At 69.0% G+C, this 56,925-nt stretch carries 48 protein-coding genes, 1 tRNA gene and 4 pseudogenes; 29 read left to right on the top strand and 24 right to left on the bottom strand.

The window, feature by feature from the left end:
* The 4 genes and pseudogenes from E4V01_RS13620 to E4V01_RS13635 all read right to left on the bottom strand — a co-directional run.
* Window positions 1–354, bottom strand: a pseudogene (locus tag E4V01_RS13620) (serine peptidase); the annotation flags it as partial.
* Between the two features lie 334 nt (window positions 355–688).
* Entirely contained in the window at window positions 689–1,138 is a 450-nt protein-coding gene (locus E4V01_RS13625) for a methyl-accepting chemotaxis protein (RefSeq protein WP_371688522.1), read from the bottom strand.
* A 215-nt stretch (window positions 1,139–1,353) separates the two neighbouring features.
* Entirely contained in the window at window positions 1,354–2,061 is a 708-nt protein-coding gene (locus E4V01_RS13630; protein WP_135298711.1) for a YoaK family protein, read from the bottom strand.
* A 147-nt stretch (window positions 2,062–2,208) separates the two neighbouring features.
* A complete protein-coding gene (locus E4V01_RS13635; RefSeq protein ID WP_060771085.1) occupies window positions 2,209–2,427 on the bottom strand; it encodes a hypothetical protein in 219 nt (72 codons plus the stop codon).
* A gap of 99 nt (window positions 2,428–2,526) precedes the next feature.
* Here E4V01_RS13635 and E4V01_RS13640 point away from each other — a divergent pair, with 99 nt between their 5' ends.
* Window positions 2,527–3,396, top strand: a complete 870-nt coding sequence (locus E4V01_RS13640; protein ID WP_135298712.1) for a LysR family transcriptional regulator — start codon at window positions 2,527–2,529, stop codon at window positions 3,394–3,396.
* A gap of 105 nt (window positions 3,397–3,501) precedes the next feature.
* Here E4V01_RS13640 and E4V01_RS13645 read toward each other — a convergent pair whose 3' ends face one another.
* Both E4V01_RS13645 and E4V01_RS13650 read right to left on the bottom strand, forming a co-directional pair.
* On the bottom strand, window positions 3,502–4,173 hold the full coding sequence (locus E4V01_RS13645) for an alpha/beta fold hydrolase (protein ID WP_245517559.1): 672 nt from the start codon (window positions 4,171–4,173) through the stop codon (window positions 3,502–3,504).
* Between the two features lie 312 nt (window positions 4,174–4,485).
* Window positions 4,486–4,809: a hypothetical protein gene (locus E4V01_RS13650; RefSeq protein WP_135298713.1), complete on the bottom strand. Its 324-nt coding sequence runs from the start codon at window positions 4,807–4,809 to the stop codon at window positions 4,486–4,488.
* A gap of 60 nt (window positions 4,810–4,869) precedes the next feature.
* On the opposite strand from E4V01_RS13650, the pseudogene E4V01_RS13655 reads away from it, so the two are divergent.
* Window positions 4,870–5,937, top strand: a pseudogene (locus tag E4V01_RS13655) (linear amide C-N hydrolase).
* Window positions 5,938–5,989: 52 nt separating this feature from the next.
* Here the strand turns inward: E4V01_RS13655 and E4V01_RS26220 are convergent.
* The 4 genes and pseudogenes from E4V01_RS26220 to E4V01_RS13675 all read right to left on the bottom strand — a co-directional run.
* Window positions 5,990–6,153, bottom strand: a pseudogene (locus E4V01_RS26220) (IS5/IS1182 family transposase); the annotation flags it as partial.
* Window positions 6,154–6,158: 5 nt separating this feature from the next.
* Window positions 6,159–7,418, bottom strand: coding sequence for a PHB depolymerase family esterase (locus tag E4V01_RS13665; protein ID WP_135298714.1), 1,260 nt, complete (start codon window positions 7,416–7,418; stop codon window positions 6,159–6,161).
* A gap of 74 nt (window positions 7,419–7,492) precedes the next feature.
* Entirely contained in the window at window positions 7,493–7,912 is a 420-nt protein-coding gene (locus E4V01_RS13670) for a CopG family transcriptional regulator (protein WP_015952063.1), read from the bottom strand.
* A gap of 737 nt (window positions 7,913–8,649) precedes the next feature.
* A tRNA-Ala gene (locus E4V01_RS13675) sits at window positions 8,650–8,725 on the bottom strand.
* 122 nt (window positions 8,726–8,847) lie between these two features.
* Here E4V01_RS13675 and E4V01_RS13680 point away from each other — a divergent pair.
* A complete protein-coding gene (locus E4V01_RS13680) occupies window positions 8,848–9,138 on the top strand; it encodes a YggT family protein (RefSeq protein WP_003604312.1) in 291 nt (96 codons plus the stop codon).
* Window positions 9,139–9,420: 282 nt separating this feature from the next.
* Entirely contained in the window at window positions 9,421–10,467 is a 1,047-nt protein-coding gene (locus tag E4V01_RS13685) for a MaoC family dehydratase (RefSeq protein ID WP_060772356.1), read from the top strand.
* 28 nt (window positions 10,468–10,495) lie between these two features.
* Here E4V01_RS13685 and E4V01_RS13690 read toward each other — a convergent pair whose 3' ends face one another.
* The gene (locus E4V01_RS13690; protein WP_135298715.1) at window positions 10,496–11,287 is read right to left on the bottom strand and encodes a TSUP family transporter; all 792 of its coding nucleotides are present in this window, start codon (window positions 11,285–11,287) and stop codon (window positions 10,496–10,498) included.
* A gap of 152 nt (window positions 11,288–11,439) precedes the next feature.
* The gene (locus E4V01_RS13695) at window positions 11,440–12,225 is read right to left on the bottom strand and encodes a class II glutamine amidotransferase (RefSeq protein WP_060771080.1); all 786 of its coding nucleotides are present in this window, start codon (window positions 12,223–12,225) and stop codon (window positions 11,440–11,442) included.
* A gap of 279 nt (window positions 12,226–12,504) precedes the next feature.
* On the opposite strand from E4V01_RS13695, the gene E4V01_RS13700 reads away from it, so the two are divergent.
* Window positions 12,505–12,894 (top strand): response regulator, encoded by a 390-nt coding sequence (locus tag E4V01_RS13700; protein ID WP_135298716.1) that lies wholly within the window; start codon window positions 12,505–12,507, stop codon window positions 12,892–12,894.
* Between the two features lie 377 nt (window positions 12,895–13,271).
* Here the strand turns inward: E4V01_RS13700 and rpsU are convergent, their stop codons facing one another.
* Both rpsU and E4V01_RS13710 read right to left on the bottom strand, forming a co-directional pair.
* Window positions 13,272–13,589: a 30S ribosomal protein S21 gene (rpsU, locus tag E4V01_RS13705; RefSeq protein ID WP_060771078.1), complete on the bottom strand. Its 318-nt coding sequence runs from the start codon at window positions 13,587–13,589 to the stop codon at window positions 13,272–13,274.
* A gap of 344 nt (window positions 13,590–13,933) precedes the next feature.
* Window positions 13,934–15,148, bottom strand: a complete 1,215-nt coding sequence (locus tag E4V01_RS13710; protein WP_135298717.1) for a polyhydroxyalkanoate depolymerase — start codon at window positions 15,146–15,148, stop codon at window positions 13,934–13,936.
* A 349-nt stretch (window positions 15,149–15,497) separates the two neighbouring features.
* On the opposite strand from E4V01_RS13710, the gene E4V01_RS13715 reads away from it, so the two are divergent.
* Together E4V01_RS13715 and E4V01_RS13720 are read left to right on the top strand one after the other, a co-directional pair.
* A complete protein-coding gene (locus E4V01_RS13715; RefSeq protein ID WP_135298718.1) occupies window positions 15,498–16,154 on the top strand; it encodes a glutathione S-transferase family protein in 657 nt (218 codons plus the stop codon).
* A gap of 307 nt (window positions 16,155–16,461) precedes the next feature.
* Entirely contained in the window at window positions 16,462–17,025 is a 564-nt protein-coding gene (locus tag E4V01_RS13720; RefSeq protein ID WP_135298719.1) for a DUF1993 family protein, read from the top strand.
* A gap of 119 nt (window positions 17,026–17,144) precedes the next feature.
* Here the strand turns inward: E4V01_RS13720 and E4V01_RS13725 are convergent, their stop codons facing one another.
* Both E4V01_RS13725 and E4V01_RS13730 read right to left on the bottom strand, forming a co-directional pair.
* Window positions 17,145–18,665, bottom strand: coding sequence for an ATP-binding protein (locus E4V01_RS13725; protein ID WP_135298720.1), 1,521 nt, complete (start codon window positions 18,663–18,665; stop codon window positions 17,145–17,147).
* Complete coding sequence (locus E4V01_RS13730) at window positions 18,662–19,387, bottom strand: response regulator (protein ID WP_060771073.1); 726 nt, start codon at window positions 19,385–19,387, stop codon at window positions 18,662–18,664. Before E4V01_RS13730 ends, E4V01_RS13725 begins: the two co-directional genes overlap by 4 nt.
* Before the next feature lie 243 nt (window positions 19,388–19,630).
* Between E4V01_RS13730 and E4V01_RS13735 the strand changes: the two genes are divergently transcribed.
* The 4 genes from E4V01_RS13735 to E4V01_RS13750 all read left to right on the top strand — a co-directional run bounded on the left by E4V01_RS13735 (window position 19,631) and on the right by E4V01_RS13750 (window position 22,448).
* Window positions 19,631–19,912 carry an accessory factor UbiK family protein gene (locus E4V01_RS13735; RefSeq protein ID WP_135298721.1) on the top strand — a complete coding sequence of 94 codons (282 nt, stop codon included), beginning with the start codon at window positions 19,631–19,633 and terminating at the stop codon, window positions 19,910–19,912.
* 316 nt (window positions 19,913–20,228) lie between these two features.
* Window positions 20,229–20,735, top strand: a complete 507-nt coding sequence (locus E4V01_RS13740) for a YbjN domain-containing protein (protein ID WP_003607101.1) — start codon at window positions 20,229–20,231, stop codon at window positions 20,733–20,735.
* Window positions 20,736–20,767: 32 nt separating this feature from the next.
* Window positions 20,768–21,592 carry a pyrroline-5-carboxylate reductase gene (gene proC, locus E4V01_RS13745; protein WP_135298722.1) on the top strand — a complete coding sequence of 275 codons (825 nt, stop codon included), beginning with the start codon at window positions 20,768–20,770 and terminating at the stop codon, window positions 21,590–21,592.
* A 70-nt stretch (window positions 21,593–21,662) separates the two neighbouring features.
* Complete coding sequence (locus E4V01_RS13750) at window positions 21,663–22,448, top strand: TetR/AcrR family transcriptional regulator (RefSeq protein ID WP_135298723.1); 786 nt, start codon at window positions 21,663–21,665, stop codon at window positions 22,446–22,448.
* 1,040 nt (window positions 22,449–23,488) lie between these two features.
* Here E4V01_RS13750 and E4V01_RS26225 read toward each other — a convergent pair.
* From E4V01_RS26225 to E4V01_RS13785, 7 genes are all read right to left on the bottom strand, one after another.
* A complete protein-coding gene (locus E4V01_RS26225; RefSeq protein WP_245517560.1) occupies window positions 23,489–23,650 on the bottom strand; it encodes a DUF4142 domain-containing protein in 162 nt (53 codons plus the stop codon).
* Between the two features lie 305 nt (window positions 23,651–23,955).
* The gene (locus E4V01_RS13760) at window positions 23,956–24,456 is read right to left on the bottom strand and encodes a GNAT family N-acetyltransferase (protein ID WP_135298724.1); all 501 of its coding nucleotides are present in this window, start codon (window positions 24,454–24,456) and stop codon (window positions 23,956–23,958) included.
* A 290-nt stretch (window positions 24,457–24,746) separates the two neighbouring features.
* Window positions 24,747–25,025, bottom strand: a complete 279-nt coding sequence (locus E4V01_RS13765) for a DUF2218 domain-containing protein (RefSeq protein ID WP_135298725.1) — start codon at window positions 25,023–25,025, stop codon at window positions 24,747–24,749.
* Between the two features lie 28 nt (window positions 25,026–25,053).
* Window positions 25,054–25,890 (bottom strand): sugar phosphate isomerase/epimerase, encoded by an 837-nt coding sequence (locus E4V01_RS13770; protein WP_060771067.1) that lies wholly within the window; start codon window positions 25,888–25,890, stop codon window positions 25,054–25,056.
* A complete protein-coding gene (locus E4V01_RS13775) occupies window positions 25,887–27,191 on the bottom strand; it encodes a DUF6005 family protein (RefSeq protein WP_060771066.1) in 1,305 nt (434 codons plus the stop codon). Before E4V01_RS13775 ends, E4V01_RS13770 begins: the two co-directional genes overlap by 4 nt.
* Window positions 27,188–30,169, bottom strand: coding sequence for an IucA/IucC family protein (locus E4V01_RS13780; protein WP_135298726.1), 2,982 nt, complete (start codon window positions 30,167–30,169; stop codon window positions 27,188–27,190). The genes E4V01_RS13775 and E4V01_RS13780 overlap by 4 nt, the downstream gene beginning before the upstream one ends.
* Entirely contained in the window at window positions 30,153–31,937 is a 1,785-nt protein-coding gene (locus E4V01_RS13785; protein ID WP_135298727.1) for an IucA/IucC family siderophore biosynthesis protein, read from the bottom strand. Before E4V01_RS13785 ends, E4V01_RS13780 begins: the two co-directional genes overlap by 17 nt.
* A gap of 883 nt (window positions 31,938–32,820) precedes the next feature.
* Here E4V01_RS13785 and E4V01_RS13790 point away from each other — a divergent pair.
* From E4V01_RS13790 to E4V01_RS13875, 18 genes and pseudogenes are all read left to right on the top strand, one after another.
* On the top strand, window positions 32,821–33,342 hold the full coding sequence (locus E4V01_RS13790) for an RNA polymerase sigma factor (RefSeq protein ID WP_135298728.1): 522 nt from the start codon (window positions 32,821–32,823) through the stop codon (window positions 33,340–33,342).
* A 97-nt stretch (window positions 33,343–33,439) separates the two neighbouring features.
* Window positions 33,440–34,414, top strand: a complete 975-nt coding sequence (locus tag E4V01_RS13795; RefSeq protein ID WP_135298729.1) for a FecR family protein — start codon at window positions 33,440–33,442, stop codon at window positions 34,412–34,414.
* 169 nt (window positions 34,415–34,583) lie between these two features.
* Window positions 34,584–37,124, top strand: coding sequence for a TonB-dependent receptor (locus tag E4V01_RS13800; protein WP_135298730.1), 2,541 nt, complete (start codon window positions 34,584–34,586; stop codon window positions 37,122–37,124).
* A gap of 332 nt (window positions 37,125–37,456) precedes the next feature.
* Window positions 37,457–39,027, top strand: a pseudogene (locus E4V01_RS13805) (ABC transporter substrate-binding protein).
* 126 nt (window positions 39,028–39,153) lie between these two features.
* Window positions 39,154–40,134, top strand: a complete 981-nt coding sequence (locus E4V01_RS13810) for an ABC transporter permease (RefSeq protein WP_135298731.1) — start codon at window positions 39,154–39,156, stop codon at window positions 40,132–40,134.
* Complete coding sequence (locus E4V01_RS13815; protein WP_135298732.1) at window positions 40,134–41,057, top strand: ABC transporter permease; 924 nt, start codon at window positions 40,134–40,136, stop codon at window positions 41,055–41,057. The genes E4V01_RS13810 and E4V01_RS13815 overlap by 1 nt, the downstream gene beginning before the upstream one ends.
* Window positions 41,057–42,895 (top strand): ABC transporter ATP-binding protein, encoded by a 1,839-nt coding sequence (locus E4V01_RS13820; RefSeq protein ID WP_135298733.1) that lies wholly within the window; start codon window positions 41,057–41,059, stop codon window positions 42,893–42,895. The genes E4V01_RS13815 and E4V01_RS13820 overlap by 1 nt, the downstream gene beginning before the upstream one ends.
* A 32-nt stretch (window positions 42,896–42,927) precedes the next feature.
* The gene (locus E4V01_RS13825; RefSeq protein ID WP_135298734.1) at window positions 42,928–44,220 is read left to right on the top strand and encodes a Zn-dependent hydrolase; all 1,293 of its coding nucleotides are present in this window, start codon (window positions 42,928–42,930) and stop codon (window positions 44,218–44,220) included.
* Window positions 44,217–45,197, top strand: coding sequence for a phosphotransferase (locus E4V01_RS13830; RefSeq protein ID WP_135298735.1), 981 nt, complete (start codon window positions 44,217–44,219; stop codon window positions 45,195–45,197). The genes E4V01_RS13825 and E4V01_RS13830 overlap by 4 nt, the downstream gene beginning before the upstream one ends.
* Window positions 45,198–45,207: 10 nt before the next feature.
* On the top strand, window positions 45,208–46,143 hold the full coding sequence (locus tag E4V01_RS13835) for a phosphotransferase (RefSeq protein ID WP_135298736.1): 936 nt from the start codon (window positions 45,208–45,210) through the stop codon (window positions 46,141–46,143).
* A 3-nt stretch (window positions 46,144–46,146) separates the two neighbouring features.
* Window positions 46,147–46,953, top strand: coding sequence for an inositol monophosphatase family protein (locus tag E4V01_RS13840; RefSeq protein WP_135298737.1), 807 nt, complete (start codon window positions 46,147–46,149; stop codon window positions 46,951–46,953).
* Window positions 46,954–47,075: 122 nt separating this feature from the next.
* On the top strand, window positions 47,076–48,335 hold the full coding sequence (locus E4V01_RS13845) for an SRPBCC family protein (protein ID WP_135298738.1): 1,260 nt from the start codon (window positions 47,076–47,078) through the stop codon (window positions 48,333–48,335).
* Window positions 48,336–48,338: 3 nt separating this feature from the next.
* On the top strand, window positions 48,339–49,466 hold the full coding sequence (locus E4V01_RS13850; protein WP_135298739.1) for a hybrid-cluster NAD(P)-dependent oxidoreductase: 1,128 nt from the start codon (window positions 48,339–48,341) through the stop codon (window positions 49,464–49,466).
* A gap of 62 nt (window positions 49,467–49,528) precedes the next feature.
* Entirely contained in the window at window positions 49,529–51,571 is a 2,043-nt protein-coding gene (locus E4V01_RS13855; protein WP_135298740.1) for an NADH:flavin oxidoreductase, read from the top strand.
* Between the two features lie 158 nt (window positions 51,572–51,729).
* Window positions 51,730–53,613, top strand: coding sequence for a (Fe-S)-binding protein (locus E4V01_RS13860; RefSeq protein ID WP_135298741.1), 1,884 nt, complete (start codon window positions 51,730–51,732; stop codon window positions 53,611–53,613).
* Window positions 53,610–54,833 carry an electron transfer flavoprotein subunit alpha/FixB family protein gene (locus E4V01_RS13865; protein ID WP_135298742.1) on the top strand — a complete coding sequence of 408 codons (1,224 nt, stop codon included), beginning with the start codon at window positions 53,610–53,612 and terminating at the stop codon, window positions 54,831–54,833. The genes E4V01_RS13860 and E4V01_RS13865 overlap by 4 nt, the downstream gene beginning before the upstream one ends.
* Entirely contained in the window at window positions 54,830–55,624 is a 795-nt protein-coding gene (locus E4V01_RS13870; protein WP_135298743.1) for an electron transfer flavoprotein subunit beta, read from the top strand. Before E4V01_RS13865 ends, E4V01_RS13870 begins: the two co-directional genes overlap by 4 nt.
* Window positions 55,625–55,637: 13 nt before the next feature.
* Window positions 55,638–56,147: a prolyl-tRNA synthetase associated domain-containing protein gene (locus E4V01_RS13875; protein WP_060771048.1), complete on the top strand. Its 510-nt coding sequence runs from the start codon at window positions 55,638–55,640 to the stop codon at window positions 56,145–56,147.
* 203 nt (window positions 56,148–56,350) lie between these two features.
* Here the strand turns inward: E4V01_RS13875 and E4V01_RS13880 are convergent, their stop codons facing one another.
* Entirely contained in the window at window positions 56,351–56,506 is a 156-nt protein-coding gene (locus E4V01_RS13880) for a hypothetical protein (protein WP_245517562.1), read from the bottom strand.
* Window positions 56,507–56,925 lie beyond the last annotated feature (419 nt).

A 56,925-nucleotide genomic window follows, 5' to 3' on the forward strand; every position in this document is an offset into this window, starting at 1 on the left:
GGACCCGACCCCGCCCCGCGGCGGCATGCCGCGCCCGCCGGGACCGCCCTGGCCGAAGCGCTTGAAGAACTCGCGCAGTTGCGGCGGCACCTGCTGCAGGTTGGGGCCGCCGGGGCTGTCGTCGTCATCGTCGGCGCCGTCGTCGAGCTTCACCTTCACGGCGACGACACCCGGCTTCACCTTGTCGACGACGTTGGCGAACGAGCCCGGCGGCTGATCGGGCGCCTCGATCGGGGTCTTGGGCAGGGCCTGGGCGTAAGCCGGGGCCATAGGCTCGGCCAAGCCGCAGCCGCCCGCGACGAGGGCGGCTGCGGCGACGGAGGCGATAGGGCGGCGGCAGACAGTCAGGGGCATGGAAATCTCCGAACATCAATCACGGGAGCCTGCCGCCCGACTGCGCCGGAACGCGGCCGGACGTCGGACTATGAGACAATGAACGAAAGTGTAGGTTGTGCCGTCCGATCATTTGATCAAAGAAGTCGTAGCTCTAACCCGTGCGTCGGAGGCTATCCGCCGTCAGCGGATTTGAGACGAATTGGCGGCCGGAACGATAGGAATGACTTGAATTCTTCCAGCTGGCCCGCTTTCCATGCGAGTGACCCTGGCCCGGCAAACTGGCCCGCGGCCTGTACATCGGGGCGGACCACGCCTAGGCGGATCCCGTCGCGACCGCGAGGCGCCAAGCCTCTCAGCCCGTGAGAGCCTGCAAACTGGTGTTGATCTGACCGACGCCGTGTGCGGCCGTCTGCATGCTGGGCGAAATCTCCCGGGTGATGGCGCTTTGCTCCTCGACAGCCGAGGCGATACCGGTCACCGTCTCCCGTACCGACCCGATCGCCTGTACGATCGAGAGCAGGGCACCCACCGCTTCTTCCGCGATTCCCTGCATCCCATGGATGTCCTGTGCAATCCGCGTCGTCGCCTGCGTCACTTGGTTCGACAAGTTCTTCACCTCGCCGACAACCACAGCAAAACCGCGGCCGGCCTCTCCCGCCCGCGCCGCCTCGATCGTCGCATTGAGGGCCAGAAGATTGATCTGCCGACCGACACCCTGGATCAGTTCGACGACGCCGTTCATCGACGCGGCGGCGTCCTTCAGCTTCGCTGTGGAGCGGTCTTTCGACGAACCAGTGGCCACTGCGTCGGGATGCGCTCCAGGTGCAACCAAGAGCCATCCGGCGATTGTCTCGAAACGCTGCCGGAAATCAAATCTTCGGCACCGGACAGCGCCGCGGCGTATCCTGGCGTACTGGAGCGGGGTGGAAGCGAAGGTTGCCACATCGCTCGGGAGTGGGCGTTCGGGCATACGGTCGTCGTGGCCGTTCTATCGAGTGAGGACATCTCTGGCGTCGCTCACGTCGCGGCGTTCGCTTCGGCGGGCGTCATCGCAACAAGGGCGATCAAGCCGATCAAGACCATGATCGGCAGCGTGATGCAGCCGAAGGCCAGATGGGCGATCCCGAAGGCTCCGCACAGGGCGCCCGCGGCGAAGGTCACAATGGCCGGCAACACCCGCCGCAGCCGCGCGCGCGTCTGTGCGGGGTTCGATGACGTTCTCAGGGCAAGATCCATGGCATCGATGACCGCCTGACTGACGCTCACGGTCATCACCGTGGTCGGAGCGAGGTGGCCGAGTAAGAGGCGACCGATCGCGTTCTGCACGCCCATGGCCGCGACGGCGAGCATGCCAACGATCAGAGCCGGGGCACCGTCCGGCGCATCGAGTGGCGCCCATAGGGCCCCGCACAAGCCGAAACCCGCGAGGAGAACAGCCTCTACGGCGAGCAGCCAAGGCAGCGGATCGGCATCCCGCCGCTGCAGGAGCAACGCAAGGACACGGGTCCCCGCCACGGCCGCCATGAAGACGGGCAGCGCCAGAAGCTTCGCCAGCACACCGGTTGAACTCGCGACCAATTCAGCACCGATCAGGACGAAGTTTCCGGTGACATGGGCCGTGAACAGGCCTGTCAGCGCGATGAAAGCCGCCGCATCCACGAAGCCGGCGACGAAGGCGAGAGCGGTTCCAGCGGACGTGCCGCCATCCGTGATCTGCGGCTTCACGAGGCTTTCCCTGATTTGTAGGAGGGCGGAGGCGATGCCATGCGCTAGAGCCGTATCCGACCTGTTTGCATCAGGTCGGCGGCTCTCGATCTTTGCTTTAAAACGCGTTCTTTTGCCGAATCGGCATCCACTTCGTCGAAAAGCGCTCTAATCGTCGAATGGTGTTTCCGTCATGACAGCCGGAATCCGGGGGTTGGCGTAGTCGTCCGGCCAAGTATTGCAAAGGAGCATGACCGCAATGACCAGCACGACGGTCGCGAGAAGGAAGGCGAGCGCTTCCGTGACCTGATGCGCCCATCGGCCGGCAGCCGGGATTGCGACGAAGCCGCCGATGAAGATCATGGTGATGGCAGCGGGAGCGGTCACTGAGCGGGACTCGGCGATGATGCGGCGAAGCGGGTTCGGCCTGGACCCTAAGCCTGCCGGGCTCCGGAGCGGTAAGGATATCGGCTATCACGAACCATGATGAGCAACCTCAACGTCGAGCAGATCCGCTCCTTCCTGGCCGTCCTTGAAAGCGGCAGCTTTACGGCCGCTGCGCAGGCCCTCGGCCTGCGGCAATCCACGGTCAGCGGGCATATCGCGCGGCTCGAACAGGCACTGGACCGCTCTCTCCTCATGCGGGACACCCATCGGGTCGCCCTGACGCCGGACGGTCAAGCCATGATCGGTTTTGCGCGCGACGTGCTGGCGGCGCACGACCGGCTTCGCGCCTTCTTCTCGCCGGGCGGCCTGCGCGGCCGCATCCGCCTCGGCGTCTCCGAGGACTATACGCTGTCGGCCCTGGCCCAGGTTCTGGCGCGCTTCGCGGATGGCCACCCTTCCGTCGATCTGCAGCTGACGGTCGGTCTCAGCCGGGCCCTCTACCAGGGCTACGATGCGGGCGAACTGGACGTGATCTTCTGCAAGCGCCGAGGCGGCGATCCGCGCGGTGAATTGGCCTGGGCGGAAGAGCTGGTCTGGGTGGGCCGGCCCGGCTTCGTTCCCGATCCGGCATTGCCCTTGCCCTTGGTGCTCTATCCGCCGCCTTCGATCACGCGCACCCTGGCGCTCGATGCCCTCGAAGCGGCGGGGCGTTCTTGGCGGATCGCCTGCACCAGCGGCAGCCTGATGGGGCTGCGCGCGGCCGTCGAAGCCGGTCTGGGCATCGCGCCGCACTCGGCCAGGGTGACGCCGCCGGGACTGGCCCCGATCCCGGAGACGGCCGGATTGCCGCCGATCGGCGAGGTCGAGTTCGTGGTGCTCGGCTCGGGCCGACAGCATCCCGCCGCGACGGCGTTACAGGAGACGATCCTCGCAAGCATGGCGGAGCTTCAATCCGTTCCCGAAGCGTGACGTCGTTCGAGGCCGGGCACCGCGCCGCACGTCCCCGGGGCGGCCGCCGAGCGCATCGGCCGAAATGCCAGAAGCAAAAGCAAACCAATGGGTGGGGCGGAAGCGTTAGCGTGCACCGGGCGCCGGGGTTAGGCTCTGTGCGGCCGGCATCTCTCCTGTCGCAAGGAGAAATGGGAGTAAAACCGCCGCAAACGCCTTCGGATGCGAGTAGTTGATCCCATGGGCTGCGCCCGGGATGACAGCAAGACGGCCGCGAGGCAGGGCCGCTGCGAGGCTCGTCACAAATGCATAGGGGACGATGTAGTCACGCGTTCCCCAAACCACGAGCGTCGGCTGCGTGACTCGGAGCACCTTCTCTCCAATGCGGTTGCCGACCATGCTGCGTAAGGTGAGGATGTAGCGCCTGATCCCACCACGGGCATAATCGGCGAGCGCCACCCAAGCGAGCGACCAGCGCTCGAACGGTGCAATGGCAAAGAAGCCGACCGCTTGCCGGACGAGGCCGCGTGACTCCGGGTCCGGCGTCGGCCCCTGCAGGACAAGGCGGTCGACGCGCTGCGGATGAGCGAGTGCCAATTCGACCAACACCTCGCAGCCGAGCGAATTGCCGATAAAGGCCGCGCGATCGATCCCGATCGCGTCCATCCAGGCCGCCAGCGCATCGGCCAGCTCGCGAACCGTGAGCACGCGGCGAGGCTTTTCGCTCAAGCCGAAGCCGGGCAGGTCAGGCGCGTAGACCCGGCGGTAAGGGGCGAGTTGCCGCGCGAGCGGGATCATGTAGCGACTCGACATTCCGAGCCCGTGGACCAGGATCACGGGCAGGCGGTCATCGGGTGCGGGATCGGCCGAGACACGGGCATGCATCGTCCGACCGTTGACGCGGGTGTGCCTTGCCGCGAGCCGGCCCAGATGGTGGCCGTGATCCGGACTGGCGCACCGTCGAGTCGCGAAGCTCACCAGGGGTAGACGAACCAGGATTGCGCCAGCCGTCACAACGATCCACCGCAGGGACACACGCACCTTCCCGTTTCAGCCAAAGCCGCTCTCGAACGAAGCGCCGAGAGAACCGGCCCTGCGAAACGCAACGGCTCAAGAAAGTGTTGCGAAGGGCCCTGCTTCCAGCCGTTCGTCCAGGCCAAGGAGCGGCGTCGGCAAACGCGACGCATTGCCATCCTTGATGCCTTCGAGCGGTTCAAGCCTGAAGGGTGCCGAAGTCACCGAGAAGCTGCCGGATACGAGGATGACTCGGCTGTCGCGAGAGCCCACCCGACCTGATTGCATCAGGCCGGCGTCTCTCGGTCTTTGTTTCAACACGCATTCTTTCGACGAACCGGTGACCACGTCATCGGAATGCGCCCCGGAATGTTTTGGGCCCGGTCCGAGCGAATTGATCCGGCCTGAAGTCGTGTTCATCGTGATATTTGATTCAAGTCATTGCTGGAAAAGGACCGGCCTATAATTGTCAGCGCCGGCATGCTTCCACCGATCTCGGTGTTCGTGTCGGTCGTGATGTTTTGGGCCGTGCTCCAAGTCGTTATTGAGCCCGCAGGCGCCTGTTCCCGCTTCGTTTACCTTGGACGCGACGGCAAGATTTTCACGGCCCGGTCGATGGACTGGGAAAAGCCCATCGGAACCAACCTCTACATCCTGCCACGAGGCATGGCGCGCAATGGTGAGGTCGGGCCTGATTCGATCCGGTGGACGTCGAAATATGGATCCTTGGTCGCGACAGCGTTCGACAATTCGACGTCGGACGGCGTTAACGAAGAGGGCCTTACGGCCAATGTACTCTGGCTTGAACAATCGCAGTACCCGGCCTTCGACGGCAAGGGCACGCCTGGATTGGCGATCTCAGTCTGGGCGCAATACGCTCTCGACAACTTCGCGACTGTCGATGAAGCCGTTGCCGCCCTCGAGAAATAGCCCTTCACGCTCGTGACGCGCACGATTCCCGGCACTCAGGTCATAGCAAGTATCCATATGTCCCTGTCCGATTCCGGCGGAGACAGTGCCATCATCGAATATATCGACGGCCAGCAGGTCGTTCACCATCGACGTCAATACCAAGTGATGACGAACTCGCCGGCCTACGAACAGCAGCTTGCCCTTGCCTCCTACGGGTCACAGATCGGCGGAACGGTCATGCTGCCCGGTACGAACCGCGCGTCCGATCGCTTCGCCCGCGCCTCCTACGTCAAATCGATCCCGCCGGATGGAGACCCGGATCACCTCTTGGCCAGTGTATGCGGCATCATACGCAATGTTTCCGTGCCGCTTGGGCTTTCGACGCCGGAGAAACCGGAAATATCGTCCACACGCTGGCGCACGGTCTTCGATCACAAGCGCCGCCTCTATTTTTTCGAATCGGCGCTTTCGCCCAACACGTTCTGGACCGACCTGAATCAGATCGATTTTTCCAGGGAATCGGGGAAAGTGCTGAAACTCGATCTCGGCGTCGATCAGGACAACGTCTTCGCCGGGAATGCGACACGGTCCTATCGCGAGTCGAAGCCTTTTCCTTTTGCCGGATTGCCGCGATAAAGCATCGTCCTGGAGATCGGATCCAGGACGATGCTTTATCCTCTGGGGGCTGTTATGAACCAGCTCCGAGTCGAGCGGCCTTTCTGAGCTTGAGGCAGACGAAGGCGACGAGAGGCAGGTCAGCCAGCGTGCTGGCATAGCGCTCGTCGTCTTCGACGAGCCGGAGGAAGGATGGGCCCAGGCGAGGGAGCGCTCCACGACGCAGCGCCTGGGCAGCCGCTTTATTGTTGTCGTGTATCGCTTCCGGCTGTGTGCGCCATGAAGAAGCGCACCATCTCGCGGCTGGCGTCTGGACCGCGCGGATCCGTGTAGGTGCCGTTCGGGCTTCCGCCGGACCAGGCGTGACCCGCTCCATGCAGAACCCACTGCTCCACCACCTCTCGGCCCGAAGGATCGGACTGGACGCGACGGGTGTAAGTCATGCCACCCGGGCTCTCCCCGTGGGTGACGACCGTCCCCAAGGCTCCCTCCGGCTTGGATTGAGCGATAATGCGGTCGCCGTTGGCTGGGTTGACGGTGCGGTCCGCATCACCGTGGAAGACGATGGTCGGGACCGAAGCGCGTGCTCCCAGCGGCTGAGCCGTCCCGCCGCCGTTCATGGCAGCAAAGGCGGAGGGCATATCCTTGGCCGCACCATAGGGAAGGCCGGAATGGACGCCGATTGCCGCGAACAGATCGGGATAGGTCGCCGCCATGATCGCTGCGGCCGCTCCGCCGGCTGACAGTCCCGCGACGTAGACCCGTCTGGGATCGGCCGAGAACTCGCGGATGACGTCCTGGGCAATCCCCGCGATCAGCGAAGGCTCGCCCGAGCCGCGCTGCTGATCGGCAGCGTTGAACCAGTTCCAGCATTTCTGCATGTTGGCCGATTGGGGCTGGCCGGGATAGGCCACCAAGAAGGTCTGCTCCTCGGCAAGCGCGTTCATCCGCGTCCCGGCCGCGAAGTCATCGGGCGACTGGGTACAGCCGTGCAGCATGACGACGAGAGGAAGAGCTTGGCCGGTATAGCCACTCGGGACATAGACCTTGTACGTCCGGCTGCCCGCCGCGTTGGAGAATGTCCGCTCCTCGTATCGAGCCCCATCCGGGACCGGGATCGGAGATCGCTGAGGCGATCCGAGACCATCCCCGAGGCCGGAGATCCCGCCCATCTTGGGAAAGCGCTCGCGCAAGGACCGCAGGGTCTCTGCAAGCCCTTGCCGTTCTGAGGCGCTTGTCCTGTCAGCGGGCGCTTCCCCGGCCGTCCCCTTGCCGAAACCCGGTGCGGTCCACGCTCCGCCCGGGGTCCGAGGCGCGACCATGTCGATGGTCGACCCCTGTCGCGCGGTGCTGGCGTCCTTGCCGGGCACACCCTCCTGCGGGCTCGCTTGCGGCTTGGCAGAGGCCGAGCGCCCCTGAAGGAGAGCCATGGCTTCGGTGAGCTGGCCGGCGCGGGTGAGACGGGTCACCTCACCCATGTCGATGCCGGAGAATGCGTTCATGATCACGATCCTGAATGAGGTCGACGGGCCGGGGCGCGTGTCCGGACGCGCCGCGAAGGCGTTGAGGCGAGAGATCAGGCCGTACGGTCGGCCAAGGCTGCCTTGACTGCCGGTTTGGCGTGGAAGGCGCCGAGCACTTGCACGGAGGCGATGGCGGCACGGGCGAGTTCCGGCGTCACATCGGGAGCGATGCTGGCGAGGCCGAGAACCTGGATGTGGAGCGGAGCGCCCGCGTCTCTTGCCGCTTCGAGGTCCTGCCGGGTGTAGTGCGAGAGGCCGAGGCTGAGCTTCTTACGGGCCAGTGACTGGGTGACGGCATCGCCCTGACGGTCGAGCTGGTTGCGCACGGCCGTTCGGATGAAGTCGGCGCGATTGGCATAGAAGCCGTCTCGAACCAGCAGATCGATACGGCCGAGATCGACAAAGCCGAGGTTGATCGTCAGTTTCTCACTGTCGGGTGCTCTCGGTCGGAGGTCCGGAACGTCATCGGCCATCTTGGTACCATCCCTAAACCATCCCGTTGGATGGTCCTGAGATGGTGCGGTTGCGGTGTCATACAAGGGCAGGCTTTTGCTCCCGACCAAGCTGAGATCGCAATCGATGACGCGACCGCAATCTCCGAAGTGACGTTGAGCGCATCGCTCGGCGCCTGTCTGGGGTGCTCACGGGCAGGCTGTGCCTTTCCGGGTGCGGGAGTCGAACGCACCCTGGCCACCTTCGTGGCGGGAGCACCGAAACGTGCGCGGACGACAGCCCGTGAACGAGGTTTCCGGAAGGTCTACGGGGTGGGGGCGAGCGGCTCGCTTGGCGGCTTTGGCCGAAGGCCTGGAAGGCCCATATCGGAACGCCGAGGGCGCAAGCCTCCCACTCCATTCAAGTCCTGTCGACTTGGGCGTTCAGATATCGAATCGGAAGGTTGGCGCGGCTCTGCAGCGGCTCAAGCACGCCGAGAAGTGGCGCAGCGTGTGACGACGTGGAGACAGCCGTCATGGCTTCGAGACGGGCTGACGTCCGACAGATCAGTGCCTTCCGGCTCGGTCCGTCGATCTTCGGGTTTGCGCGCCGAGTGTGGCCTGTCGCAGAGAAGAAGAAGCGGCCTTCGAGAGTGAGGCTGTGCTGCCCGGACGCTCGGGAAGAAAACCGTTCCCTTGACAAGAATTGTCGGGGAGAGCAGTCCTTTGCCGCTCCCATAACCCATTGCCACCATTCGGCTTTCCTAGCGAGGAAAACCTGGTGGAGCTGAGGGGAATCGAACCCCTGACCTCCGCAGTGCGATTGCGGCGCTCTCCCATCTGAGCTACAGCCCCGTCCGAGGCGAGGGCCTTGTAGGCTTGTCCGCTTCGGCCTGTCAATTCCGGAAATTTCCCGCCGCACCCGCGTCCCTCACGCCGGGTCTCCGTGCGGGGCGATGAGGACCGATACCCCCCGCATGAACGCCCTGCTCTGGCTCTTCAACACCATCATCCAGCTCTACATCTACGTGCTCGTTGCGAGCGCCGTGCTGAGCTGGCTCGTGGCCTTCAACGTGGTCAACGTGCGCAATCCGATCGTCTCGCAGATCGGCGAGTTCCTCTATCGCGTCACCGAGCCGGTGCTGCGGCCGATCCGGAACCTGCTGCCCAATCTCGGCGGCGTCGACATCTCGCCGATCATCCTGATCCTGCTGCTGCTGTTCGCCCAGAAGCTCGCCACCGACCTCTACGTCCAACTGGCCTTCTGAAGGGCTTTAGCCGACCACGGCGGACATCGTCCGAGCCGAGTCTTGCGGCTCTGGAGCGAAGCCCGAATCCGCCATCCCGAAGGTTTGGCGGAATTCGGTATGGCGGCGTGACCCGGCCAAGCGACGCATTGCGTGGGCGCCGGGCTCGTTGCTAAGGCGGTCGCGCACCGGCTCGGCCGAAAAGCCGATGCGATGTCAGAAGTTTAGGGCCGCGTCCTGAATACGATATTCAAGACGAGGCCCGCCCGGCCTGCAAGAGCCGTGAAGGGAGCGACGCGCGCCATGAAGACCAATCCGGGCCGCTTCTTCGAGGATTTCCGCCTCGGGGAGACCATCCGCCACGCCACGCCGCGCACCGTCACCACGGGCGACGTGGCCCTCTACACCGCCCTCTACGGCCCCCGCTTCGCCGTGCAGTCCTCGGACGCCTTCGCCAAGGCGATCGGCTACCCGGCGAGCCCGCTCGACGACCTGCTCACCTTCCACGTCGTGTTCGGCAAGACCGTGCCGGACGTCTCCCTCAACGCGCTGGCCAATCTCGGCTACGCCGAGGGCGGCTTCCACCGCCCGGTCTATCCCGGCGAGACGCTCTCCACCGTCTCCGAGGTGATCGGACTGAAAGAGAGTTCCAACCGCCAGACCGGCGTGGTCTACGTGCGCTCTACCGGCTCCGACGCCTCTGGGCGGACCGTGCTGAGCTATTGCCGCTGGGTTCTCGTGCGCAAGCGCGACCCGGAGGCCAAGATCGCCGAGGAGCACGTGCCGAGCCTCGCCAAGGTGGTGAACCCGGCCGACCTCGCCCGCGCCCTGCCCCCGCTCGATCCGGCCGCCTACGACAATGCGCTGGCCGGCAGCCCGCACCGCTTCGCGGATTACGCGGTCGGCGAGAAGATCGACCACGTCGATGGCATGACCGTCGAGGAGGCCGAGCACCAGATCGCCACCCGCCTGTTCCAGAACACCGCCAAGGTCCATTTCGACGCGGTGGCGACGCGGGAGACCAAGTTCGGCAAGCGCCTGATCTATGGCGGCCACGTCATCTCGCTTGCCCGTGCGCTCAGCTTCAACGGTCTGGCCAACGCCTTCGCCATCGGCGGCATCAATGCCGGCCGCCACGTCGCGCCGCTGTTTGCCGGCGACACGGTCTATGCGTGGTCCGAGGTGCTGGAGACGGCGGAACTGCCCGGCCGCAGCGATATCGGCGCGCTTCGCCTGCGCACGGTGGCGACCAAGAACCAGCCCTGCGGCGCCCATCCGGACAGGCAGGGCGAGGGCTACGACCCGTCGGTGATCCTCGATCTCGACTACTGGGCCTTCATCCCGCGCTGAAACGTCGGCCTATAAGTGGCTGACGCCTCTACGAAAAGAACCCGGCCACGGCCTGACGCAACGGGTTGGCCGGGTTCGACAGCAGGCGGAGCGCCATCGCGCAGGCGATGACGACGAGGAGCGGGCGGATCAGCCGGGCGCCGAGGCGCACGGCGAGCGCCGAGCCGACCTGGGCGCCGAGAAAGGCGCCGACGGCCATCGCGAGCCCCACCGGCCAGATCACCGCGCCCTGGAGCGTGAACAGGGCGAGGCTGCCGAGGTTGCTCGCGGCGTTCGAGAGCTTGGTGTGGGCGGTGGCCCGCACCACGCCGAGGCCGAGCAGGGTGACGAAGCCGATCATATAGAACGAGCCGGCACCGGGCCCGAACACCCCGTCGTAGAAGCCGACCGCCGGCGCCAGCGTCACAGCAAACAGGCCGGGGGTGATCCGCGCCGCCGCGTCCTCGTTGCTCATCCGCCGCGCGGTCGCGAAGTAGAGCGCGATGCCGACCAGCATCAGCGGCACCAGCGCGTCGAGGACCGGGCGCGGCAGCAGGCTGACGCAGAGCGCGCCGCCCACCGAGGCGAGACCGGCCCCGAGCGCGGCCGGCCCGGCCTCGCGCCAGCGGATCAGCCCGCGCCGGGCGAAGGCGATCGTGGCCGAGACCGAGCCGGCGCTGCCCTGAAGCTTGTTGGTGGCGATCGCGCTGACGGGGTCGAGCCCGGCGAGCAGCAGGGCCGGCAGGGTCATCAGCCCGCCCCCGCCGGCAATGGCATCGACGGCGCCCGCCACCACGGCCACGCCGAACAGCCCCGCCACGGTCTCGAACGCAATACTCATGGGGGATCCCAAAGGGCCTTCAGGCCCTTTGGCGGGTTTTCAGGGCAGGGCCCTGAAGCCGGCGAAGCCGATTTCCAGGGCCCTGCCCCGCACCCGAGAAAGGACTCGTCCTTTCGAAAGCTTGACCATGGCTGTGTCGTCCGGGCAAGCCTTCAGGCGGCAGCCCGCTCCGCGCGCGGTAGGCTGACGGTGGCGCGGCTGCCGCGGCTCGCCCGCAGCGTGCCGCCCTTCGGCACCACTTTCCAGCCCTCCTTGCAGCCGTCGATCGGCTCGGAGACGACGGTGAGGCCGCGCTCGCTCTCCCGGTAATACAGGCTCGGCGGGCGCCCGTCGCAGGCCCAGCGGAAGGCGGTGAGGTTCTCGCCGTCGGTGAGCACGGCGGTGAAGCGGAAGGCCTCCGCGATGCGGGCCTCCTGCATCAGGGCGCGCACGGTGGTGCAGGTCGTCTCCATGGCGCCGACGGGATCGGAGTCGAGGCCGCTGGCGAGCGCCAGCAGGAAGAGGGCCTCCGAATCCGTCGAGCCGCGGCGGGTGTCGTACAACTCGTCGGGGATCATCGCCTCCAGGCGCCGCTTGATCCGGTGATAGCCGCCGATCTGGCCGTTATGCATGAACAGGTGGCGGCCATGGGCGAAGGGGTGGCAGTTGGCTCGCGTCGTCGCCGTGCCGGTCGCCGCGCGCACATGGGCAAAGAACGTCCGCGCCCGCACCTGCCGGCAGAGGTTCACGAGGTTCTCGTCCGACCAGGCGGGGCAGATGTCGCGGTAGAGGCCGGGCTCGGCGTGCTCGCCGTACCAGCCGATCCCGAACCCGTCGCCGTTGGTTTCGGTCTTCGCCTCGGAGGCGTGCAGCGATTGATGGACCAGCGAATGGGTCGGGGCGCAGACCAGCTCGTTCAGGAAGACCGGCTCACCGAGATAGGCGAGGAAGCGGCACATGGCGGGACGAGAGCCTCCTTTGCGGTCCAGGGCGAGCTATGCAAGCATCGGTCCGCTTGAACCGCTGCGTGTCGCCGGACTGTAACAATTCGTTCTGTGTGGTGAACAGCCCGTTAAGAGAGGGATCGATCGGAAGGGTTCAGGCGGGCACAATTTCGCTGAACCGATCATCCCCGAACTTGTTGTCGCAGGGCAAGCATCGTCGGCGCCGCCGATGCCGCCGCGGCGCGCCCATGGGCTGCCGCTTCCGAACCGCTCGCACAGCTTCAGGGAGACATCATGGCTCATTCCGGAGACAGCCCGGTCGCGCTCGTCGTCGAGGAGGACGAGGCCGCCCGAGACCTCGCGACCGTCCTGATCGAAGAGACTGACCTCGACGTCATCGCCTGTTCGAGCGCCGAGGACGCGCTGGCCGTGCTCGAACGCGGGGATGTGACGGTGGCGATGGTGATCGCCGACACGCATCTCTCGGGCAAGATGGACGGCGCCGCCCTGGCGCGCACCGTCGAGGATCGCTGGCCGGAAGTGCGGCTCGTGGTGACCTCCGGGGGCCGCGAGGAGCGCCGGACCGAGATCCCGCCGCACGCGGTCTACATGCGCAAGCCCTGGCTGCCGCTGGAACTGCTGCGTCAGGCCGAGCGCGCCACCCTGACGGCCAGTGCCGCCTGACTGGGGCAATCGCTCGAAGGCGATCTCCCTGTATCGGCCGGCCTCAGTCGCCGGCGCCCGCCTCCGCGGGATAGAGCATCGTCCTTTTCCGAAGGCCGGCAACCGCCTTTCGGGATGATGCCCTAGGAGTGCCTCACAAAACTCCCGGTCTCTGACCGTTCTCGCTCTGGCGACGACAGCGCGGCGGGAGTTTTGTGAGCGATACTTAGGCTTCCGCTCCGCGCGGCGCTCTTCGCACCGCCAAGCCGCCAAAGCGGCTTCGCGCATTGGTCGCTGCCTGACGCGGATCTGCTGACGACGAAAAAGCCCCACCGGTCGAGCCGGTGGGGCTTTTTCGTATCGCGAAGCTGCGGGCCGCGCGCGGCGGCCGGCGCGGATCAGGAGGCGGCGGGCACCGGGGCGGCGGCGGGGGCCGCGGCGGGCTGCTGCGAGAAGCTCGGCATGCCGGGGCGGCGCGGGGCGCCGGTACGGGGCTTCGGCTTCGGAGCGGCGATCAAGCCCTCGCGGATCGCGGTCTTGCGGGCCTGCTTGCGGGCGCGGCGGACAGCCTCGGCCTTCTCGCGCGCCTTGCGCACGGAGGGCTTCTCGTAGGCCTTGCGCTGCTTCATCTCGCGGAAGATGCCCTCGCGTTGCATCTTCTTCTTGAGGACGCGGAGCGCCTGATCGACGTTGTTATCGCGAACGAGTACCTGCAACGGAATCAACCCCTAGATTTGTCGTTTCGAACCGCACCGGCCCCGGATTCCCGGCTGAACCGGGAAAAAAGCCGTCGGGCGCCTCTGTCTCCGGGCTGCATTCCGGAGGAGGCGTCGTGACGGCAGCCGAATCGGTGCGAAAGAATTGCACCTGAGCGCGCGGCATACACGAAACAGGTTCGTGTTGGAAGTGCAGGAAAGCCTCTTGCAAAGCCGCTGCGCCGTTTCTCCCTGCCCCGCCCTCGCGAGGCGAAGCCGAAGTCATCCAAGGCGTTATCCGATCCGGAAACGCCTTGCCACGGATGGCGCCGGCTTCGTCCCGCAACAAGGGTCGAGAGACGGCCTCAGGCGTGCGAGGCGATGAAGTTGCGCACGAGCGGATAGGTCTGCGCCTCCCACTTGCGGCCGGAGAACACGCCGTAGTGACCCACCCCGGTTTGGAGGTGGTGGGTCTTCATGTGCGGCGGCAGGCTCGAGCAGAGGTCGTGGGCGGCCATGGTCTGGCCCACGGCGCAGATGTCGTCGCGCTCGCCCTCCACCGTCATCAGAGCGGTGCGCCGGATCACGCCCATATCGATGAGCTCGCCGCGATAGGTGAGCTGGTTGCGGGCCAGGGTGTAGTCCTGGAAAACGATCTTGACCGTCTCGAGGTAGAACTCGGCGGTGAGGTCGAGGACGGCGAAATACTCGTCGTAGAAGGTCTCGATCGCCTGCGCCTTGTCGGCGCTGCCATCGATATAGTGCCAGAACAGGTCCGTATGCGCGTCCCTGTGGCGCTTGGCATTCATCGAGACGAAGGCGGAGACCTGCGTGAAGCCGGGATAGACCCGCCGCCCCGCCCCCTTGTGGCGTCCGGTCACCGTCTCGATCAGGTTCTTCTCGAACCACTCGATCGGCTTCGAGATGGCGAGCTGGTTCACCGAGGTCGGGCTGACGCGGCAATCGACCGGTCCGGCCATCAGGGTCATGCTGCGCGGCTGCGCCGGGTTCTTGGTGTGCGCCATCACCGCCGTGGCGGCGAGTGCCTGCACCGCGGGCTGGCACACGGCCATGAGGTGGGCGCCCTCGCCGATGGTCTCGAGGAAGCGCACGACGTGATCGACGTAGTCGTCGAAGCCGAAGCGCCCTTCCGAGAGCGGCACGTCGCGGGCGTTGTGCCAGTCGGTGATGTAGACGTCGTGGTCGGGCAGCAGCGTGCGCACGGTGCTGCGCAGCAGCGTGGCGAAGTGGCCCGAGAGGGGGGCGAGCACCAGAACCTTGGGCTGGACGGTGTCGATGTCCTTGCGGAAGCGGAGCAGCGTGCCGAAGGGCGTGGCGAGCACCGGCTCCTCGATCACCGGGACCTCGCGGTTGCCGACCATGACGGCGTGGATGCCATAGGCCGGCCGCGCGAAGGTGAGGCCGGCACGCATCATCATGCGCGCACCCGCCGACCACCATTTCGCGGCGTCGTGCCACGGCGTCCGCATCCACGGCGCGGAGGCTTCCTGGAGGAGGCGGCCCCATTGGCGGGTCTGCCGGGCGATGTCCGATTGGACATCGAAGGCTTGGTAGAGCATCGGGCGCAAACTCCAAGCGCGCAAGGTGCCTGCACGCATCCATCTCTCACGAACGTCCCGAACGTCCCGGATTCGCCCGCTTCGCTTTCCCGGTTGCCACGCCGCCCCACGTGACGATGCCGGACGGAACACGCTAAGCGGTTCTGGATTGGGCGCAACCGATCAAAAGTATATATCGCGCGCCTGTGGTGCGGACGCATCACTTTGCATCGGAGCTGCGGGAAGAAGAATTTTATTGCCGGAAGGGCCGGGAGAAAGCCCGAGATCCGGCACAAGACTTGCCATGAAGCGCCTTGGACGCCGGGCTACGGGCAGCAGGCCTGGGCGACGCGCATCCGGGGAGAGGGCCATGGCCGAGGCGACGCTCACGATCTCCAGCCGCAACTACTCGTCCTGGTCCCTGCGCGGCTGGCTGCTGTGCCGGATGGCCGGGCTCGATCTCTCGGTGGAGGTGCTGTCCGGTTCGGACGCCTCGACGCGGGCCGAACTGCTGCATCTCTCGCCGTCCTTCCTCGTGCCGCGGCTGGAGCACGGCGCGATCGTGGTGTGGGACGTGCTCGCCATCGCCGAATATCTCAACGAGATCCGTCCGGAAGCCGGCCTCCTTCCCGAAGCGCCCGCCGAGCGGGCGCGCTGCCGCGCGGTTTCGGGCGAGATGCATGGCGGCTTCGTCAACCTGCGCTCGGCGCTGCCGATGAACCTGCGCAGCCTCCATCGGGGCTTCAAGATCTTCAACGGCGCCAAGGGCGACATCGAGCGGATCTGCGCGATCTTCGAGGATTGCCTGTCGCGCTCGGGCGGACCCTACCTGTTCGGCGCGCGCCCCAGCCTGGCGGACGCGATGTACGCCCCGGTCTGCACCCGCTTTCGCACCTACGACGTCGCCCTCCCCTTCACGACGGCCACCTACCGCGACACGATCCTCGCCTGGGATCTCATGAGCGAATGGGCGGCGCTCGCCGAGAGCGAGCCGGAGGAGATCGAGGAACTCGACATGGAGTTTTAGCGTGCCGCACAAACTTCCGATCACCGACCGCGCTGACCCCAGTCGTGGCGGTGCAGGCGGCCGGTCCCTTCGGGACAGCGAGAGCATCATCCCGAAAGGTGGCTTCCGGCTTTTGAAAAAGATGATGCGAAAACAGGGGCCTAGAGCATCGCTCAGGCGCCGCGCGGCCTGGCCGACGGTCCGCATCCCGTAGCCGATCGTTCCGGCGCCGCCTGCCCATCGAATCCGGATTCGTCAGGAGGCGGATGGTGGCTCTGCAACCACAAGCTTTGTAGATCATGCCTCGTGGCCAACCACGAGAGCGACCATGACCCCTACCCGTCTTCTGGCCCCGACCTACCGCAACATGCTGCGGACGCTGGCTGGATTGCTCGACAGGGCACAGCAGCAGATGGCCGACAGGGCGGAAGCTCTGCTATCGGCCCGCTTGGCGGCCGACATGTTCCCACTGTCGTCGCAAGTCCGCTTCGCAGCCTTTCAGGCGCAGGAGGCGGTGTTCAGGCTTCGCGGCGAACCGACGCCCGAATGGCTCGATGCCGTTGCGGCCGAGGGGCGCAACGCGGGCGATGCGCCGGGCTCAATCGCCGACAGCCGCGTGCGGATCGATGAGGCGCTGTCGATGCTCGACACTTTGAGTGATGCTGCCTTGGATGCAGGAGCATCCCTGCCGATCGCGATCGAACTTCCGGGCGGGATCACCTTCGATATGACGGGCGAGCAATACGTGCGCGACTGGGCGCTGCCGCAATTCTATTTCCACGTCGTCACCGCCTACGCGATCCTTCGCCGGCATGGGGTTGAGGTCGGGAAAGCGGATTACGTCCCGCACATGTTCGGCTATCTCCGACCCGGAACGATGCCGACGGCATAGCCTTTCCCGGTTCGCCATCCCCATCGGGACATGTGCTTAACGGCATCTTGCGATGAGGCGGCGCAATCGTTTCCGGGGCCGGGCTCGGCAAGGTCAAGCCGCATCCTTTGCGCAACGGTCTACGAGGTCTGGACGGCGCCCGTCGCGCGGGGCGCCGCGCCGGAGCGTCCGGCGGCGAGCGGTAGCTCGATGCGGGCGCAGAAGCCGCCGCCGGGGCGGTTCTCCAAGGTCAGGCGCCCGCCATGACCCTCGACGATGGCGAGCACGATCGACAGGCCGAGGCCGAAGCCGCTCGCGGAATCGAGGTTGCGGGCGCGGTCGCCGCGCACGAAGGGCTGGAGCATGGCACTGCGCTCGGCATCGGGGATGCCGGGGCCCTCGTCGATCACCTCCACCGCCACGCCGGGGCGGTCGCCGGAGCCCGCCGGACCCATGACGAGGCGGGCGCCGCCGCCATATTTCACGGCGTTGTCGACGAGGTTGGTGATCGCGCGCTGGAGGTCGTCGGGGCGGCCGCGCACGAGGACGTGGCGGGTCCGTTCCAGGCTGACCGCCGCGCCGATGTCGCTGAACCCGTCGCAGACCGTCTGCACCACCGAGGCGAGGTCGATCAGCGTGGTCTGGCCCTCGCCCGGCGCCCCCTGCCCGTCCCGGACATAGGAGAGCGCGGATTCCACGAGCCCGTTCATCTGGTCGAGGTCGCGCAGGGTCATCTCGCGGGCGCGCTCGTCCTCGATGAACTCCGCGCGCAGCCGCAGGCGGGTGATCGGGGTGCGCAGGTCGTGGCTGATCGCGGCCAGCATCTGGGTGCGGTCGTCGAGCAGGCGCAGCATGCGGGTGCGCATCCGGTCGAGGGCGCGGGCGAGCGCGAGCACCTCCTCCGGCCCGCGCTCGGGCAGGGGCGGCGGTTCCTCCGCCGTGCCGAAGGCTTCCGCCGCCGCGGCGAGGCCGGCGAGCGGCGCGGTGAGCGCCCGCGTCGCCCAGAACGAGAGCAGTGTGAGGCTGACCCCTAGGAAGACGAATGTGAAGATGATCGGCGCTTGCGCCGGCGGGCGTGGAAAATCGTCGGGCAGCACCGCCCGCAGCCGGGCGCCGGCCGGCGTCGTGATGCCGATCTGGAGGAGGCCGGTCTTGCCCCGGTCGTGGCCGGGGGAGAGGTCGGTCACCGGCAGCGCCCGCCCGAAGCCGTCGCGCAGGCGCTCGATCAGGGGATGCTGGCCGATCTCGTCCTCCTTGTTCCCCTGCCCCGCCGACGGCGCGGCGCCGTCCCACGGCGCGATGCGCAGGGTCGGCAGGCCGCGCGCCGCCGCCCGGAGGATCCCGTCGCGCTCACTCGGTTCGGCGGCATCGAGCAGCCGCGCGACGGTGGAGAGCCGGGTCGCGGCGACGCCGGGCCGCTCGTCCGGCCGCCACGGCTCGCGCAGGGCCAGCAGCATGACCGCCGCGAGCACATGCGCGGCGAGCAGGGCCGCCACGACGAGGAGCGCGATCTGCCCGGCGGCCTTTTTCGGGCGGGGCCAGGGCAGATGGAGCCAAGGCAAACGAAGCCAAGACAAACGAAGCCAAGGCAAACGAGGCCGAGTTCGCGACGGTGCGGGGGCCGCGGCGGGCGGCTCCGCCGTGGTTCTCACGGGACTCATGAGCGGCCGATCTCCGGCGCGAACAGGTAGCCGCCCGAGCGGATCGTGCGGATGATCTCGGGGTTGCGCGGATCGCGCTCGAGCTTCTGGCGAAGCCGGGAGACGAGGACGTCGATGCTGCGCTCGAACGGCCCCGCCGCCCGCCCCTGCGTCAGATCGAGGAGCTGGTCGCGGGAGAGGACGCGCCCCGGCCGCAGGCACAAAGCGTGGAGCAGGTCGAACTCGGCCCCCGTGACGGCGATGCGTGCGCCCTCCGGGCTCAAGACCTGCCGGAGGCCGACATCGAGGGTCCAGCCCGAGAAATGGAAGCGGCGCGCGCCGTCCCCGTCCTGCGGCTCGGCGCCCTTGCGCCGCAGGATCGCCCGGATGCGTGCCAGCAACTCGCGGGGGTTGAACGGTTTGCCGAGATAGTCGTCGGCGCCGATCTCCAGCCCGACGATCCGGTCGATCTCTTCCGATTTCGCCGTGAGCATCAGGATCGGCACCTGCGACGCGGCCCTGAGGCGCCGGCACAGGCTCAGGCCGTCCTCGCCCGGCAGCATCAGGTCGAGGACGATGAGATCGACCCGGGCATCGGCCAGCACCCGGTCCATCTCGCGTCCGTCGCCCGCGACGCTCACGCGGCACTCGTTGGCGCGCAGGTAGCGCGCGACGAGGGCGCTGATCTCGCGGTCGTCCTCGACGACGAGGATGTGGGGTGTCGGCAGGTTGGTGGCGGTCATGACGGCCTCCGTCTTAACCCCGCGCGCCTCCTGCCCGGAAGTATGGCCGCTGGCCAAGATTGTAACCGCGGGTTTCCGCAGCTTGCCCCGATACGTGCGGCAACAATCCGGAGCGGATTGTCCGGCCGCCGCCCGCCGCGGCGGCCGAAGCGTTTCGTCGGCGCCCCTCGATTGCCCTGCGGCCCGCCGATTCTTATGTCGTTGGCATGTGCTCGACAGGTCCGGGCGCCGGAGGAGATTTCCATGCAAGGCTCGAACCGCCTTTTCGACGATGTCGCCCGCCTGTTCACCGATGCCACCGGAGCGGCTCAAGGGGTGCGCCGCGAGGCGGAAACGATGGTCAAGGGCCAGATCGAGCGCCTGATCCGCGACATGGATATCGCCACGCGCGAGGAAGTGGACGTGCTGCGCGACCTCGTCGCCGCCCTGCGCAGCCAGAACGACGCGCTCGCCGCCCGGGTGAGCGCGCTGGAGACCCGCCTCGGCGCCGAGGCGGGCAGCGCCGGCAGCACGGAATCGGTCTGAGCGGGCAGCCCGGACTCACCCTCGCGGGAAAGCGCGAATCCAAATTTCTTTGCACAGGAAGCATCGGTGGATAGCCGCGTTGCCCACCGCTGATGCCGGGGCGACGCTTTGAAGCCCGCGGGGCGCGCGGGCTATAAACGATCCGAAGTTGATTCGCCCCGGCGGAAAGGTGGAACCAAACCCCGGGGCGGCGAAATCTGGATTGAACCCCTCCGCAGGACGGAGATCGACGGGCGTTGCCTCGATTTCCGTCACGGCCCTGCTTTGCCCGCCGACCCGATCGAGCCTCTCGACCGGGCCGACAACTTGGATCGCCATGACCCAGCTTAGCCTCATCGAAGACAGCGACCGGCCGGAGCACCCGCTCGATGTCGTCGAGCGCCTCGCCTCGCTGCGCGACTGGATCTTCGATCGCATCGAGACCGACGAGATGTCGGTCTCCGTCTCGGGCCGCTGGGCCGAGTACCACGTCGCCTTCACCTGGATCGAGGAAGTCGAGTCGCTGCACGTGGCCGCCGCCTTCGACCTCAAGGTGCCGGAGCGGCGCCGGGCCGAGATGCTGCGCCTCGTCGCGCTGGTGAACGAGCAGCTCTGGATCGGCCATTTCGACCTGTGGTCATCCGACAGCGTGGTGATGTTCCGCCACTCCCTGCTGCTCACTGACGGCATCGCGCCGACGCAGGGGCAATGCGCGATGATGATGAAGACGGCCGCCGACGCCTGCGAGCGCTACTATCAGGCCTTCCAGTTCGTCCTCTGGGCCGGCAAGAGCGCCCGCGAGGCTCTCGACGCCGTGCTGTTCGAGACCGAGGGCGAGGCCTGACCCGCGGGGCGGCTCGAGGATACCGAGGAAGCATGACGCAAGACCGAGCCCCCTTCCCCACGCCCCTGGTTCTGGCCGGCGCCGGCAAGATGGGGGCAGCGCTGCTGCGGGGCTGGCTGGCGGGCGGCCTCGACCCTGCCGCCGTAACCGTCGTCGATCCGCAGCCCTCCGCGGAGATCGCCACGCTGTGTGCCGAGCGGGCCTTGCGCCTCAACCCCGAGGCCGCCGCCTCGGCCGGAGCCCTGGTGCTCGGCATCAAGCCGCAGGTTCTCGACGCGGCGGCAGCGGCGCTGGCCGGATGGATCGGCCCGGACACCCTCGTCGTCTCGATCCTGGCCGGCAAGACCATCGCCGACCTGAAGCGCCGCCTGCCGACGGCCCGCGCGGTGGTGCGCGCCATGCCCAATCTGCCCGCCAGCATCGGCCGGGGCGCGACCGGCGCCGTCGGCAGCCCGGAGGTCGGGCCGCAGGCAAGGGCGGGTGCGGAGGCGTTGCTCGCCCGTTCCGGCCTTGTCGCGTGGCTCGACGACGAGGGGCTGATCGATGCGGTGACCGCGGTCTCGGGTTCCGGTCCGGCCTACGTCTTCCTGCTGGCGGAAGCGCTCGCGGAAGCCGGCGTGGCGGCGGGGCTGCCGCCCGACCTGTCGGCGCAGCTCGCCCGCGCCACCGTCGCGGGCGCCGGTGCCCTGCTCGACGCCGATGCCCGCGAGGCCGGGCAATTGCGCCGCGACGTGACCTCGCCCGGCGGCACCACCGCGGCGGCGCTCGCCGTGCTGATGCGCGAGGGCGCGCTGCCCGATCTGATGCGGGAGGCGGTCGATGCGGCGCGGCGGCGGGCGGGCGAATTGTCCGGCTGAGAGGCCCAGCGGTTTCAAGCGGGCGGCTCCGGCCCTACATGAGACGTGAACCGAATGCGGAGCACGGATCATGGAAACAGCCCCCGAGCCCAACACCGGCGGCAATCCTAAAGCTGGCGGGCCATCCGGTTCGTCGAACTCCGACACGGCGCAGGCCACGGCCTCGCACAAGCCCAACCCGCGCGAGGCGGCGGTCGAGGCGCTGATGCGGCTCGCGGCCGAGCAGCCCTGGAACGACATCGAAGTCGGCGACATCGCCCGCGAGGCGAACCTGAGTCTGGCCGAATTGCGCGACCTGTTCCCCTCGAAGGGGGCCGTGCTCGGCGGCCTGTCGCGGATCATCGACCGCAAGGTGCTGGAGGTCGACACCGCCGACCTCGCCGACGAGCCGGCTCGCGAGCGCCTGTTCGACGTGCTGATGCGCCGGCTCGATGCGATGACGCCCTACAAGCCGGCCTTGCGCCGCATCGCCTTCGCGCTGCGTGGCGACGTCCTGTCCATGCTGGCGCTCAACGGGGTCGCCCTGAACTCCCATCGCTACATGCTGGCCGCTGCCGGTATCGACACGGAGGGGCCGCTCGGCCGGCTCAAGCTTCAAGGCACCGTGATCGCCTTCGCCCGCACCGTCGAGGTCTGGCTCGATGACGACGACCCGGCGCTCGCCCGCACCATGGCCAAGCTCGACCGCGAGATCCGCCGCGGCGAGACCATCATGGAACGCGCCGACGACGCCCGCCGCCTCACCGCGCCCCTGCGTGCCCTTGGCCGTGCCGTTCTGGAGCGTCGCCCTCGCCGCGACCGGACGGAACCGCCCGCGGGTGATGGCGAGGATCGCGACCCGGCTGCGGCGATCTGAGCGCAGAGCTTCCGAGGGGGGGGAGGGTTCGGGGTCGGAGCGCGTTTGCCGGTCCGATCGCTGAACGATGATCCGGCGCACCGACGCACAAGTCGGTGTGTGTAACCCTTGCCGAGGCGGCCAGCTTAGAGCTTTCGTCCCGAAAGCCGGCAACCCCCTTTCGGGACGATGCTCTAGGGATTGCCATAGGTACCGGCATGGTAATCAGCCAGGACTTGGTCCTGATGAATATCTGCTGCGTTGGGATTCTTCGAAGATCGTCATAGCCGCTGTAACAGCTTCGACAGTAGGAGCTGTCGTCGGTGTGCTCGAAGCCCGCCGCTGGCTGAAAGGGTATTGGGAAACGGTCCGCGCCTCTGGCGGCCGAGGGCAAAGACCCGTCTGCTCCGTATCCGGCTCAATCGCGCGCTCGGCAGCCGTTCTGGCCATGACGATCTTTCGTCGCTGACGGTGCTGCACTCTGCAACAGGCTCAACCGATTTTACGCAAGCACGGGGGCGCTGAGCCTCCGGTGCAAGAGAGGTCGCAAACGGCCGGAGATGACATTCCGGCCTCGGGGTCTTTACCGGTCCCACCCCTTCAGGTCGCAGAGCGTCATGAAGTCGTGGATCGTGATCAGCTCGGCATCAAGCAGAGCCAGGGCTTCGTCACGGCTCTTGATCGCCTCGGCGTTCATGGAATGCGCCTTTCCCGTGTCTTGTTTTGAGGAACGACACGCTAAAGCTTTCGTTCCCTTCGTCTGGAGAAGCATCCCGCGTGCCAGTGGCAACATCGTCGCCGGACCGCTGCGAGGCGCATCGCTCCGGAAATCGAAATCCGAGCGATGCGCCGCGTTCTCGGGCCTGCTTCGGCCTCAGTCAGGTCCGCGGACACCGGGGACCAGGGACCGACGCGTCCTCGCGTTGACCCCCTCGGTCTTCAGCGAGCGCGGCCTGCTCGGGCCTCTTGTTCTTGCGCCGTTCCGAAAGCCGGTTGCCAGCTTTCGGGACGATGCTCAGCCCTCCCGTCCGCCGCCCATCGTCGCCTGCATCGGCGTGAGCTCAGCGATGTGCCGCTGGCAGCGGGAGCGCGCCGGCCGCGAAGCGGCGCAGGGCCGGGTCGTCGCCGGCTTGCGCGTAGGAGCCGTGGATCGGGTCGGCTTCCTGATGGCCCTGGAGCGAGGCGTTGACGAACATCGCGTCGTATTCGGGACCGGGCGGCATCCCGGCGATTCGTCGCCATGGCGAGGTCGACGGGTGCCGGCATGGCCCCTGCCGGCGCCGGTTGCGCCAGGGCGGCGCGGGCGACGGCCAGGGCCGCTGTCGCCGTCAGTAGGGTCGTCAGAAAATCGCGCCGCTGCATGGTCTCGGATCTCCCGGTCTGGAAACGACAGCCGGGCGCCGATGTTCTTGGGCGGTGCCGGAGTCTGACGGGCGAAATCTTCGCGAAATCAGCAATGGCCCTGCTGTAGCAGGGGCTTACCGAACGAAGACGCTTGGGCGATCCGGGCCGGGTTTGCTGCCGGGATTCAGGGGCCGATCGGGGGACGCAAACGGGCCATGCAATGCACGTCGGCGAAGATGCCGTTGCGGAACGAGGCCGCCTTGTGGGTCCCCTCGATGGTGAAGCCGAACTTTTCGTAGAGGGCGATGGCGCGGGCGTTGTCAGTGAAGACCGTCATCTCGATTCGCGAAATATTGATCCAGTTGTCGGCCGTGTCGATCACCGCGGCGAGAAGCCGCGAGCCGATGCCGTATCCGGCGAAATCCTCATGGACGGCGATCCAGAACTCCGCCGCGTGCGCGCGCCGGCCGTAGAAGGGGCGCAGAGCCGCCGCCCCGACGACGCGGGCGTCCCGCTCCGCGGCAAGATGCAGATCCCGCGGCGAGCGGGGCTCGGCCCACTTCTTCACCGCCTCGAACGATTCATAGGGGAGCGCCAGCGTTCCGAAGCGGAAGGCGGGCTGGTTGTAGATCTCGAACAGATCCTGAGCGTCCTCCGCGCGCATGGCCCGTATCGTCACATCCATACTGGTCCTCGCTCCGTGTGAAGGGGCATGATTTCGCCGAGAGCCGGTTCGACCGGTCCCTTCCGGCAACGATGACGATCCTCACGCGGAGGTGCTGCGGCAGCAGCCGCGAAGCACGCCGCGACGTTCATCCCGGTCGCCGATGCCGTCGGATCGAACGTTTCGGATCGATCGTTCCGGCGTGCTTCGAGGCCGCGCTTTCGCTCGGCACCTCAGCCTGAGGGGCGGTGTGCAAGAGGGGCGGTGTGCTTGCCGAGGCAACGCCGCCATGCTGCCTTGGCCGGCGTTGCTCACGTCCATTCGAAGCGCAGCGTTTCGCGGAAGGCGAAGCGCTCGATGTGGCGCACGACCACCTCGCGCAGGTCGGGCAGGCTGGCGGCATCCTGTGCGGTCAGGTTGATTGTCAGGGTCTCGGGGTCGGCACTCAGCCGCGTCTCGCCGAGCGGCAGCGCGATCCGGGCATCGGTCGGGCTGAACTCGGTCTCGAACCGGTGGGCCCAGTGCTTGCAGAGCTGCTGGAGGTAGCGGCTGGCATGGGGGGTGCTGACGACGGCGTGGCTCTCGGGCATGTCGGTTTCCTGGCTGTGCCGTGCTCGCTCAGCGTGCGGCGTGGCGGGGGCTCTCGGTGCGGCGGCCGGCGGTGGCCGCCCGCACGCGAAAAAGGTCTGTGGGCAGGACCGAGAAGCTGGCCTCGCCGAACCATTCGAGCGAGCCTTCCGCCTGCGGCGGCAGCGTCTTGAGGAAGGTGCCGTAATCCAGCGCGCCGTCGAACAGGGCGGTCATGCCCTCGCGCCGTCCGGCCGCGGCGTAGACGTTGGCCGGCTCGAACACCGACAGGTCGGCGCGGCTGCGCACGTTCTTGAGGTGATAGTAGTCGATATGCGGGCCAAGCCGGGCGTGGGCCGCGAGCGGGTCGTCGCCGCCCTCCCAGACGTGGAGCGTGTCGAAATTGACCCGGAGGTTCGGGTGATCGACCGCGTCCAGCAGGTCGAGGAGCGAATCGGTGGTGTCGGCGAGCGTGCCGGGATGCGTCTCCACCACGAGGCGCAGGCCCTGGTCGGCGAGCTGGCCCGCCGCCATCCGCAGGCGCTGGGCGACGTGGGCGCGCTCCTCCGGCGCGGTGGTGGCGCTGGCCTTGGTCCCGGCGAAGGTGCGCAGCCGCGGCGCCCCCCAGCTCCGCGCAAGGCCGGCCAGTTCGGCGGTCCGCTCGGTCAGGGTGCTGGTGGCTGCGTCGAGCGGCAGGTAGTCGCTCAGCATCGGCACCCGCAGCCCGTAGGCGGCGAGCCATTCGGCGTGGTCGCCGGGGCCGAGATTGCGGGCGTGAACGCCCCACAACTCGATCCCGTCGAAGCCGTGGCCGCGGGCGAAGCGGGCGAGCTCGCCGACCGACACCAGATGGTGGCGAAAGCTGATGGTGCAGAGCGCGATTCTCATGCGGAGAGCCTTTCGCGGAAGGATACGGCGGTCTGTCCGAGATCCGGGCTCTTCTCCCGCCACGCCGCGTAGGCCGAAGCGAGCTGCCGCTTGATCGCGAATTCCTGCGCGTCGAGCGCGTCGAGACGCGCGAGGACGGGGGCGACCTCCCCCATCTCCCCGGTCCGGGCGAGCTTCAGCACGGCGTAGTGCAGGGCGGTGAGGCCGTTCACCAGGGACTCGATCTCGTCGCAGATCCGCTGGAATTCCGGGTCCGGCCAGCGCAGGGCCCGCCAGAAGAAAGCGAAGCCGTGCTCGTAGGCCCATTTGCGGATGGTGATGACCGGCAGTTCGCGCAGGGCCTCGCCGACCTCCGTCAGCTTCAGCCCGCCGCGTCCCTCGGCATGGGCAAGCACGATGGCGCGCGCGGCATCGATCAGCGGGTTGGTGTCGAACCGGAAGCAGGCCTCGAAAAAGGCCGCCAGATCCGTGTCCGCCGGCGGATGGGCCCGCGATGGGTCGAAGCGGTAGCCGCCGGCGACGCTCGGCTGGCGGATGGCGTTCAGCATCCGCTCGCGCTCGATCACGCCCGCCCAGCGGAAGTCGGGGTCGCGCACTTGCCAGAGGGCCGGGTCGTCGCTGCCTTCGACCAGCAGGTAATGCGGGAAGGGGTTCTGGTTGAACTTGTTCTCCCGCTCGGGGAGGTGGAACATGTCGAGCATCACCATGATGCGCGTGTCCGGCTCGCGCCGCTCCATGAGGCCGAGCAGGGTGGCGACGTTCTCGTCCTTCGAACGGGAATGGTCGTACCAGGAGACGAGCGGCACGCCGTAGAGCCGCTCGAACCAGTAGCGGAACGACTCGTGATCCATCGCGTCCGAGTGGTAGGCGAGCCGCGTGCCGTCGGTGATGGCGAACTCGGCGTCCCAGATCAGGGCGTAGAACGGGCGATGGTCGATGCCCCGCGCCTTCAGCCCGTCGCAGACGCAACTGACGAAGCAGTGGATCTTCAGGTCGTAGGGCATCGCGCCGTGGACGCCCTCGGAGGGCGTCTCGGGCTCGGCGGCGACCGGCTCAGCGCCCGGCGTCAGGAGTCGGGCGAGGTCGGCGACGGTGGAGACGTCCTGCCGGTTGATCGCCGCTTCGGGCACCGACACCCCGTGCGTCAGCTCCAGCGCCAGGATGAGCTGAAGCAACTGGACGGAATCGAGGTAGAGATCCTCGTTCAGCCGTGCGTCCGGCCCGAACCCATCGAGATGGGGATGGCGCATCTCCTCGCGCAGCACCGTGCCGATGGCCGCGATCAGCGTCTCGTTGCTCACGCCACCGCCTCCAGGCCGCCGCCCCGGTATTGCGCGGCGACCGCGCGTCGAGAAATCTTGCCGTTGGCCTCGCGCGGGATCGCGCCGACCTGCACCGCCTCGACCGGCACCTGGTGGCCGGCGAGCCAGCGGCGGCACCAGTCCTGCAGCGCGCGGGGCGGCACGGGGCTTTCAGCGCTGAACAGCAGCGTCACCCGCTCGCCCGCGAACGGGTCGGGCCGGGCGAAGGCTACGGCGTCGGTGATGCCGGGCATGGCCATCACCACGTCCTCGACCTCGCCGGGATAGACGTTGAGGCCCGAGACGTTGATCGTGTCGTCCTTGCGCGCGACGAAGACCAGCATGCCGTCGGGCTCGCGATAGCCGAGATCGGCGGTGTGGATCGCCCCGCCCTCCCCCTCGACCACGAGTTCCGCCGGGGCGTCGGGGCCGGTCCCCGCCCGGACGCGGTGATGCGGCAGCGGGCGGCCGATGGCGTCGGCGCGGCGCAGATCCGGATTGATCGCGATGCAGCCGGCTTCCGAGCAGCCGTATTGCTGGAACAGGTGGGTGACGCGCCCGCGGATGGCGGAAAACCAGGGTGCGGGCAGGAGCGTGCCCGAGACCATCGCCGCGTGGAGGGTCTCGCCCTCGGGCATCAGCCGGGCCAGCGTGTGCAGCATGGCCGGCGCGGTGTAGAGCACCGGCCGCTCGATCTCGCGCAGGCGGCGCAGGAGGTATTTCGGGTTGGTGGTGTCCACGATCACCGGCATGCGGCCGCGGCGCAGACCCACGAACAATCCGCAGATCAGCCCGTAGGAATGGGTGATCGGGCAGGCGATGACCGGGGTCATCCCGGCCGGCTCGGTGAAGGCGCCGACATAGCTCTCGACCTCGCGCTCCACCGCGCTCCAGGGGCGGGCGATGCATTTGGGCTCGCCGGTGGTGCCGGAACTCATCTGGAGCAGCTCGCCCTCCCCCGGAACCGGCGGGGCGGCGCCGTCCAGGGTCTCGCTCTCCAGGCCGTCGAGGAACAGGCGGTGGCAGCCGGCGCGCGCGGCGAGCCGGCGCGCGCCCTCGTCCGGCAGCGCCGGATGGATCGGCAGCAGGCTCGCCCCGCTGCGGCGGGCGGCGAGGATGAAGGCGAGCCCCTGGGCGGTGTCGCGGAAGCGCGCGGCGACGCGCTCGCCGCTGCCGCCGCGCAAGGCCGCCTCAGCCTCGACGCGCCGGATGGCGGCCTCCATCGCGTCTGCCGGGATGGTGCGGCCGTCGATCTCGATCATGCAGGCTCCGGAAGTGGCGTCGGGGGAAGGGAACAGGGAGTTGGGCGCATGGAGGCTGCCGCGCGCCTCGCCGAGCCCGAGCTTGCGCGACAGCAGCGCCTCGACCCGCAGCCGGGGCGCTTCGACCGCGAGCCGGGCGAGCCGCGCCTCCAGCCCATGCTCCGCCGCGTGGCGCCGCAACTGCCGGCCGATGCGGCGCCAGAACCCTGGCTCGTCGAGACCGTGCCGGCGCCCGAGGAGAGCGGTGATCTCGCTGAGGTTGAAGACGAACAGGCTGTCGGTGACGAGTTCGGCGAGCGTCGCGGCCGAGCGCATGGCGTGGAAGCGGTCATCCGCCGGCCCGGCATGGGCCGGGTCGATCGCCCCGAAATCCGGCACGCGCTCCGGATGCGTCACGAAGTCGGGGGCGTATTCCGCGCTCTCGTGGAAGTCGCGCAGGATCACCCGTTCCGGCCAGCCGTCGCGATGGACCAGAATCATGTTCTGGCCGTGCGCCTCCAGGGCGACGCCGTGGGCCGCGAGCAGGTGCCAGACCGGCAGCACCGCGACCGCGACGAGGCGGTCGAGCCAGGCATCGCGGCCGTAGCGATCGAGCCAGGGCGCGACGAAGGGGCTGCCATCCGCCTCGCACACGGCCAGCGCGTTGAAGGGCAAGGCCGCCTCGCCGGGTGCGAGACGCGGGCTCTCCCGCCAGATCGCGGCGAGCTGCCCGGCGAGCGGCCCGTCCCGGTCGGCGAGCGCGGCGGCGTATTCGCGCAGCACCGTTACGCGGCCGTGCAGCGCGGGATCGGCGGCGACGAGGTCGGCGAGCCAGTCGGACAGGGCCGGGCCGGTCAGCACGAAATGCGGATCGAGGATGCGCAGGCTCGAGGTCGAGACGACACTCAAGGCTAGTTTCACGCTCGCGGCGGACGGGTCGTCGCAATTGTGGAGCGTGCGCAGGGACTGGCTCGCGAGGTAGCGCGGGCCGGCGGTGCCGAGCGCGACGGCGCGGCCCTCCGCCAGCCAGGGGCGCAAAGCCTCCTCTTCGAGCCGGCGCATCTGCCAGGGATGGACCGGCAGCAGCGCGTGCGTGTCGAGGGAATGCCCGGCCTCGTCGAGGCGGCGGGTCAGCACGTCCCGGGCATCGCCGAGTTCGGCCCGCCAGAACCCGTCCTCCGGGCCCGGCAGCGCAAGGGCGATCGTGTCTCGGCGCACAGCCAGCCATCCGAGGCGGAACGGCGCGGCGGCCTCGGGGCCGTAGCGGCGGTGATCCTCCAGGGTGAAGCCGGTGCGCGCCTTGAAGCTCGGATGGTAGGGATGGCCCTCCCACAAAGCCGCATCGAGCGCGGCGAAGGGCAGAAGGCGGCGCTCCGGCAACGCTAGGTTTTGGGCGTTCCAGCGGCAGAGTTCGACCGTCTGCCGAAGCTCGGCCAGCAGCCGCGTCCGGTGCTCCGGTGCGGCGGGAAGGGGTTCCACGAGGATGGAGAGGTCGGCCGGCACCCAGCCGCCCTCTTCGCCCGCCATCTCGACCGAACCGGGATCGAGGCGGGGGCGGTCGAACGGGCCGAGGGTGCCGGTCGCGCGGAAGCGGTGCGGGCCGAGACGCCACGCGATCCGACCGGCGACGTCGCGGGCCGGCTCGCGCTCGGCCAGCCCCTCGAACAGGACGGCTTCCGCCAACTGGCGCAGGACACGCGCTTCGGGCTGCTCCATCGTCTCAGGATGCGAGGGCATGGCCGGCCTCGCCCCGAGCCGCCCGAAGCATGAGCGGGTTCGGCATGTCGATGTAGTTGCCGGTGCCGTCGCCCGAGGCGAGTTCGTCGCGGTCGGACAGGCGCACCCGCAGGTTGGCCTTGGTGCAGAGGCTCTGACCGTCGAGCACCGAGCGGGCGAAGGCGCGACCGGCGCCGGTCATGCGGCGTGCCATCGCCTCCAGGCGGCGGGCGAGGTCGTCGAGGAGCGTTTCCTCGCGCGCCAGCCCGTCATGGCCCATACGGGCGACGACGGAGAAGATCTGGTTGACCACGAGATAGTAGGCAAGCCGTCGGCGGATCTCGCCGTCCGGGAAATAGAGCGAGGCGATTGAAGCGGTCTCGGGCGCGTCGCGCAGCAGCCGGGGGCGAGCGGATTCCGAGAGGTAGAAGCCCTGGTTGTCGCGGTAGAAGCCGCGCTCGGGCCAGCCGGAGGCGACATCGAGCAGCGCGTTCTGTTGGTGAGCCTCCAACGCGATGCCATGCGCGTCGTAGAGGGCGACGACGGGCTCCAGCATGCAATCGAGATAGCGGGCGAACCACCTGCGGGCGGCCTGGGCGCGCGCCGCCGAACCCTCCGGGCAGACCTGCCGCAGAAGGGCCTCCAGCCGCGAGAGGCGGCCGGGCAGCGGCTCGGCGGTGAGCGCTGCCAGTGTGGCGATACCCCGCTCCACCCCGTCGCGGAACGGGTTCTCGCGCAGGACCGTCTCGAAGCCGCTCTCCTCGCGGTCGGGGTTGTGCAGGGTGAGGTAGGCGGGGTCGGCGAGGAGCCGGAAGTTGGGATGGCGCGCGGCGAACGGGCTTTTCGCCAGCAGCCGGGCCATGGCGACGCCGGCCTTGAGTTCGGCGAGCCGGTTCACCCGCAGCGAGTTGGTGAGGGTGACGGGCAGCGAGAACTTCGCCATCCACGGGCTCTCGGCCGCGTAGACGGTGCGCAGCGAGGAGGTCGCGGTGAAGCGGGGGCCGACGGCGCCGAGCCGCCGCAGGCGGCCCGCCTCGACCCATGCGGCGACGTGCGGCTCCAGCATCAGCGCCTCGGCCTGGAGCGGATGCATCGGCAGGGCGATCTCGTCGGCGCGCAAGCCCAGCCGGGCGGCGTCGGGGCCGAGCAGGTCGAGGGCGAGGTCGGGCGCGGCGCGGGCCACCGCCGAGTCGTGACGGACGAGGCTCGCCTCGGCGCCGAACACCGCGAGCTGGAACGTGCCCCCCTCCTCCGGCGCGTAGGCCCGGGCCTGCCAGGTGGTGAGGCCCTGCCGGCTCTTGGGCGTCGGGTGCAGCCAGTGGCCGAAGACGAGGGCGCGCTCGGCGGCGATGAAGCCGGTTTCCGCCTCCGCCGTCCGCTCGGCGAGGTCGAGCAGGCGCGCGGTCTCGCGGTAGCTGTCGAGCACGCGCCCGAGCAGTTCCAGCTCCCGCTCGCGGGCGGTCTCGCCCCGCCCCTCATCCGTGCGCGAATAGGCCTCGCCGAGAAGCTCCTGAAGCGCGCGCATCGGCGCCACCGGCCGCCAGCGCGGCTCGTGCAGGTGGCGGGTCCAGAGGCGGCCGAACGCGTGCGCGCCGCACAGCGAGGGCGACAGGATCTCGGCGCGGATCGCAAGGCGGCGGCTGCGCAGGTTCCACTCGACGCACGGCGCGGGCGGCCCGTCCGTCAGCGCGTGCCGGATGCGGATGCCGGAGTCGATCTCGCGCAGATATCCGTTGGCGAAGCTGCGGAAGGCGGCCGCCTCGGCAACGGCTTGAGACGATGGTGGCATGATCTTCGAAACCTCGTGTGAGCCTTGAGGGCCCGGCCGGATCGCGGCGGGGGCGTGCGCCCGAATTTCCGATCTGCCGGCCCGGCGCCGCGCCGTCGGATCGATGCGGCAGTCCGGCCGCTGGGCAGCCTGTGCGTCATCGTCGTCATCAGGCCTGAGCGCGCGGCGAACTCAGCGTTGCGGCGGCAGGCGTGGGGGAGCGTGCGGTTTCGAGAGAGAAAAGGTCGTCGATGGAAGCGTAGGGGAAAAGTTGCTCTTCGTAATAATTGCTCATCGGACTGAGGACTCCCTCGAATCGCTTGAGGCTGAAGGCGTGTTGCGCAAACTCAAAGCATGCGTCAAGAGAAGATGAATTTATTGGAATTGTTCTTGATATAGGGTGATGGCCCGGTTGCCTTGTCGTGGCAGTTGGTTGCCATCGAAAATATTCTTTATTTATCCGTCGTTTTATCGAGTGTGGGCCTGTTTCATGCCTCCGCCGGTCACGGCGTGAGCACGCTCAGCGAGCCATCTCTGATTGTGCCCGCGATCCTGCCGCGCCGGACCGCCACATCGCATCGCCGTCCGTCTCCGAACCGGGCTTCGCTCCCGGACCCGTCGGATGATCGCGACGCGTGAAGCGCGCGTTGCGCCGCGATGGAAAATCCGTTGCTTATTCGCAACGAGGCCATGAAATGATTTGTAGTCTTTAGCTGTTATAATTCTCGTCTTGTTTCTGGGGCGGGTATTTCGACTGTCTGTGCAACGTTTTGCGACAGTATCGTCCTCTAGACTGGAAATGATACAAGCTATTGTGGGGCTTGCATAATCCACGCGTCTCCTTCTGGTCGGTCCTCAGTCATCGATCAGCGTGGGATCATCTGTGGGCGACGGGACCGACCTCATGGCGGGAGGGGCGACGGGGGTGTCGATCGATGCCCTCTACCGTCACGAAGGGCTGAAGCTCCGGCGATTCCTCCAGCGCCTGCTCGACAACCCGGCCGACGCCGCGGATGCGAGCCAGGAAACCTACCTGCGCATGGTCGCCGCGCTCTCGCGCACGAGCATCGAGCACCCCTCGGCCCTGTTGTTCCGCATCGCCACCAACGTCGCCCTTCGGATGCGCAACCGCGGCCGGCTGGAGCGGATTCTGTTCGCGGCGAAATGCGAGGCGGAACTCGCCGAGATCGCCGACGGCTACGCCCTGCCGGAGCGGCAGACGATCGCCCGCCAGGAGCTGAAGCGCCTGGCTGCGGCGATCGACGCGTTGCCGCCCCGCTGCCGCGAGGTGTTCCTGCTCAGCCGCCTCGACGGCCTCGCGAACGGCGAGATCGCGCAGCGCCTCGGCATTTCGCGCAACATGGTCGAGAAGCACATCATCAAGGCCCTGCTGCATTGCCGGCGCAGCCGCCTCGATCTTTTTTGAACGAGTCGCATCAGGAGGCGGCGACCTCGTTGATCTAAGGGGATAGGACACCCGCGCTGCGCCATTTCGGGCCGCGGTGGGCCCCGGGGGGATTGGCGTGGCCGGCAGCGACGGGACGGAGGCCGAAGAGACTGACGAGGCCGACGGCGATGAGGATCCGGTCGAGCGCGAGGCCGCGGCCTGGGTCGCGCGGCTCTCCTCCTCCGACGCCACGCAAGCCGATCACAGGGCCTTCGAGGCCTGGCGCAAGGCCGATCCCGTCCACGCGGCGGCCTATGCCGAGATGGATGCGCTGTGGCGCCGGCTCGGGCATCTGCCCGATCCCCGCCCGCGCAAGACGTCGGACAAAACATCGAACAAGACACCGAAATCGCTCGCCGGCCTGGCCGCCGTCGCCCTGATCGCCGCCGCCCTGGCCTACGAGACCGGTCTCCTCGACCGGCTCCGCGCGGATCTGTGGAGTGGCGTCGGCACCATCGAGCACGCGACGCTGCCCGACGGCAGCCGCGTCGACCTCAACACGGACACGGCGATCGCGGTGCGGTTCACCGCGGGGGAGCGCGGGATCGCGCTTCTGCGCGGCGAGGCCAGCTTCGATGTCGTGCCCGATCCGAGCCGGCCCTTCGTGGTGCGGGGCGGCGGCCTGAGCGTGCGCGCGGTCGGAACCCGGTTCTTCCTGCGCGCGGACGGGGCGGACAGTCCGGTGGGCGTCGCGGAGGGGCGTGTCGATGTCTCGGCCGAGAGCGGGCGCGTCGTCGTCTCGGCCGGGGAGGAAGTCCGGATCGGCGGCGACGCCCTGCACGTGGCGGCGGCGGATGTGGAGCGGGCCACGGCGTGGCGCGACGGCCGGCTGATCTTTTCCGGAAAGCCGCTGGCGGCGGTCCTGGCGGAACTGAACCGCTACCGCCGCGGGCGCATCGTGCTGCTCGACCGTGGGCTCGGCGAGCGGCGCGTGACCGGCGCATTCGATGCCCGCAACACGGACGACGCCCTCGACGTGATCGCCGCGACCATGGGCACGCGCATCCGGCGGCTCTCGCCCCTGCTGGTGCTGGTCGGATCGCCCCTGTGAGCAGGGCGACGAGGAGAGGCGAAAAAAATCGCTCTTCCCACGTCAGGAGGTGGCGCCCCCGTTGATCTTAACCATCGAGGGCGCGGCGGCGCACGGCGTGCCGCCCCTCCCGACGGATCGATGGGGCTTTGGTATGGCGTCGCGCGCACGCAGGTTTTCACAGGGCCGGATGGCGGGGATCGCGCTGGCCGGCGTGTCGGTCGCGGTGACGGCTCAGGCGGCCGTGCAAGCCGGCGAGATGATTGGTGAGGGGAAACGCCCGCGGGGCCCGGCTGCGCGCACGATCCTGGCAGAAGCCCCGCTGGGGGGCGCTCCCGTCCGGCTCGCCATCCCTAAGGGATCGCTGGAGGCCGGCCTCGTCGCCTTCACCGAGCAGGCCGGGGTCAAGCTGGTCTACCCGACCGAGTTGACGGCGCGGCTGGAGACACCGGGGCTCGCGGGCGCGTTCGCCCCGCTCGACGCCCTGACCAGGCTCTTGGAGGGCACCGGCCTCACCTATCGCCCGGCCGGCGCCTCGACCATCACCCTGGTCAACCCGCGTTACGTCCAGCTCGGCGCCGAGCCGGCCGGGACGGTGACGCTCGACGAACTGCACGTCGAGGGGCAGGCTCAAGCCCGGGGCCGTGCCACGGCCGCCGGCCTGCCGCCGCCCACCGGAACGGTCGGGCAGCCGCCCGTGCCCTATGCCGGCGGCCAGGTCGGCTCAGGAACCCGGGTCGGCTTCCTGGGCAACCGCTCCGTCCTGAAGACGCCCTTCAGCATCACGGGCTACACGGAGAAGCTGATCGAGGACCAGCAGGCGGTGTCGCTCGCCGATGTCGTGCTGAACAATTCGTCGGTGCGCAACGACGCGCCGCCCTACAGCGAGCGCGATTCCTATTTCATCCGCGGCTTCTCGGTGACCAACCTCGACACGGCCTTCGACGGCCTGTTCTATCTCGCCAACCCGCGCCGCGCCTTCACCGAAGGTCTCGAGCGCGTCGAGGTGCTGCTGGGGCCCTCCGCGCTCCTGAGCGGCGGCACCGGCCGCGTCGGCGGCACGATCAACCTCATCCCGAAGCGCGCCTACGACGAGCCGTTCGCCCGGCTCACCACGGCCTACATCAGCGACGCGCAGATCTGGACCCATGCCGACCTCGGCCGTCGCTTCGGCGAGTTCAAGGAATGGGGCGTGCGCTTCAACGGCGCCTACCGCACCGGCGCCACGCCGCTCGACAACAATGCGATCGAGGTGGGCGTGGCGGCGCTGGGCCTCGACTATCGCGGCGACCGGTTCCGCGCCTCGCTCGACATGACCCACTCGACGCAGAACGTCACGGCGCCGACCTCGCTGTTCAACGCGGTCGCGCCCGGTATTCAGATTCCCCGTGCCCCGAACAACCGGACCAACACCGCGAATCCGTTCGAGTACAACGACAGCCGTTACGGCATGATCGCGGGGCGGGCCGAGTACGACGTCCTGCCCGACACGACGGTCTACATCGCCGGTGGCGCCAGCCGCTACAACGAGGACTTCCTCACCTCGAACTACCGCGTGACGAGCGTGGCCGGGCAGGCAACCAACCAGCTCGCCATCCAGCCCCAGGAGATCCAGGGGCTCACCGGCGAGGTGGGCCTGCGCACCCGCTTCAGCACCGGCTTTCTCAACCATCAGGTGAACATCGCGGCCGTCGAGGCGAACAACAAGAACTTCCGCAGCGGCTTCGTCCCGCCCGTCTTCACCCCCTACACGATCAACATCTACAATCCGGTCTATCTGCCGGCCGGATCGATTCCGACGATCGGGCTTCCCCGCTCCGCCGCGCAGCCGCTCTTCGCCCAGCTCTCCGCGCGCAGCGTGGCGGTGGCCGACACCCTGTCGTTCTTCGGCGACGACCGCTTCCTGCTGACGCTCGGCGGGCGCTATCAGGAGATCGACCAGCAGGGCTTCGCCACCCGTCCGGGGCCGACGCAGGGGCAGGTGACCTCGAACTATCGGGAGGGCCGCTTCAGCCCCGCCATCACCTTCGTGCTGAGCCCGTTCGAGAACCTGTCCTTCTACGGCAACTACATCGAGTCGCTCGATCCGGTGGCCGCGGCGCCCCTCACGGCGATCAACGCCAATGTCCTCTTCCCGCCTGCCGTGGGGCGGCAGAAGGAAATCGGCGTCAAGTACGATTTCGGCACCATTGCCGCCACGGCCGCGCTGTTCGAGATCGAGCTGCCGAACGCTTTCACCGATCCCGGGACCCGCATCTACTCGGTCAGCGGCCGTCAGCGGAACCGCGGCGTCGAGCTGAACGTGTTCGGCGAGGTCGTCCCGGGCCTGCGGCTGCTCGGCGGCGTCACCTTCATCGACGCGGAACTGGTCAACACGCCGGGAGGACAGTTCAACGGGCGGGCCGCGCCCGGCGTGCCGGATACCGCGTTCAACCTCTACGCCGAGTACGACCTGCCGCCGTGGCTGGCGCCGGGCCTGACCCTGACGGGACGGGCGATCTACACCAGCAGCATGTTCTACGATCAGGCCAACACCCAGTCGGTTCCGGACTGGACGCGCTTCGATGCCGGCTTGCGCTACACGACAGAGGGCGTGAACGGAAAGCCCGTCGTGTTCCGCGCCCTCGTCCAGAACCTGCTCGACGACTCGTACTGGGCCTCCGCCGCCCGCGGCTTCCTCGCCGTCGGCGCGCCGCGTACCTTCATCGTCTCCGCCTCCGTCGATTTCTGAGAGAGCGACGCGTCGCTTCCAGCCCCGCCCTGCCCCGACATCGCGAAGGGGTAAGGGCGGGCCGCTCGGTCGCGCACGCCTGGCCTGTCGATCGCCCCACCCGCAGGGCGCGCGGCGGGCTTTTCGCATTTGCGCGCTCGATCCGCCCGCGCTCTGCCGCCGAAACGGGCAGATCTCCGCGCTGAACGGCCCGCCGCCGGCAGAGTGCGCCCGTCCGGGCGGCGATCACCGCCAAGCTGACCGGTCTGTGTGATTTGTGGCTTCTGGCACGGGTCCTGCAATGTGGTTTTTGACCACTTTGATGGGTGCGTGGGAACTCGGGAGCCTCAAGTATGGCCGGTACGATGGACCGCAGGCGGTTTCTTCAGGCGAGCGCCGCTGCTGTGGGTTTTGCCCAGATCGATCCCGACTTCCTGATCTCCTCCGCCTTCGCGCAGACCGGCAAGCCGCTGGTCTTCCTCTCGGCCGAGAACATCACCGGCAACTGGGACCCCACCGCCCACACCACGCTCTCGCAGAAGAACATCGAGGGCTTCGTGATGGGCTTCCTGACCCGCACGCCGATGACCCTCGATGACCCCGGCAAGGTGGTCTATGAGCTCGCCACCGACATCAAGCTCCTCGATCCGCACCGCCTGCAGATCAAGCTGCGCAAGGGCGTGCACTTCCACGACGGCAAGCCGTTCGGGCCCGAGGACGTGAAGGCGACCTTCGAATACGGCTCGGGCAAGGACCGGCCGGCGCAGTGGTATCCCGGCCCGACCGAGACGCTGACGATCACCACGCCCGACGACGAGACCGTGATCGTCGACACCTCGAAGGGCGGTTACCCCGCCCACCTCTTCATCTTCCTCGCCTCGTTCCTGCCGATCCTCTCGGCCAAGGACGTGGCCGAGGGCCCGGGCGGCGCCCTCACCCGGCGCCTGAACGGCACCGGCCCGTTCCGCTTCGTCGAGCAGCGCGGCAACGACACCGTGCTCAAGGCCCATGACGGCTATTTCCGCGGCAAGCCCGGCATTCCCGGCATCAACTTCACCTTCACCGGCGACTCGACCACGCGGATGCTGTCGCTGATGAACGGTCAGGCCTCGATCGTCGAGCGGCTCGAACCCGAGCAGGTCGAGACGGTCAAGAACAACCCGAAGATCGCGATCAACGAGGTCGTCTCGGTCGAGAACAAGTATCTCTGGTTCCGCTGCTCCAAGCCGCCCTTCAACGACGTGCGGGTGCGCATGGCCGCCTGCCACTCGATCGACCGGGCGATGCTGCTGGAGATCCTGGGCGCGGCGGGCCACGCCTGCGCCAACTTCATCCCCCGGTGAAGTTCGGCTACGTCGACCTCAAGAACTACCCGGCCTACGACCCGGCCAAGGCGCAGGCGCTGCTGGCCGAGGCGGGCTTTCCCAAGGGCAAGGGGCTGCCGCCGCTCGAATACATCACCTCGGTCGGGTTCTACCCGAAGACGAAGGAATACGGCGAGGTCATCACCGCGATGCTCAACGAGCAGGGCTTTCCGGTGAGCCTCACGGTGCTGGAGCCGGCGGCCTGGAACGAGCGGCTCTATCACCGCCCCGGCGGCGGGCCCGGCCACATGGTCGATTGCGGCTGGTCCACCGCCTCGCCCGAGCCGGATCTGGTGCTGCGCACCCACTTCCACTCCTCCTCGCACCGCATCACCGGCATCGAGGATGCGCAGATCGATGCGAGCTTGGATCGTGAGCGCGCGGCGCCGACGCTGGAGGAGCGCAAGGCCATCCTGCAGAACGAGACGATGCCGCTGCTGGCCGCCAAGATGCCGGCGCTGTCGCTGTTCACCTCGGTGATGATCCACGCGATGCAGCAGGAGCTGAAGGGCCTCTACATCTACCCGGACGGCTCGATCGACGCGTCCAAGACGGCCTGACCGGCAAATCTGCCTGACCGGCAAGTCTGCCTGACCGGACTGCCCGCGCCGGGCGCGGAGCCCGGCCCCCTCGCGGGCGGCCGGATCCCGCCCCGCCGATCCCGTCGCCGGACCGGAAACATTTTGATGTTCGTTCTTAGTTTCCTCGTCCGGCGCCTCGCGCAGGGTGCGCTCATCATCTTCCTCGTCTCGCTGCTGATCTTCACCCTGCTGCGGGTGATGTCGGGCAACCCCGTGCGCCAGATGGTGGGTGGGATGGCGCCCGATTCCCTGGTGGAGCAGATCGCCACCACGATGGGCCTGCGCGATCCGATCATCGTGCAGTTCGGCCGCTATGCGGCAGGGGTGGTCCAGGGCGATCTCGGCCGCAGCTTCATGCGGCCGGCCAACGGCGCGGCGACGGGGGGGGCGAATTTCGACGACCTGACCCGCGGCGAGCGGGCCGGGGTCGGCGGCCTCATCCTCGACGCCCTGCCGATGACCCTGCAGCTCGCCGCCCTGGCGCTCGCCATCGCGCTCGCCTTCTCGGCCCTGCTCGGGATCGCGGCGGGCCTGCGCCCCGGCGGGTTCTTCGACCGGCTCGCCTTCGCGGTCTCCTCCGTCTTCATCTCGATCCCGAATTTCTGGCTCGGCATCGTGCTCGCCCTACTCTTGTCGGTGAAGCTCGGCTGGCTGCCGGCGATCGGCTATGGCGGCTTCTCGTATACGGTGCTGCCGGCCCTGGTGCTCGCCGTCGAGCTGTCGCCGGTGCTGATCCGGACCCTGTCGAGCGCGGTGGCGGCGCAGATGGGCGAATCTTACGTCGCCGTCGGCCATGTCCGCGGCCTGTCGCGCCCGCGCATCGTCGCCGCGCATGCGCTGCGCAACGCCTCGGTGCCGCTCCTCAACCTGCTCGGCGTGCAGTTCTCCTCGCTGCTCGGGGGCGTGATCATCGTCGAGTACATCTTCGACTATCCCGGACTCGGGCTGCTCACCATCAACGCCGTGCTCCAGCGCGACTTTCCGCTGATCCAGGGCATCGCGATCGTCACCAGCGCGATCTTCGTCCTCATCAACATCCTCGTCGATCTCGCGGCGACCACCATCGATCCGAGGCTCGAATACTGATGGATGCCGTGGATTCCGCCCTGGCGCTCGCCCCGCCCCGCGTCGATGTCGCGGCCTCGCGCTCCATCGGCCGGCGCATCCTCGGGCGCGCCGCCCGCTCCGGGGGCTTTCGCGTCGGCTTCGTCGTGCTCGCCCTCCTCGTGCTCGCCGCCGCGCTCTACCCGGAACTCAGCGGCATCGACCCGGCGATGCGGGACATCCGGGCGCGGCTGCTGCCGCCGCTGTTCCTCGGCGACAAGTGGAGCTGGGCGCACCCGCTCGGCACTGACCAGATCGGCCGCGACATGCTGGTGCGCTGCCTCGTGGGCCTGCGCTACTCGCTGCTGATCGGCGTGGCCTCGGTCGCCGTCACCGTGGTCATCGGCTGCGCGCTCGGCACCGTCGCCGGCTATTTCGGCGGGCGCACCGACACGGTGATCATGCGGATCACCGACGCGCAGCTCTCGATCCCGATGATCATCCTGGCGATCGCCGTGCTCGGCGCCGACCGCCCGACGATTCCCGCGATCATCCTCGTGCTCGGCCTGTCGAACTGGCCGGTCTATGCCCGCGTCATGCGCTCGGTGGTGATGGCCGAGCGCGGGCGCGAATATGTGCGGGCCGCGCAGGTCTCGGGCGCCACGCATCCGCGCATCATCCTCACGCTGCTGGTGCCGCTGTTGGTGCCGCCGCTGCTCTTCACCTCGGTGCTCGATGTCGCGCGGATGATGATCTTCGAATCGACGCTCGGCTTCCTCGGCCTCGGCGTGCAGCCGCCGACACCGACCTTCGGCAGCATCATCGCGGACGGGCGCAAATACCTGCTCAACGCGTGGTGGATCGCCACCATGCCGGGCGTGTTCCTGTGCCTCACGCTCACCGGCATCAACCTGATTGGCGCCGCCTTCGAGCGTGCCCGCAACTCGATCCACGGGGGCGCCTGATGGACCCGGTGCTCTCCGTCCGCGACCTCTCCGTCGCCCTCACCCTCCCCGGGCGTGAGCGAACCCTTCTCGATCGCATCGGCTTCGACGTCGCCCCGCGGGAGATCGTCGGCGTCGTCGGCGCCTCGGGCGCCGGCAAGACCGTGCTGTCGCGCGCCGTGGTCAACTGGATCACGGCCCCGCTCGCGATCCGCTCCGGCACCGTGTCCTTCCGCGGGCAGGATCTGCTGGCGCTGCCGCCGCGGGCGATGCGGCTCTTGCGCCGCGACATCGCCTATGTCGGCGCCGACCCGATGGGCGCCCTCGACCCGACCCTGCCGGTCGGGCGCCAGATCGTCGAGAAGCTGCGCGCTGTCATGCCCGAAGTGAGCCGGAAAGAGGCGCAGGCGCGCGTGATCGCCCTGCTCGATGCTGTGCGCATCCCGTCGCCGGCCGCGCGCTTCCACGATTACCCCTCGCAGTTCTCCGGCGGGATGATGCAGCGCGCGCTCATCGTCGATGCCATGGTCTCGAACCCGGCCCTGCTGGTGGCCGACAACGTGACCCAGCCCCTCGACGTGACGGTGGCCGCCCAGGTGATCCGCCTGATGCGCGAACTCACCGAGCGGTTCGAGACCGCGATCCTGTTCGTCTCCTCCTCGCTGCCCGTGGCCCGCGAGGCGGCGAGCCGCACCCTGGTGATCGATGCCGGTCGGCTGGTCGAGGAGCAGCCGACCGAGGCGCTGATCGCCGCGCCGCGCCACGCCTATACCCGCGATCTCGTCGCGCAGATCCCGGTGATCTGGGGCGAGCGCCCGCGCCTGCCCGCGGTGCCGAAGGCCCCCGGCGCGCGACCGCCCCAGGCGATCATCAGCCTGCGGGACGTGTCGCAGACCTACCGGGTGAAACGGCGCGGGAGCTTTGCCGGCACGAGCGCGCTGCGGGCCGTGCGCAACGTCACCTTCGACATCGCCCAGGGCGACAGCTTCGCGGTGGTGGGCGAATCCGGCTGCGGCAAGTCCACCCTGATGCGGCTCCTGAGCCGCCTGGAACGCCCGAGCGGCGGCAGCGTCTTGTGCGAGGGCCGTGACATCGCCGGCTTGTCGGGGGCCGAACTCCTCGGCTTCCGCCGCAAGCTGCAACTGGTGCTCCAAGACCCGTTCAACTCGCTGCCGCCGCGCACCGGCATCGGCGCCATGCTGGAAGCGCCGCTGCGCACCCATGGCTGGCGCGACCCGAGAAAGATCCGCGAGCGGGTGCGCGCGGTGATGGACGATGTGGGCCTGGCGCCAGCGCTCTACGACGACCTGCCGCTCGGGCTCTCGGCCGGGCAGCGCCAGCGCATCAACGTCGCCCGCGCCATGGTGCTCGAGCCTCAGATCCTGCTCATGGACGAGACGCTCTCGGCCCTCGACCAGACCGAGCAGTTCAAGCTGCTGGCCCTGTTCGAGAAACTCCAGCGCACGCATGGGCTGACCTACATCTACATCAGCCACGACCTCGCGATGGTGCGCAAAGCCTGCAACCGCATCGCGGTGATGTATCTCGGCGAGGTCGTCGAACTCGCCGACAACGAGCGCCTGTTCTTCGATCCCGGCCACCCCTACACCCGCGCCCTGCTCTCGGCGATGCCGGCCCTGGAGGCGCGGCGCTACCGGCCGGAGGATTGCCTGATGGAGGGCGAGCCGCCGAGCCCGATCGACCTGCCGCAGGGCTGCGCCTTCCGCTCTCGCTGCCCGCAGGCCTTCGACGCCTGCGCCACGCATCCCCCGTTCCTCACCGTGCGCGGCGCGCACGACTTCGCCGCCTGCCACCGCGTGCCGGGCGCCGGCGCCGCCCTGCTGGCGGGCGCTGCCTGATGCCGCTCCTTCCCGAGACATCGATGACATCCATGCCCGACATGATGGCCTTCGCCCCCGTGCGGATCGACCCCGCCCGCCTCCAGGCGATGATGGAGGCTGTCTCCGCCTTCGGCGCCGGGCCGGAGGGCGCCCTGACCCGCCTCACCCTGTCGCCGGAGGACGGGCAGGCGCGCGACTGGCTCGCCGCGTGGTTTTCCGCGCACGGCTTCACCCCGCGGGTCGATGCGATCGGCAACCAGTTCGGCTGTCTGGAACTGGCCGGACCCGTCGCTCCGACGGTGATGGTCGGCTCGCATCTCGACAGCCAGCCCAATGGCGGTCGCTTCGACGGCACGCTCGGTGTCCTCGCCGCCTGCGAAGCCATTTTGTCCGTGCGCGCGGCGCTCGAAGCGGCGGGCAGGACGTCGGCCTGCAACTTCACGGTCGCCAACTGGACCAACGAGGAGGGCGCCCGCTTTCAGCCGAGCCTGCTCGGCAGCAGCGTCTTCACCGGTGCGGCCGGGCTCGACTGGGCCCTGGCCCGCAGCGACGGCGACGGCGTCACCGTCGGCGAGGCCCTGTCGCGGATCGGCTATGCCGGGAGCGACGCCGTGCCGGTGCCGGACGCCTTCATCGAGCTGCATATCGAGGGCGGGCCGATCCTCGAGCGCGAGGGCCTGCGCTTCGGCGCCTTCACCCGCTACTGGGGCGCCACCAAGTACCGCCTCGCCTTCCTCGGGCGCCAAGCCCATACCGGCCCGACGCCGATGGCCGAGCGGCGCGACGCGCTTCTCGGCGCCGCCTACCTGATCGCCGACCTCAAGGCGATGACGGCTGATTACGGCCTCGACCTGCACACCTCCGTCGGCCGGCTCGAAGTGCGGCCGAACTCGCCCAATACCGTGCCGAGCGAAGCGGTTCTGTTCATCGAGCTGCGCTCCGGCTCGCCCGCGATCCTCGAGGAGGCCGAACTCCGGCTGAAGGCGGCCATCGATCTGGCCGCCGCGCGTGCGGAGGTGGGTCACGAGGTGCGCGCCATCGATCGCCGCGCCGCCGGCCCGATGGCGCCGGGCCTCGTGCGGCTCGCCGAGCGCGCGGGCACGGCCAACGGCACGACGACCCGCCACCTCGACACGATCGGCGGCCACGACGCCGTCAGCCTCTCCGCCGTCTGCCCCTCGGTGGTGCTGGCCGTGCCCTGCCGCGGCGGCGTGATGCATCACCCGACCGAGTTCACGAGCCCCGAGGATCAGGCCTTCGGCACACAGGTGCTGGCCGATATGCTGATGATCCTCGCCACCGAGGGCATGGCCGCCCTCGAGACCGTGGGAGGGGACCGGTGAAGGCGCTGGGCACCCCCGAGGACGCGCCCGAGCGGCTGGCCGAGGCCGCCCTGGCGCAGGCTTTCTCCGCGCGGCCCGACCTTCGGGGCAAGGCGCCGCATTACGCCGTGGCGGTGCCCGGCCTCGCCTCGCCCTCCTATCACGGGGTTGAATCCACCACGTTCCACGTTGCCGAGACCGGAAACGCCGAACCGAGCCTGTTCCTCAAGGTCTCCGAGCCCTGCGCCGCCGCGCTGCTCGACCCCGCCGCCGCCTTCCGCGCCGCAGAAAAAATCGCTGCGCTGGGTCTCGCACCGGAACCGCTGCATTTCGCGGCGGATCAGGGCGCGATCCTGTTCCAGTGTCTCGGCCCGGATTGGCGCCCGGCCACCCTCGACAGGCTTCAGCAGCCGGACAGCATGGCCACGGTGATCGAGGCCTTCCGCCGGATCGGCGCGGGCGAAGCCCTCGGCCGCCCCTGGAGCGTGTTCGACGCGATCCGTACCCTTCGCGCCCTGCTGGGGCCGGAGGCCGATGCCCTGCCGCCCGATGCGTGGTTCCTGTTCGACTGGGCCGAGGCGATCGAGGCGGCGCTGACGGCCGCCGGCACCGACATCCGCCCGGCCCATGCCGACCCGCACGCCTCCAACCTGCTGTTCGGCCCCGGCGGCGCCCTGCAACTCGTCGATTTCGACATGGCCTGCGACACCGACCCCCATTACCAGCTCGGCGCCTTCCTCAACGAGGCCTGCACCTTCGAGGCGCCGATGAAGGCCGGCATCGAGATGGCGGAGGGTCGCTTCCGTCCGGACGTGTTCAACCGCGCCCGCGCTTATGCTGCCGCCGACGACCTGCACTGGGCCTTGCGCGCGCTGGCCATGGATCGGCTCTCGCCGCGCCGCGGGCTCGAATTTCGCAAGTACGCCGCGTGGCGCTTCCTGCGCTGCCGGATGCGCGTCGGCCGGCCGGGCTTCGAGGAAACCCTGAGGGCATTGTGAGGAGACGACCATGATCGCTCTGGGCCAGGCCGCCACCGAGGCCGAGCACGCCTTCGAGGCGGCCCTGCGCACCGTCCCGCGCTGGCAGGGGCGCCCGACGCGCTACCGCCCGGTGCTCGGCGGGATCAGCAACGTCAACTGGCGCGTCGAGATCGAGGGCGAGCCGCATCCCTACTTCGTCAAGATGCCCGGCCGCGGCACCGAGATGTTCATCGACCGCGCCGCCGCCCGCGCCGCCAGCCGGCAGGCGGAGGTGATCGGGCTGGGGCCCCGCACCTTCGACGATCTCGACGCGCACGGCATCGAGATCGCCGAGTTCGTGGACGGGCGCCGCCCCTCGACCAACCGCGACTTCGCCGACCCGGCCCTGCGGGCGGAGGCGATGCGCGTCTACCGCCGCTTCCACGCGGCCCCGCTCCTGCCGCTGACCAAGACCGTGTTCGACATGATCGACGAACATGACGGCCAAGCGGCCGAACTCGGCGCCCTCCTGCCCCCCGATCAGGCGTGGCTGACGCGCCAGACCCGGCTGGCGCGGGCGGCGCTCGAAGCCTCGGGTCTCGACCTCGTGCCCTGCTTCAACGACCCGATGCCGGGCAACTTCCTCCTCGGCGAGGACGGCTCGATCCTCCTGATCGACTTCGAGTACGCCTCCAACAACGACCGGCTCTACGACATCGCGATCTGGAGCGGGGAGATGTTCTTCCCGGAGAGCGTCGATCGCGAACTGATCGAACTCTATTTCGGCCGCTACGACGACGCGTTGTTCGCGCGCCTGATGGTGCACAAGGCGCTCGCCGACGTGAAATGGTCGACCTGGGCGATGGTGCAGAACCGGATCTCCACCCTCGACTTCGATTTCTACAAATACGGAATCTGGAAGCACATGCGCGCCCGCTCGATCATGAACGACCCACGCTGGCCGCTCTTCCTGAAGGCGCTCTGAGCGATGGACCTGGCTTTGCCCGCGACCGACCCTCTCGCCCCGGAACACATCCTCGCCTTTGCCGCCGAACTGGCCGAGGCCGCGCGCCCGATCGCGCTCGCCTATTTCCGCACCCCGCTCGACATCGTGACGAAGGCCGACGAGAGCCCGGTGACGTTGGCCGACCGCGCCATCGAGGCGCGCCTGCGCGGCCTGATCGAGGCGCGGTTTCCCGATCACGGCATCTTCGGCGAGGAGATGGGGGTGAAGCCCGGAGCAACGCCCGGCGACGGCCCGGTCTGGGTGATCGACCCGATCGACGGCACCAAGAGCTTCGTCACCGGCCTGCCGCTGTTCGGCACCCTGGTCGCCTTCCTCGACGGAGGGGTGCCGCTCGTCGGGCTGATCGACATGCCCGCACTCGGCGAGCGCTGGACCGGCGTACCGGGGCAGGCCCGCTTCGGGGCCGAGCCAGCGCGGACCAGCACCTGCCGGAGCCTGTCGGCGGCGCGCTTCTTCACCACTTCGCCCGAGGGTTTCACCGGGGCGGACGAGGCCTCTTATCGACGCCTGATCGCGAAAACGGCCCTGCGCCGCTTCGGCGGCGATTGCTATGCCTACGGCCTGCTCGCGTCGGGCCATTGCGACCTGATCGCCGAGACCGGCCTGCAACCCTACGACACCATGGCCCTGGTGCCGGTGATCCGCGCGGCGGGCGGGGTCATCACCGACTGGAGCGGCGAGGACCTTTCCCTCCACTCCGACGGGCGGGTGCTCGCGGCGGCGACGCCTGAACTGCACGCCGAGGCGCTGGCGATCCTGCGGGGATAGGCCCGCGAGCCGATGGCCGCCGCCGCGTCGCGGTTTGCCAAGGGGATGTCGCTGAGATGGAAGCGACGCGGACCCCGACGAACGATAGTTCCCGCAAGCCAGATACGGCTCGGGAGGTCCCCATGCTCGATGTGACGCCGACCCCGCTGCAGCGCCTGCTGCGCGAGCGCCGCCCCGGCTACACCCTCGCTGCGCCGTTCTACCTCAGCCCCGAGGTGTTCGAGGCCGACATGGCCGTCATCTTCGGGCGACACTGGATCTATGTCGGCGTCGAGCCCGACGTGCCCGAGGCCGGCGACGTCATGGTCGTCGAAATCGGCAAGACCTCGGTCGCGATCGTGCGCGACGACGACAACGAGATCCGCGCCTTCCACAACGTCTGCCGCCACCGCGGCGCCCGGCTGGTCCACGAGGAGAAGTCCACGGTCGGCAACCTCGTCTGCCGCTACCATTCCTGGACCTACGACCTCACCGGCAACCTGATCCATGCCGAGCATATGGGCCCGGACTTCAAGCGCGGCTGCCACGGCCTGAAGCCCGTGCATATCCGCTCGCTCGCGGGCCTGCTGTTCATCTGCCTCGCCGACGAGCCCCCGGCCGATTTCGACGAGATGGCCGCAAAGCTCGGGCCCTATATCGAGCCGCACAACGTGCGCGACACCAAGGTCGCCTTTCAGAAGGACATCATCGAGCCCGGCAACTGGAAGCTCACGATGGAAAACAACCGCGAGTGCTACCATTGCGGGGCCAACCATCCCGAGCTGACCGTGCCGCTCTTCGCCTACGGCTTCGGTTTCGCGCCCGAGGAGATGGACGCGCACGACCGCGCCCAGGCCGAGCGCTACGGCTGCCTGCTCAACACCCGCCACGGCGAGTGGGAGGCGGAGGGCCTGCCGTCGAAGGAGATCGACGAGCTCGACACCATGATCACGGGCTTCCGCACCGAGCGGCTGCCGCTCGACGGCGAGGGCGAGTCCCACACCCTCGACACCAAGGCCGCCTGCAAGCGGCTGCTCGGCAACCTCACCAGCGCCAAGCTCGGCGGGCTCTCGGTCTGGACGCAGCCGAATTCCTGGCACCATTTCCTCGGCGACCACATCGTCACCTTCTCGGTGCTGCCGCTCGATGCCGAGCGCTCGCTGCTGCGCACCAAGTGGCTCGTCCACAAGGACGCGGTCGAGGGCGTCGATTACGATCTGGCCAACCTCACCGGCGTCTGGGAGGCCACCAACGATCAGGACAGCGAGCTCGTCGGCATCTGCCAGCAGGGTGTCGCGAGCCCGGCCTACGAGCCCGGCCCCTACTCGCCGCATACCGAGATGCTCGTGGAGAAGTTCTGCAACTGGTATGTCGGCCGCATGGCCGCGCATCTGGGGCGCTGAGCCATGACGTCGGCCTCCTCCGAACCGGCCGCCGCGCGGCTCGCGGCCTCCGCGCCCTGGGATGCGGAGGCCGACGACAGGCTGGTCTGCCTCGCGGTGCGCGACGAGACGCACGATGTGAAGACCTTCGTGCTGGCGCCCAAGGAGCCCCGGCTTTTCGCCTACGCGCCGGGCCAGTTCCTGACCTTCTCGTTCGAGATCGGCGGCGAGACCCTCCACCGCTGCTACACGGTCTCCTCGGCGCCGACCCGGCCGAACGCGGTCGCGTTCACGGTCAAGCGCGTGCCCGGCGGCCCGGTCTCGAACTGGCTGCACGACAACCTGAAGCCCGGCGACACGGTGCGGGCGCTGGGGCCGATGGGCGAGTTCTCCTGCTTCACCCATCCGGCGGCCAAGTACCTGCTCCTGTCCGGCGGCAGCGGCGTCACGCCGATGATGTCGATGGCGCGCACCTTCCACGATCTCGGCGAGGCCCGCGATGTGGCCTTCATCCATTCCGCCCGCTCGCCTGCCGACATCGTGTTCCGGGGCGAGCTGGAGACGATGGCCCGGCTCGATCCCGCCTTCCGCTTCCACGCGGTCTGCGAGACCGATTCACCGAATGAAATCTGGGCGGGTCCGAAGGGCCGGCTCTCGCTCGAAACCTTGCGCGAAGCCGTGCCCGACTTCCTCGACCGGGAAATCTTCGTCTGCGGCCCCAAGCCCTACATGGACGCGGTGCGGGCCATGCTGAGCCAAGCCGGCTTCGACATGGCCCGGCACCACGAGGAGAGCTTCGACTTCGGCGCGTTGCCGGAGGCCGAGCAGGAAGCAGCGGCGGAAGCCGAGAAGACCCTCGACGCCGAGGCCGCGCCCGGCGGCGGCGTGCGCACCTTCCGGGTGGAGTTCGCCAAGACCCGCCGGGTGCTCGAATGCCCGGAGAACGAGACGGTGCTCGACGCCGCCCGCAAGGCCGGCATCCGCCTGCCCTCGTCCTGCGCCAAGGGCCTGTGCGGCACCTGCAAGTCGAAGCTCACCGCCGGCACCGTCGCCATGACCCATGCCGGCGGCATCCGTCAGCGCGAGATCGACGCCGGCATGGCGCTCTTGTGCTGCTCCAAACCAACCAGCGACCTCGTCGTCGAGCGCTGAACGGGCGGGCTCGGCCCCGCCCGCGACCCCAAGCTTTCCCCATCGCCTTCGGGAGTCGTCCCGTGATCGCCAATGCCGACGCGCTGCTGAAGCCGCTGACCATCAAGGGCCTCACCATCCGCAACCGGGTGATGTCCACGAGCCATGCCCCCGGCTACGGGCGGGACGGCAAGCCGCAGGAGCGCTACCAACTCTACCACGCCGAGAAGGCCAAGGGCGGCATCGGTCTCACCATGTTCGGCGGCTCCTCCTCGGTCGCCGTCGACAGCCCGGCCGCGCCCTGGAACCAGATCTCGGTCGCCGACGACTCGGTGATCCCGTTCTTCCAGCAATTCTCCGACCGGGTGCACGAGCACGGCGGCAAGCTGATGATTCAGCTCACGCATATGGGCCGGCGCACCAAGTGGGACACCGAGCACTGGCTCCCCACCGTCTCGCCCTCCCCCCGGCGCGAGCCCGCCTCCCGCACCATCCCGAAGGAGATGGAGGCGCAGGACATCGCCCGCATCGTCAAGAGCTTCGCCCAGGCCGCGCGCCGCTGCCGCGAGGGCGGGCTCGACGGCTGCGAGGTCTCGGCCGCCCACGGCCACCTGATCGACCAGTTCTGGTCGCCGTCGGTCAACCAGCGCACCGACCGATACGGCGGCAGCCTGGAGAACCGGATGCGCTTCGGCATCGAGGTGCTGGAGGCGATGCGCGCGGAAGCGGGCGACGACTACGTCATCGGCATCCGCATGTCCGGCGACGAGATGATCGCCGACGGCCTCAGCCAGGACGATTGCGTGGCGATCGCCTCCGAGTACGCCCGGCGCGGGCTCGTGGATTTCCTCAACATCCTCGGTGGGCAAGCGCGCGACCACATCGCCCACGCGATCTCGCTGCCGAACATGTCCTTCCCCGTGGCCCCCTTCCTGTTCCTGCCGAGCGCGATCAAGCGCGAGGTCGACGTGCCGGTCTTCCACGCCCAGCGCGTCACCGATCTCGCCACCGCCGCCCGCGCGGTCGCCGAAGGCCATGTCGACATGGTGGCGATGACGCGCGCCCACATCGCCGATCCGCATCTCGTGAAGAAGCTGTCCGAGGGCCGGGCCGACGACATCCGCCAATGCGTCGGCGCGGGCTACTGCATCGACCGGATCTATGTCGGCGGCGACGCGCTCTGCATCCAGAACGCCGCCACCGGCCGCGAGGCGACCATGCCGCACGAGGTCCGCAAGGCGGATGTGCGCCGCCGGGTCGTGGTGATCGGCGCCGGCCCCGGCGGGCTGGAGGCCGCCCGCGTCTGCGCCGAGCGCGGCCATGCGGTCGTGCTGTTCGAGAAGAGCGGCCAGGCCGGCGGCCAGATCGGCATCGCGGCCAAGGCCGGTTGGCGCGAGGCGATGTCGGGCATCACCCGCTGGCTGGTGGCCCAGGTGACGAAGCTCGGCGTCGATCTGCGCCTCAACACCGAGGCGACCGAGGCGGCGATCCTCGCCGAGAAGCCCGACGTGGTCATCGTGGCGACCGGCGGCACGCCGTTCCGCGGCCACGCCAAGGGCGCCGAGCAGCACGCGGTCACGACCACCGAGGTGCTGACCGGCGCGGTCGAGCCGACCGGCTCGGTCCTGCTCTACGACGAGATGGGCCAGCACAACGCAGCCTCGGTCGCCGAGCAACTGGCCAAGCGCGGCTGCCTTGTCGAGATCGCCACCCACGACCGCATGGTCGCTGAGGAGGTCGGCACCACCAACCAGCCGATCCACCTGCGCGAGTTGTACAAGCTCGGCGTGATCATGAGCCCGAACATGGAGCTCATCGAGATCTACCCCGAGGGCAACCGCTTCGTCGCGGCTTTGCGCAACACCATGACCGACGCCGAGGAGGAGCGCCTCGTCGACCGCATCGTCGTCGATCACGGCACGCTGCCCGTCGATGCGCTTTATCGCTCGCTGAAGGGCATGTCGGTCAACCACGGCCAGACCGACCCGGACGCGCTGATCCGCGGCGAGCCGCAGCCCTACGACCTGTCGAAGGGCTACGCCCTCTACCGCATCGGCGACGCGGTCTCGGGCCGCAACATCCACGCGGCGATCTACGACGCCCTGCGGCTGTGCAAGGACCTTTGAGGCTCGGGGAACCGACCGCCGGGGAAGACGCGGAGCGGGACTGGGCGGCGGCGCGCCGCCGGATCGCTTCGCCGTCGCGCGGCGAAGCCGAAGCAATCCAGCGCGCGACGCGTGCCGGATGAGACTCCTTCCGTGATGCAGGCACGAGCGGCGCCATCATGAGCTACGCATTCACAGGGTTGGTCTGGCTGATGGCGGCGCTCGCCCTCGTCCAGGGCTTGCGCCGCGCCGCCCTCTGGCGCGTCGGCGCCGCCGCGCCCGTGGCGTGGCTCGACGGGCTCGCCAAGTTGCCCCGCCGCTACCTCGTCGATGTCCACCACGTCGTGGCGCGCGATCCTTACGCCTCGCGCATGCACGCGGTCGTGGCCGGCGGCCTGCTCGCGGCCTCGATCCTGACCGCGCTGGCGATCCTGCCGCCGCTGGCGGACTTCCGGCCCTACTGGTTCCTCGTGGCGCTGGCCTTCGGCGTGACCGCGATCGGCGCGCTGCTGGTGGGCGCCCGGCGCTATCCGCAGAAGCCAAAGCGGCTCTCCGCCGGCCGTTTCCAGATCCTGCCGTTCCTGCTCGTCGCCTACGCCATCGGCGGCACGCTCACCGCCCTCATCCTCGCGCTCGGCGGCGGCGGTGGCCTGTTCGGCTCCGTCGCCCTGGCGCTCGCGGCGGCTGGCGGGCTCGGCCTCGCCTTCGAGGTGCGCCACGGCCCGATGCGCCATGCGGCGGCCGGCGCGCTCCACCTCGTGGCCCATCCCCGGCCCGGCCGGTTCGAGGGCCGGCCCGACACCGCGCTCCAGCCCCTCGACCTCGACGCGCCCCGCCTCGGCTCGGAAATGCCGGCCGACTTCACCTGGAACCGGCTCCTGTCCTACGATGCCTGCGTGAGCTGCGGACGCTGCGAGACCGCCTGCCCGGCCTTCGCCGCCGGCCAGCCGCTGAACCCCAAAAAACTCATCCAGGATCTCGTCGCTGGTCTCTCGCCCGCCGAGCCCGCCTATGCCGGCAACCCCTATCCCGGCGGCCGGGTGGCGGAGGGTGAGCGCGGGGCTTTGGCCCGGCTGATCGGGCCGGATGCGCGCATCCACCCCGACACTTTGTGGTCCTGCACCACCTGCCGCGCCTGCGTCGAGGAATGCCCGATGATGATCGAGCATGTCGATGCGGTGGTCTCCTTACGCCGGCACGAGGCGCTGGAGCGCGGGGCGCTGCCCGAGAAGGCCGTCGTTCCGGTGACGGGGCTGCGCCAGTCCGGCGATCCCGGCGGGCGCCCGCTCGCCGCGCGCACCGATTTCGCCGCCGGGCTCGACCTGCCGCGGATCGCGGACCGTGAGCCGGTCGATGTCCTGCTCTGGCTCGGCGAGGGCGCCTACGACCTGCGCTACGGCCGCTCGCTGCGCGCGCTGGTGCGGCTGCTGCGCGAGGCCGGAGTCGATTTCGCGGTGCTCGGCGCGGAGGAGCGCGACACCGGCGACCTCGCCCGGCGGCTCGGCGACGAGGCGACCTTCCAGGCGCTGGCGCGGGAGAACATCGCGACGCTGGCGAAGTACCGCTTCAAGCGGATCGTGACCGCCGACCCGCACGCGCTGCATGCGCTCCGCAACGAGTACCCGGCCTTCGGCGGGCGCTACACGGTCGTGCACCACACCGCCTTCCTGCTGGAGCTGATCCGGGCGGGCAAGCTCAATCCGGGCCGCCTGCCGGACCTCTCAGTGACCTATCACGACCCCTGCTACCTCGCCCGCTACAACGGGGAGACCGAGGCCCCCCGCGCCGTGCTCGACGCGATCGGCGTCACCCGCAGCGAGATGACCCGCTCGGGCCGCCGGGCGATGTGCTGCGGCGGCGGCGGCGGCGCGCCGGTGAGCGACGTGCCGGGCGAGCGCCGTATCCCCGACATCCGCATGGCCCAGGCCGCCGAGACCGGCGCGGGAATCGTGGCCGTCGCCTGCCCCTCCTGCACGGCGATGCTGGAGGGCGTGACCGACCGCAAGGCGGAGATCCGCGACGTGGCCGAATTGCTGCTCCAAGCGGTGGAGGCGGGCCGATGAGCCGCCCCCGCCGCGATCCGCGGGCCGAGCGGGCGGCTGGCCTCATCGCCGCCGAGGGCCCCCGCCCCCGCTACGACCGCGCCCGCCGTGCGACCGGCTCCGGCCGCCCCCGCCGCGACCCGCGGGCCGAGCGCGAGGCGCAGCGTATCGGGGGTCTTGCGCGGGCGCGCTACGATCTCAGCCAGATCGGCCGCCCGATGGGCGATGCGGTCGCCGCCGCGCCCCGGTCCGTGCCGGTGGCCGAGGCGCCGAAGACGATCATCGTCGAGGCGCCCGCCTTTCTCGTCGCGGTGGTACCGGACGCCCCCGGCGGCCGTCTCTCGGGCCACGACCGGCAGGTGATCGGCGCCGCGCGGGCGCTCGCCGGCCGCGAGGGCGGTGTGGTCGTCCTCACGCAAGGCGACTGCGAGGGGCTCGGCGCGGCGGGCGCCGACCGGGTGCTCCGGCTCGAAGGCGCGGAGGGTTACGACCCGGCGGGCCGCGCCGCCCGCATCGAGGCCGCGCTCGCGGGCCTGGGGGCGCGCCACGCCCTGTTCCCGGAATCCCTCGACGGCGGCGACCTCGCCCGCCGGATCGCGGTGGGCCTGAACGAGGCCCTGTTCACCAATGCCGAGGTGGTGGCCGCCAAGGGGTTCGTCCGCCCGGCCCGGGGCCGCCGGGTCGAGCAGAGCCTCGCCCCGCCCCGCCTCGCCACCGTGGCGCCGGACGCGGTCGCCGACTATGCCGGCCCGCCGCGGGAGGCCCGCGCCCTCCCCTTCGAGGGCTCGGTCCCGCCGGACGCTCCCCCAAGCATCGTCTCGGCGACGCGCATCCCGGCCGACCCCGCGACCGTGCCGCTCGCGCTCGCCGAGTTCGTCGTCTCCGCCGGCAACGGCCTTTCCGATCTCGACACCTTCCGCCAAGTGGCGGCGCAGCTCAACGCGACGCCGGGCGCCAGCCGCGTGCTGTGCGATGCCGGGCTGATGCCGCGTCACGCCCAAGTCGGCGCCTCGGGCACGGTGCTCGCGGCGACCTGCTACTTCGCGCTCGGCATCTCCGGCGCGCCGCAGCATCTCCAGGGGGTGGCCGGCTGCGAGCACGTGGTGGCGGTCAACACCGATCTCCACGCGGCGATGATCGAGCGGGCGGGCCTCGCCATCGTGCAGGACGCCCAGGCCGTGATGCCGGCCCTGCTGCGGCTGCTCGCCGAAGAGGCCGCCGGAGAGGGGAAGGCGTCGTGAGAATCGCGGTCCTTCTCTCCGCCGGGCTCCATCCGGTCTCCGGTGCGCCGGTGCTGCCGCGGCTTGAGGCACAAGCGATCCGCCTAGCCGCCGGGCTCGGTGCCTCCTCCGAGACCTTCGGCCTGCATGCCGGGCCGGGCGCCGCCGCGGTCGCCGAGGCTTTGGGCCAGGGCTTGCCCCGCATCGAGCAGCTCGCGGTCGCGGCCGGCGACGACCCGGTGCCGGCCCTCGCCGCGCGGCTCGCCGAGATCGCCCCCGACCTGATCCTGGCCGGGCGGCGCAGCCAGGGCGGCGACGAGAGCGGCCTCGTGCCCTACGCGCTGGCCCGCGCCCTCTCGATACCCCTGGTGCCAGACGTGGTTGCGGCGGCGCTCGACGCGGACGGGGCCCTGCGTCTCGATCAGAGCCTCGGGCGGGGCGCCCTGCGCCGGGTGGTGGTGCGGGGACCGGTCGTCGTCACCTGCCACCCGGACGCCCCTGCCCCCCTCGCCTACGCCTATGGCCAGGCCCGCCGCGGGCGCATCGAGGCGCTTGCCGTCGCCCCGGCCGTATTCCCGGCTCTCGCCTTGGCGGTGGAGGAGCGGCCCTATCGCCGCCGGCCCAGGATCGTGAAGGGCGCGCCCGCGGGCGGCTCGGCGGCGGAACGGCTGAAGGCGGCCACCGGCGAGGGCGGCTCGGCCGCGGGCGGCCGGCTTTTGGTCGAGCCCGATCCCGAGGACGCCGCCCGCGAGATCCTGGCCTATCTCCGTCAGATCGGCGTGCTCGCCCCGCCGGCGGAACCGAAAACATGAGGAAAGCGAAACGATGCCCCTGAGCCCGGACGATCTGCTGACGCGGCTGCGCGAGCGCGGCATTGCCTACAAGCTCTACGAGCACGAAGCCGTCCTCACCGTCGAGGCGATGATGGCGATCTGCGGCGACATCGCCGGGGCCCACACCAAGAACCTGTTCCTGCGCGACGGAAAGAAGACCTACTTCCTCCTCACGCTCCAGCACGACGCTCAGGTCGACCTGAAGGCGTTCCGGTCGGTGCTCGGTGCGCGTGGCGGCCTGTCGTTTGCCAGCCCCGACGCCTTGCGCGAGCAGCTCGGGGTCGAGAGCGGGGCCGTGTCGCCGCTCGCGGCGCTCAACGCCGCGCCGGGCGCCGTGCGGGTGTTCCTCCAGGACAGCCTGCTGGAGGAGACGCGGGTCAACATCCACCCGCTCGTCAGCACCCGCACGCTCTCGCTCGTCCCGGCCGATCTCGTGGCGGTTCTACGCGCCGAGGGTCACGAGCCCACGGCCGTCGCCCTGCCGGAGAGCGCGGCGGCTTAGAGCATCGTCCCGAAAGGTGGTTGCCGGCTTTCGGAAAAGAGATGATGCGAAAAATAGAGTCTAGAGCATCGTCCTGGATTTGATTTCCAGCACGATGCTCTAGCATCTCTCACAAAACTCCCGCCGCGCTGTCATCGCCAGAACGAGAGCGTTCAGAGACCGGGAGCTTTGTGAGTCACTCATAAATGCCCTCAGGCGGGCCCTCAGGCACGCTGGATGGCCATCGGGAAGGCGAAGGACATGAACAGCGTCTCGCTGGCCTTCGCCTCGACCGGAGCCGGCTCGATGCGGAAGCGCGGACCCGGCAGCGCGGCCCGGCTCAGGCCGATATCGGCCAGCGCCGCATCGCTGAGGTCCATCAGATCCTCTTCATTCGCCCGAGCGCGGAGCTGGGCGCGAACACTTTCGAAAACCTTGCCGAACATGAGATGAGCCTCGATCGCGCCGTCGTTGATCAAGACGAGGACGGCCCGCGTTGGAACTCGTATGATCCTTCCTCTGTCCTCGGAGGAGCGCGGAAGCCTGGGAGCAGACTTGCTCCATGCGCATGCATTGAGCAAGAAAGCCCGAAAATTAGCGAATTGCTCACCTATTTTGCATGAGGGCGCCCGTCCGGGCGGGCGTTGCTGGCGGCAAGCTGCCCTGTCGGAGAGCGGAATCCATGCGAAAAACCCCTCGTCCGGGGCCGGAAGAGGGGTTGCGGGATCGGTCGGTGCCGGTGTGATCGGGAAAGGGCCGACACGGGTCCGATCGGCGCTTCGTGCCGCGGAGGGAGATC

The organism is Methylorubrum sp. Q1 (assembly GCF_004683995.1).
Lineage (GTDB): Bacteria > Pseudomonadota > Alphaproteobacteria > Rhizobiales > Beijerinckiaceae > Methylobacterium.

What these genes read in the sequence shown, in the direction of transcription:
- E4V01_RS13640 (WP_135298712.1), top strand. Translation starts at nt 2,527, where the DNA reads ATGAGCAACCTCAACGTCGAGCAGATCCGCTCCTTCCTGGCCGTCCTT.
- E4V01_RS13645 (WP_245517559.1), bottom strand. Translation starts at nt 4,173, where the DNA reads ATGATCCCGCTCGCGCGGCAACTCGCCCCTTACCGCCGGGTCTACGCG.
- E4V01_RS13650 (WP_135298713.1), bottom strand. Translation starts at nt 4,809, where the DNA reads ATGAACACGACTTCAGGCCGGATCAATTCGCTCGGACCGGGCCCAAAA.
- E4V01_RS13665 (WP_135298714.1), bottom strand. Translation starts at nt 7,418, where the DNA reads ATGAACGCATTCTCCGGCATCGACATGGGTGAGGTGACCCGTCTCACC.
- E4V01_RS13670 (WP_015952063.1), bottom strand. Translation starts at nt 7,912, where the DNA reads ATGGCCGATGACGTTCCGGACCTCCGACCGAGAGCACCCGACAGTGAG.
- E4V01_RS13680 (WP_003604312.1), top strand. Translation starts at nt 8,848, where the DNA reads ATGAACGCCCTGCTCTGGCTCTTCAACACCATCATCCAGCTCTACATC.
- E4V01_RS13685 (WP_060772356.1), top strand. Translation starts at nt 9,421, where the DNA reads ATGAAGACCAATCCGGGCCGCTTCTTCGAGGATTTCCGCCTCGGGGAG.
- E4V01_RS13690 (WP_135298715.1), bottom strand. Translation starts at nt 11,287, where the DNA reads ATGAGTATTGCGTTCGAGACCGTGGCGGGGCTGTTCGGCGTGGCCGTG.
- E4V01_RS13695 (WP_060771080.1), bottom strand. Translation starts at nt 12,225, where the DNA reads ATGTGCCGCTTCCTCGCCTATCTCGGTGAGCCGGTCTTCCTGAACGAG.
- E4V01_RS13700 (WP_135298716.1), top strand. Translation starts at nt 12,505, where the DNA reads ATGGCTCATTCCGGAGACAGCCCGGTCGCGCTCGTCGTCGAGGAGGAC.
- E4V01_RS13710 (WP_135298717.1), bottom strand. Translation starts at nt 15,148, where the DNA reads ATGCTCTACCAAGCCTTCGATGTCCAATCGGACATCGCCCGGCAGACC.
- E4V01_RS13715 (WP_135298718.1), top strand. Translation starts at nt 15,498, where the DNA reads ATGGCCGAGGCGACGCTCACGATCTCCAGCCGCAACTACTCGTCCTGG.
- E4V01_RS13720 (WP_135298719.1), top strand. Translation starts at nt 16,462, where the DNA reads ATGACCCCTACCCGTCTTCTGGCCCCGACCTACCGCAACATGCTGCGG.
- E4V01_RS13725 (WP_135298720.1), bottom strand. Translation starts at nt 18,665, where the DNA reads ATGAGTCCCGTGAGAACCACGGCGGAGCCGCCCGCCGCGGCCCCCGCA.
- E4V01_RS13730 (WP_060771073.1), bottom strand. Translation starts at nt 19,387, where the DNA reads ATGACCGCCACCAACCTGCCGACACCCCACATCCTCGTCGTCGAGGAC.
- E4V01_RS13735 (WP_135298721.1), top strand. Translation starts at nt 19,631, where the DNA reads ATGCAAGGCTCGAACCGCCTTTTCGACGATGTCGCCCGCCTGTTCACC.
- E4V01_RS13740 (WP_003607101.1), top strand. Translation starts at nt 20,229, where the DNA reads ATGACCCAGCTTAGCCTCATCGAAGACAGCGACCGGCCGGAGCACCCG.
- proC (WP_135298722.1), top strand. Translation starts at nt 20,768, where the DNA reads ATGACGCAAGACCGAGCCCCCTTCCCCACGCCCCTGGTTCTGGCCGGC.
- E4V01_RS13750 (WP_135298723.1), top strand. Translation starts at nt 21,663, where the DNA reads ATGGAAACAGCCCCCGAGCCCAACACCGGCGGCAATCCTAAAGCTGGC.
- E4V01_RS26225 (WP_245517560.1), bottom strand. Translation starts at nt 23,650, where the DNA reads ATGCCGCCCGGTCCCGAATACGACGCGATGTTCGTCAACGCCTCGCTC.
- E4V01_RS13760 (WP_135298724.1), bottom strand. Translation starts at nt 24,456, where the DNA reads ATGGATGTGACGATACGGGCCATGCGCGCGGAGGACGCTCAGGATCTG.
- E4V01_RS13765 (WP_135298725.1), bottom strand. Translation starts at nt 25,025, where the DNA reads ATGCCCGAGAGCCACGCCGTCGTCAGCACCCCCCATGCCAGCCGCTAC.
- E4V01_RS13770 (WP_060771067.1), bottom strand. Translation starts at nt 25,890, where the DNA reads ATGAGAATCGCGCTCTGCACCATCAGCTTTCGCCACCATCTGGTGTCG.
- E4V01_RS13780 (WP_135298726.1), bottom strand. Translation starts at nt 30,169, where the DNA reads ATGCCCTCGCATCCTGAGACGATGGAGCAGCCCGAAGCGCGTGTCCTG.
- E4V01_RS13785 (WP_135298727.1), bottom strand. Translation starts at nt 31,937, where the DNA reads ATGCCACCATCGTCTCAAGCCGTTGCCGAGGCGGCCGCCTTCCGCAGC.
- E4V01_RS13790 (WP_135298728.1), top strand. Translation starts at nt 32,821, where the DNA reads ATGGCGGGAGGGGCGACGGGGGTGTCGATCGATGCCCTCTACCGTCAC.
- E4V01_RS13800 (WP_135298730.1), top strand. Translation starts at nt 34,584, where the DNA reads ATGGCGGGGATCGCGCTGGCCGGCGTGTCGGTCGCGGTGACGGCTCAG.
- E4V01_RS13810 (WP_135298731.1), top strand. Translation starts at nt 39,154, where the DNA reads ATGTTCGTTCTTAGTTTCCTCGTCCGGCGCCTCGCGCAGGGTGCGCTC.
- E4V01_RS13815 (WP_135298732.1), top strand. Translation starts at nt 40,134, where the DNA reads ATGGATGCCGTGGATTCCGCCCTGGCGCTCGCCCCGCCCCGCGTCGAT.
- E4V01_RS13820 (WP_135298733.1), top strand. Translation starts at nt 41,057, where the DNA reads ATGGACCCGGTGCTCTCCGTCCGCGACCTCTCCGTCGCCCTCACCCTC.
- E4V01_RS13825 (WP_135298734.1), top strand. Translation starts at nt 42,928, where the DNA reads ATGCCCGACATGATGGCCTTCGCCCCCGTGCGGATCGACCCCGCCCGC.
- E4V01_RS13835 (WP_135298736.1), top strand. Translation starts at nt 45,208, where the DNA reads ATGATCGCTCTGGGCCAGGCCGCCACCGAGGCCGAGCACGCCTTCGAG.
- E4V01_RS13840 (WP_135298737.1), top strand. Translation starts at nt 46,147, where the DNA reads ATGGACCTGGCTTTGCCCGCGACCGACCCTCTCGCCCCGGAACACATC.
- E4V01_RS13845 (WP_135298738.1), top strand. Translation starts at nt 47,076, where the DNA reads ATGCTCGATGTGACGCCGACCCCGCTGCAGCGCCTGCTGCGCGAGCGC.
- E4V01_RS13850 (WP_135298739.1), top strand. Translation starts at nt 48,339, where the DNA reads ATGACGTCGGCCTCCTCCGAACCGGCCGCCGCGCGGCTCGCGGCCTCC.
- E4V01_RS13860 (WP_135298741.1), top strand. Translation starts at nt 51,730, where the DNA reads ATGAGCTACGCATTCACAGGGTTGGTCTGGCTGATGGCGGCGCTCGCC.
- E4V01_RS13865 (WP_135298742.1), top strand. Translation starts at nt 53,610, where the DNA reads ATGAGCCGCCCCCGCCGCGATCCGCGGGCCGAGCGGGCGGCTGGCCTC.
- E4V01_RS13875 (WP_060771048.1), top strand. Translation starts at nt 55,638, where the DNA reads ATGCCCCTGAGCCCGGACGATCTGCTGACGCGGCTGCGCGAGCGCGGC.
- E4V01_RS13880 (WP_245517562.1), bottom strand. Translation starts at nt 56,506, where the DNA reads ATGGACCTCAGCGATGCGGCGCTGGCCGATATCGGCCTGAGCCGGGCC.